Here is a 57671-nt window from a genome sequence, read left to right as displayed (position 1 = left end):
AGAACGTTTCCTGCCCGCTTTTGTCGACCATATTGATGCGTTGATGGAAAAGCATGGTGTGGGGGGGGAAGAGATCGTACTGCGTGTCACTGGTTGCCCCAATGGATGTGGCAGGGCGATGCTGGCAGAAATTGGGCTGGTGGGTAAAGCGCCTGATCGTTACAACCTGCATCTTGGTGGGAACCGCATTGGTGACCGAATTCCCCGTATGTACAGGGAAAATATCACCTCAGCAGAGATCCTTGAAATACTGGATGAATTAATCGGTCGTTGGGCATCAGAACGCCATGTCGATGAATGTTTCGGTGATTTCCTGATCCGCGCTGATATTATCAAGCCAGTATTGAACCCAGCCGTCGATTTTTACGACTGGCAGGAGGCAGTATGAGCAGGCTGAATTTATCGGATCTGGTGGCATTGACACCAGAGCAGCAAACCACATCATTGGCAGAAATCAATCAACAACTGGAATTGCTGGATGCTCATGAGCGCGTGAGATGGGCATTGGAACATCTACCCGGCGAATTTGTGCTTTCCTCTAGTTTTGGCATTCAGGCGGCAGTTTGCTTGCATCTTGTGACACAGGAATATCCTGAGATTCCTGTGGTTCTTACCGATACGGGGTATTTATTTCCTGAAACCTACCAATTTATCGATAAGCTGACTGAAAAACTCAACCTGAACTTGAAGATTTTTCGTGCAGGCCACTCTCCGGCTTGGCAAGAAACACGTTATGGCAAGTTATGGGAACAGGGAATAGAAGGAATTGAACGTTATAATCAAATCAACAAAGTTGAGCCGATGAATCGGGCATTGAAAACGCTGCAAGCGAAAAGCTGGTTTGCAGGTTTGCGTCGCCAGCAATCAGAAAGCCGTACCAAGTTACCTGTGCTGGCAATTCAACGGGGTATTTTCAAAATCCTGCCCATTATTGATTGGGATAATCGGCAGGTACATCAATACCTGACAAAATATGGTCTCGAATACCATCCATTATGGGAACAGGGCTACCTTTCTGTAGGGGACATTCATACCACCCAAAAATGGGAACCGGGCATGAATGAAGAACAAACTCGCTTTTTTGGTTTAAAGCGTGAGTGTGGTTTGCACGAGAGTTAATTTAATATTATAGATAACAGCAATTTTCTACTGGGCAGCGAATCTTTAAAAGAAGCGCTGCTTTCGTGTGTGCGGAATATCTTGCTTAATTGGTTTTGTAACATTATTGATTTTGTAACATTTGGTATTTAACACAATAAAAAATCAGCTTATGCAATTCAGGAACAAATAATTACTTTTTGTCATTTCATAACTTGATCACGGCCTCATATATTCATCCTTTAGTCATCATAATAATGAAGAGCTCATACCCTTTATTTTTTCAGGTTGCTGTTTGGTTATTTGCGTAGCTTGAAACCCTTTGGGTATATCATGAAATAGGCTCTAACACGGGATGGTATCGTGGACTATTTACCTTTATTTATTGAGCTCAAAACCCGAGCTGTATTACTGGTGGGAGGCGGAGAAGTCGCTTCCCGCAAAGCAAACTTATTGCTTCGTACCGGAGCAGCATTAACGATTGTTGCTCCTGAACTGCATGTAGAACTGCAACAGCGTCATCAAAAAGGAGAATTTGAGTGGTTACAGGGAACGTTTAAAACAGAATATCTTGATGGCGTATTTTTGGTGATTGCCGCGACGGACGATCACAATCTAAACCAACATATTTTTTCAGAAGCCAATAAGCGCGCTATCTTGACCAATGTCGTAGATAACCAACCACTCTGTTCAGCCATTTTCCCATCGATCATAGATCGCTCGCCGATTATGGTGGCGATCTCATCGGCTGGAAAATCTCCGGTATTAACAAAATTATTGCGGGAAAAGTTGGAATCCCTGCTTCCATTTAGCCTTGGTACGATGGCAAATATTGCGGGGCGCTGGCGGGAACGAGTGAAACAGCGCTTTAGCTCCATACATCAGCGACGTCACTTTTGGGAAAAGGCATTTAATGGGCGTTTTGCCACTTTGATTGCCAATGGGCAATTACAACAGGCAGAAGAGCAACTTGAACAGCAATTGGTTCAAAATGATACTCATACCCAAGGTGAGCTGGCTCTGGTAGGTGCAGGGCCGGGCGATCCGGGGCTTTTGACATTAAAAGGTTTGCAGGTGATCCAGCAGGCTGACGTCGTTCTTTATGACCATTTGGTGAGTACAGAAATTCTGGAATTAGTTCGCCGTGATGCAGACAAAATCTGTGTCGGGAAAAGAGCGGGCAATCATTCAGTGGCACAGGAAGAAACCAATGCACTCATCGTCAAATTAGCGAATCAGGGGAAAAAAGTGGTTCGCCTGAAAGGTGGCGATCCATTTATTTTTGGTCGTGGTGGCGAAGAACTACAAATTGCGGCCGCAGAGGGGATACCCTTTCAAGTCGTACCCGGCATTACAGCAGCGTTGGGAGCTTCTGCTTATGCGGGTATCCCATTGACCCATCGGGAGCACGCGCAAAGCGTCACCTTTATTACAGGACACTGCCGTGAAAATGGCAGTGAATTAGATTGGCCTGCGCTGGCGCGAGGCAATCAAACACTGGCAATTTACATGGGGACCATAAAAGCCGCTTTAATCAGCCAGAAGTTGATTTCACATGGTAGAGACGGTAACACCCCCGTTGCTGTAATTGGTTGTGGCACTCGTCCAGAACAGCAGGTACTGACCGGAGCCTTATCCGAGCTGGAACGATTGGCTCAAGAAGCGCCATCCCCCGCCTTGCTGGTAGTCGGAGAAGTGGCTCAACTCCACCATCAGATAGCATGGTTTGAACAGCAATCTATTGTTCAAACACAATTAATTGAACAAGAAAATGCTGCTGGTCAAGTAAATCGCCCTGCTGTGATTGATTTAGTATAAGGAATGCTCAATGGACGAAAAAAGACTGACACACTTACAACAACTTGAAGCTGAAAGTATCCATATCATTCGGGAAGTAGCTGCTGAATTTGCCAACCCTGTCATGCTCTATTCGATTGGCAAAGATTCCTCTGTGATGCTGCACCTTGCACGTAAAGCGTTTTATCCGGGAAAACTGCCATTCCCTTTATTGCACGTAGATACAGGCTGGAAATTTCAGGACATGTATGACTTCCGTGATCGCACAGCGGAAAAGTATGGCTTTGAATTGCTGGTTTACCGCAATCCACAAGGAGAGGCATTAGGAATTAATCCTTTTATTCATGGCAGTGCAAAACATACCGATATCATGAAAACAGAAGGGTTGAAGCAGGCTCTGGATAAATACGGCTTTGATGCCGCATTTGGCGGAGCACGGCGTGATGAAGAAAAATCACGGGCCAAAGAGCGCATCTACTCATTCCGTGACCGTTCCCATCGTTGGGACCCCAAAAATCAGCGCCCTGAACTTTGGCGCAACTATAACGGCCAGATTAACAAAGGGGAAAGTATCCGTGTCTTTCCGTTATCCAACTGGACAGAACTGGATATCTGGCAATACATCTATCTGGAACAGATTGATATCGTACCCCTTTATTTTGCTAAATCCCGTCCGGTTGTTCGGCGTGATGGAACATTGATCATGGTTGATGATGATCGAATCGACCTGAAAGCCGGGGAAGTGATTAGCCAGCACAAGGTGCGTTTCAGAACACTGGGGTGCTGGCCGTTGACTGGGGCTGTGGAATCAGAAGCAGAAACGTTGCCGGAAATCATAGAAGAAATGTTGATATCAACCACCAGCGAACGGCAAGGGCGCTTGATTGATAGTGATCAGTCAGGATCTATGGAACTGAAAAAGCGTCAGGGTTATTTTTGAGGAGTCCAGATATGCCAGCACTTGCACATAATGAAATCATTGCTAGTCAGATCAAGCAGCAAGGCGGAGTTGAAGCCTATCTTCGGGTACAGCAGGAAAAAGGGTTACTGCGTTTTTTGACCTGCGGCAGCGTGGATGATGGTAAAAGTACACTCATTGGCCGCTTGCTGCATGACACCCGCCAAATTTATGAGGATCAACTTGCAACCTTACAAAGTGATAGCAAGCGAATAGGGACTCAGGGTGAAAAACTCGATTTGGCGTTATTAGTTGATGGATTGGCTGCTGAGCGAGAACAAGGCATCACCATTGACGTGGCATACCGCTATTTCTCCACGGAAAAGCGTAAATTCATCATTGCGGACACTCCGGGACATGAACAATATACCCGCAATATGGCTACAGGCGCCTCAACCAGTGAGCTATCCATTTTATTGATAGATGCACGAAAAGGTGTTCAGGAACAAACCCGTCGTCACAGTTTTATCAGTACATTACTGGGTATTCGTCACTTGGTAGTGGCAGTCAATAAAATGGATTTGATTGAATATCAACAAGATATATTTGAACAGATCAAGCAAGATTATTTGAATTTCGCGGCACAATTACCTACTGACCTCAATATCTATTTCGTTCCAATCTCGGCATTGGAAGGGGATAACATCGTTAGTCACAGCGAAAAAATGGCGTGGTATACAGGGAAAACGCTATTGAGTATCCTAGAATCTGTGGACGTAAAAACAAAAGCGACGGAGCAGCCTCTGCGTTTTCCCGTACAGTATGTGAATCGCCCTGATCTTGATTTTCGTGGATACAGCGGCACATTGTCGTCAGGGATTTTACGGCAAGGGCAGCAAATTAAAGTTATGCCATCTGGTGTTATTTCTACGGTGGAAAGAATTGTCACTTTTAACGGGGATCTGACATTTGCAGTGCCCGGAGAAGCTATCACCATCGTATTAAAGGACGAAATAGACATCAGCCGTGGTGATTTGCTGGTCGCCGTTGACAATCAAATGAAAGTGGCTCGCCATGCTTTAGTTGATGTTGTCTGGATGTCAGAACAGCCGCTGATTCAAGGGCAAAGTCTGGATATCAAAGTTGCCGGCAAGAAAAGCCGGGGGAAAATCGACAACATCCAATATCAGGTAGATATTAACAATTTGACTCAAAAGGTTGCGATCGAATTACCCCTTAATGCAATAGGGCTGGTGGAATTTTCATTTGATGAACCATTACTGCTCGACAGCTATGCACAAAATGCGGATATCGGTGGCATCATCCTGATTGATCGCTTAACCAATGTGACTGTGGGGGCGGGGTTGGTGCGTGAAATCCAACTAGATGTTTACGAAGAGCCTAAAGAATACAGTGAATTTGAACTGGAATTTAACCAATTAGTTCGCCGCCATTTCCCTCACTGGGGAGTACGTGATCTACTGGGAGGAAAATAAGTGGCTCAGAATATTGTCTGGCATTCACATGCCCTGAATCGGGCACAGCGAGAAAGTGTAAATGGACATCCTGCACTGGTGATTTGGTTCACGGGGCTATCTGGCTCAGGAAAATCTACCCTTGCAGGCGTATTGGAGCAGGCATTATTTTCACAGGGAGTCAAAACGTACTTACTGGATGGCGATAATGTTCGTCATGGTCTGTGCAGTGATTTGGGGTTTTCTGAAATCGATCGGCAGGAAAATATCAGGCGGATCGGTGAAGTCTCAAAATTGATGGTTGATGCAGGGCTGGTTGTATTGACGGCATTTATTTCTCCCCATAGAGCAGAACGGCAAAAAATACGCGAATTAATGGAAGAAGGTCAATTTATTGAAGTGCATGTCGATACATCACTGGCGGTATGTGAATCCCGTGATCCCAAGGGATTATATAAAAAAGCACGAGCGGGAGAATTGCGCAATTTCACTGGAATTGATGCTGCTTATGAAGCTCCCGAACAGCCAGATGTACATTTGGATGGCTCACAGCCTGTAGATTCTTTGATTGAAAAATTACTTTTTGTATTGAAAAACCGCGGTCTCCTGCCAGCTTAACGACCACACCTAACAGACCATCATGAAACACATTATTATTGTTAGTAGAATAATGTGTTTCTACACTTACTTATTTAATTCAATGCATTTTTATGATGCCATGAAATGAAATCATATTTTGAAATGATGTTTTGGCTGGTTTTGTGAGAGTAAGTAGCGTCATGCTTTCAGTTATGGGATGATTAGCGGGTTTTCAGGGGGGGAGATGGGTAAGTTAACGCTACTATTACTGGTTCTACTGGGCTGGTTGCAGTATTCGCTGTGGCTCGGAAAAAATGGTATTCACGATTATATGCAGGTCAAGGCCGAAGTTGAGAAACAAGAGGCGAATAATCTTAAACTTAAGGCAAATAATGAGCAGCTATTTGCTGAAGTTCAGGATCTCAGGAATCTTAAAGGGAATCTGGAGGCGATTGAAGAACGCGCTCGTAATGGATTGGGCATGATCAAGCCAGGAGAGTCTTTTTATCGTATAGTGCCTGATACCTCAAAACATAATGCAAAATAGCTTTTACATTAAAACAGTAAATAATAATTGAAATGAATAAGTCACGACTTCATTCCCCAGCTGATGTTTCTCTTTCCGGCAATGCCTTTGTTGAAGATCATGAAATTATTACCTTGATCCCAGCTGCGGGCATCGGTAGTCGGATGAAATCTGATTGCCCAAAACAGTATCTCGATATTGCCGGAAAAACTATTCTTGAACATACCGTGGCGGCATTGTTTGAGCATCCTCGTATACAACGCATTATTATTGTGTTGAATCCTGCTGACACCCAATTTGCGCAATTACCTATCGCTTCTGATCCAAGAATTGCGACAGTCATTGGTGGTGAAGAACGAGCCGATTCGGTATTGGCTGGATTGGATTATTTGGTTGGTTTGCCTACAGACAAGGCAATTTGGGTTTTGGTGCACGATGCCGCCCGCCCTTGTCTTCATAGAAATGATCTCGATAGCCTGCTGCGGCTTATTGATCACCGTGCAGAATCCCCTGACGTATGCGGTGGCCTTTTGGCTTCTCCAGTGAGGGATACCATGAAACGTATGGTATCTCTATCAGTGAAAAAAGAATCAGTGGAAAAAGAACCATCCACAACTAACCACACATTGATTGCTCATACCGTTGATCGCAACGGGCTTTGGCATGCCCTGACCCCACAATTATTCCCTTTGCAGCTATTGCGTGATTGCTTGATCAAAGCACTTGCAGAACAAGCCTGTATTACCGATGAATCTTCGGCGCTGGAGTATTGTGGCTATCGTCCCGTACTGATCAATGGACGGGCGGACAATATAAAAGTGACTCAACCTGAAGATTTGGCACTGGCTGAATTTTACCTATCCCGAAAATCTAAGGAATCTATCGTATGAGAATTGGACACGGTTTTGATGTGCATAAATTTGGCGGAGAAGGGCCATTGATCATTGGCGGTGTCCGCATTCCTTATGAGCAAGGATTAATTGCCCATTCAGACGGTGATGTCGCTTTGCATGCTGCCACAGATGCCCTATTGGGAGCCGCGGCACTGGGAGATATTGGTAAATTATTTCCTGATACCGATCCGGCCTTTAAAGGCGCGAACAGTCGTGAATTACTGAAAGAAGCTTATCGTCGTATCCGTGCAAAGGGCTATCGGATAGGAAATCTGGATATCACCATTATTGCACAGGCTCCGAAAATGTTGCCGCATATTCCCCAGATGCGGGTTAATCTGGCAGAGGATCTTGAGTGCCATATGGATGATATTAACGTTAAAGCGACAACAACAGAAAAACTGGGATTTGTTGGTCGTAAAGAAGGTATTGCCTGCGAAGCAGTCGCTTTGTTGGTAAAGGAATCAGCATGATATTGAGTGAATTACATTGGCTTCATGGCCGACCGGAAGCGAGCGGTATTGTTAAAGCTACACCAGAAGATTTTATTGTTCGCGAAGATTTAGGATTTTCTCCTGATGGAGAAGGCGAACATTTAATGGTACATATCCGTAAAACGGGATGTAATACCCAATTTGTAGCGGATAATCTTGCTCGTTTTGCCAAAATTCCGGCTCGTTCTGTCAGTTATGCGGGTTTGAAAGATCGCAGTGCAGTTACGGAACAGTGGTTCTGCCTGCATTTGCCGGGAAAACAGGATCCGGATTTAACGGCATTTCAACTTGAAGGTTGTGAAATATTGGCAACTTCCCGTCAGAAACGCAAACTACGGATTGGTGCATTGAAAGGCAATGATTTCACTTTGGTATTAAGAGAAATCTCTGACCAACAATCTGTGGAAAAACGTTTGCAGCAAATAGCGCAAACTGGTGTGCCGAATTACTTTGGTGAACAGCGTTTCGGGCGAGGTGGACAAAATTTGGTTCAGGCTCAGCGCTGGGCGGCTGATGAAATCCATGTTAAAGAACGCAGTCGCCGCAGTTTTTATCTTTCTGCCTGTCGGAGCGCTATGTTTAATACTATCGCCAGCACACGTATCGCACAGGGTGAACATCAGCAGGTAAAAAATGGTGATGCATTACAATTAACAGGACGTGGTAGTTGGTTTGTGGCTGATGAATCAGAATTGTCAGTATTGCAGCAGCGGGTCATGGATGGGGAATTACAGATAACCGCTCCTTTGCCGGGTGACAAGGCATTGGGAACACAGCATCAGGCTTTAGAGTTCGAACAACAATGCTTATTGGAATATGAATCTCTTTGGGCGTTGGTTAAACGTGAGCGCGTGGAAAGTGCCCGTCGGGCAATGTTGGTAAAACCCCTTAACCTGCATTGGGAATGGCAAGATGACCAAACTGTCACTCTCTATTTCTCTTTGCCATCGGGGAGCTTTGCAACCAGCGTTGTCAGAGAATTGATCAATCAAGATCAAAACAACACTGCGGATATTGCGGAATAATGGTTTCAGCTAATCCCACAATGTCTTCATAGCAATATTTTCATAACAATATCTTCATAACAATATTTTCATAACAGCCGTATACCAAGATACACAAGAGATGGGTGATTTAATCTGTTTTATTGGGTATCTTGGGTGCGTTTTCTTGCCCCAGTCACGTAGTTCCGGTCATATAGTTCCGGTCATATAGTTCCAGTCATATGTTTAAAGTCATATAGTTATAAATGTCTGGAAATCTATAAAGAAAAACCTACTCTTCATATCTTGTGTGGAAAAATTGCTTCGGGGAAGTCGACTCTTTCTGCAAAACTATCCCAACAATCCATGACGATTGTTATCAGCGAAGATCAGTGGTTATCTCATCTTTATGCCAGTGAAATGAAAACAGTGTCAGATTATATTCTTTGTTCATCTAAACTCAGAAATGCGATGGAACCATCATTTGATGGCTTTGTTAAAGGCCGGAATTTCTGTTGTACTCGATTTTCCTGCCAACACAATTGCCAACCGAAAATGGATGAAAGGCATTATTGATGCTACCGCAGCAGATAACTGCCTCCATTTTCTTGATGTTCCTGATGAAGTTTGCTTGGCACGCTTGCGTTTGCGTAACCAATCTGGAACACATGATTTTTCTGCTCCTCAGAAAGAGGAGGGTTTTAATATTGTGTTACATAGTTATAGAAAGGATAATTGAACTTACATACTATCCTGACTTCTGCCTGTTGAGTCCTTAATGCTTTTCTTGTGGTTGCTTGTTGGCATCTATATAGCCTGAATGCAAAGCGCTCTACAAAACTGGTAACGTCATGCTAAGATCAATCGATTTCTTAACAGCCAAACATTGTCTGATTATTGGTCACTCCAATCAAATAGGACAACGTGCAGGACAATATATAGTATCCACTTATGTCACTCTTAATAAAATCAATGAGATATATCAATGCTGCGGATATTGCTGAGTAACGATGATGGTGTCACCGCACCGGGTATTCAAACCTTAGCGGCTACATTACGGAAACACTATCATGTTCAGGTAGTTGCACCTGATCGCAACCGTAGTGGTGCATCGAACGCCTTAACACTGGATCGCCCTTTGCGTACCAACACACTGAAAAATGGTGATATTTCCGTTCAGGGAGGTACACCGACGGATTGTGTCTATTTGGGCGTGAATAATCTGGTTCATCCTCGTCCTGATATTGTCGTTTCAGGCATCAACTGTGGCCCTAACCTCGGTGATGACGTAATTTACTCTGGTACGGTTGCGGCTGCTATGGAAGGGCGCCACTTAGGGTTACCTGCACTGGCGATATCGCTCAATGGCGATAAACATTATGAAACAGCGGCAGAAGTGACAGTACGTTTATTAACTTTGCTGCAAAAAACGCCATTAAGGGCAGGCAATATTCTGAATATTAATGTGCCTGATATTCCCATTGCACAAATCAAAGGATTTCGGGTGACCCGGTGTGGTAGCCGCAGTGCGGCTGAGCAAGTCTATACTCTGGAAGATCCCAAAGGCAATATGCTTTATTGGATAGGCCCTCCGGGAGAAAAGAGTGATTTTGGGCCTGAAACGGATTTTGCGGCGGTAGAAGAAGGATTTGTTTCCATTACTCCCTTGCAGATAGACTTAACGGCTTATAAAGCCCAAGAGCTGATAAGTGATTGGTTAGCAAAAGTCGGGGATATTGGGGAATGTTAAACCGGTCAATGAAAAATCTGCTGGCGCAATTGCGTCAGCAAGGAATTAACAATGAACACTTGTTGGAGGTTATTGCTAAAGTACCTCGGGAATGTTTTGTAGATGAAGCCCTTGCTCATAAAGCATATGAAAATACCGCACTACCCATTGGTCATGGTCAAACCATATCGCAACCTTATATTGTTGCTCGCATGACAGAGTTGCTGAATTTAACCCCTGAATCCAATGTATTGGAAATTGGAACAGGATCAGGTTATCAAACAGCAATACTTGCCCACCTAGCCAGACACGTTTTTTCCGTGGAGCGGATTAAAGGGTTGCAGTGGCAGGCTAAGCGCAGACTAAAGCAACTCGACCTCCACAATATCTCAACCCGCCACGGTGATGGTTGGGATGGATGGCCATCAAAAGGTCCTTTTGACGCTATAATTGTCACCGCCGCGCCACCAGAAATTCCACAGGCGCTGATCCATCAGCTTGCCGATGGAGGCGTGATGGTTTTGCCTGTCGGTGAGCGTACTCAGTCACTGAAAGTGGTACATCGTTATGGGAATGATTTTCATGGCGACGTTATCGAACCCGTCCGTTTTGTACCCCTAATTCAAGGCGAGCTAGCATAATCAGCTAACTTATTTGAGATTTAATTTCAAATTAGCTGTTCTTTTTTCTGAAATTAAGCAAAATGTTTCGCTTAAAATCTTTTGTGATTCTAAATTTCTTTATAAATCATCATTATTTGCATTTATATTTGCCTTTATAGGGGAATAAGGTATGAATCTAGAAAACCCAGTGAAAAAAATAAAGTGGATAATTACCAGTACCGTTATGGGCATTGTACTGGTAGGTTGTAGCAATACACCAAATCGCCCTGCCCCGATAGTGAATATCGATAATAAGGAGAAAAACGGAGAATTATTCTCTAGACCGTCATCAATTTCGACACCAATGCCATCTTCTGCTCCTCCAATATTAACGAATCGCGCATCAGATAATCATGCTGCCAGAAACCGTCAGTTAGTGAATGATGCTGCTAATAGTCGTTCGTCTCAAGGGAAAATTACCTATAACCGTAACTACGGGAATATCCCCAAAGGAAGCTACAACGGGAATACCTACACGGTTAAACACGGAGATACCTTATTCTACATAGCTTGGATTACAGGCGATGATTTTCGTGACATTGCTCACAAAAATAATATCTTAGAGCCTTATAGCTTAAATGTTGGTCAAGTCCTGAGAATAGGTAATGCAACCTCCAGAAATGGTGTATTAATAGCATCAAATAGCACCCAATCTGAAATTAAGCAGGTTGATTTTCAAAAAATTAATGCGTATCCTGCAAATATTGATAGACCAAGGTCAGAAAAAATGTTGCCAAGAGCAACTATTTCTGTTAGCGACAGTACTGCTTCAAAAGTATCTACAGCAACAGATACGGAGATAAATAGCGCTATTAACGGTATTGCTACCATTAATAGTTGGAGATGGCCGGCAGAAGGAAAAATTCTTGAAGGTTTCTCTGATTCTCAAGGAGGGAATAAAGGCATTGATATTGCGGGGAGTCGTGGTCAACCCGTATTTGCAACAGCCCGTGGGAAAGTGGTTTATGCCGGAAATGCATTACGTGGATATGGAAATCTAATAATTATAAAACACAACGACGACTATCTAAGCGCCTATGCGCACAACGACACAATGTTGGTTCGTGAGCAGCAAGATGTCCAAGCGGGGCAAAAAATTGCCGCTATGGGTAGTTCCGGAACAAGTTCAGTAAGATTGCATTTTGAAATTCGCTATAAGGGAAAATCCGTAAACCCGCTGCGTTATCTTCCGCAGCGATAAACCGGGGCAGGATCTGAAACTCCTGCCCGCATTATCATGGGTAGGAGCAGCTGATGAGCCTTGAAGTTAATGAGTTGTATGATGATGCGGACTTAGACGAAAGTAGCATGGAAGCTGATGACTTTGATGAAGTGTCGCTGAAAAGTGAGAGTGATGTAACTGGTCTTGATGAAGATTTGGATTTGTTGCAAGGAGTGAACCAACGGGTTCTTGATGCGACACAGCTTTATCTAGGAGAGATTGGTTTCTCACCTCTGCTGACAGCAGAGGAAGAGGTTCTTTTTGCCAGACGGGCATTGCGGGGAGATATTGCTGCACGCCAACGTATGATTGAAAGTAACTTGCGGTTGGTTGTAAAAATATCCCGCCGTTACAGCAATCGTGGATTGGCACTGCTAGATCTGATTGAAGAAGGTAACCTTGGGCTTATTCGTGCGGTGGAAAAATTTGATCCTGAAAGAGGTTTTCGTTTTTCTACTTATGCAACATGGTGGATTCGTCAAACAATTGAACGTGCCATCATGAATCAAACGCGCACAATTCGTCTGCCTATTCACATAGTCAAAGAGTTGAATGTCTATTTACGTACTGCAAGAGAGCTGGCACACAAATTGGATCATGAACCCAGTATCGAAGAAATTGCGGACAAACTGGATAAACCCGTTGAAGACGTGAGCCGTATGATGCGGCTTAACGAACGCATTACTTCTGTCGATACACCAATTAGTGGTGATTCAGATAAAGCATTATTGGATACTTTATCTGATGAAAATGATTCAGGGCCGGAAACAACCATTCAAGATGATGATATGAAACAAAGCATTGTGAAATGGTTGTTTGAACTGAATGCAAAACAGCGCGAAGTACTAGCCCGTCGTTTTGGGTTGCTTGGATACGAAGCAGAAACATTAGAAGATGTTGGGCGAGAAATTGGATTAACAAGGGAGAGAGTTCGTCAAATTCAAGTTGAGGGATTGCGTCGTCTTAGAGATATATTGCATACCCAAGGTTTGAATATGGAATCATTATTCCATACTTAATTCTTTATACCTGAGAAATTTCAAATTGCAGCGTAGTGGAAAATAAATGTATTTCCAGAAACAGTGATAACTGGATGATAGGAATGTGTGAAAGTAATTCACGAAGTGGCAATTAGAAAGATAAAGTATATTAGGTAGTAATCCTATAGTAATTCAAAGGTGGGCTAAATAAGCCCACCTTTTATTCACTTATTTATATTTCTATTATCACTGAGGGTTTTATAGATTAATTTCAGGTAATGGGAATACCACTATGAAATTTGAAATCATGATCGGTCGTTTGAATAAGTTCCGCTTCAATCTGACCAAAATAATTTACCCTTGCTGTAATATCTTCTTTGGATATCGATTGAGCCAGTGTCAGATAATCTTGATAATGGCGAGCTTCTGAACGAAGAAGGGAAATATAAAATTTACCTAAATCCTCATCCAGATGGGGAGCTAATTTTGCGAAACGTTCACATGAACGTGCCTCAATATAGGCTCCGATAATCAATTTATCAACCAACGTATAAGGCTCATGATTGGTAATATGCTGAAATAGAGATTTAGCATAGCGGCTGGCACTGATATTGTCGTAGCTTATTCCTCGGGCATCCATGATTTCTAATACCTGATAAAAATGATGCAACTCTTCTTTAATCAATAACACCATCTTATCAATGAGATCCTGGCTATAAGGTGATTTTGCCCGGGCAATAATTTGCTTGGTGGCTTGGTTTTTTCCTTTCAATGAATGGATATCGCCAATTTTTTTATAGGCAAAATCCTCATAGGGCTGAAACCAAGCTAACAGCGTATCCGCACTCTCAGGATCAACAGCATATTTACGAATTAAGAACATGGCACTTTGTGCCGCTTTTAGTTCACATAGCAGATGATCGCGCAACAAAATCGGCAAGTTTTCGGGTTGCCGAGCCTTTTCTACCCATTGGTCAGGCGTTTCGCACTGTAAAAACTGATAAATGGGTGCTAACAGATTGGTATCAAACTTTATTGTTGTTCCATTTATCGTTGTTCCATTTATCGCTGTTTCATTCATTGCTATTCCATTCATTGTTAAACCATATCTTTCAGACGATAAATCCATTCCAGTGCCTGACGTGGTGTCAGGGTATCTGGGTTAAGGTTTTCCAATGCTTCAACGGCCGGAGAGGTTTCTTCTGACAGCAGGGTTAATTGTGGTGTATCGACATGGCTTGCTGTCGCGTTATTGGAGAGCGATTCTAACTCTTTCAACTTTTGACGGGCGCGTTTAATCACATCGCGCGGAACACCAGCCAGCGAGGCAACAGCGAGTCCATAACTCTTGCTTGCTGCTCCTTCCTGCACATTGTGCATGAAAGCAATGGTATCGCCATGCTCGACAGCATCAAGATGAATATTGACGACACCTTCCAGTTTTTCAGGCAGGGTTGTCAGTTCGAAATAGTGAGTCGCAAACAGTGTCATCGCCTTGATGCGGTTAGCTAAATTTTCAGCACAAGCCCAAGCAAGGGATAAACCATCATAAGTTGATGTACCACGCCCGATCTCATCCATCAAAACCAAACTGTATTCCGTCGCGTTATGCAAAATATTAGCAGTTTCGGTCATTTCCACCATAAAGGTAGAACGTCCTGATGCCAGATCATCAGATGCCCCGACACGAGTGAAGATGCGATCTACAGGGCCAATAACCGCTTTTTCGGCAGGAACGAAGCTTCCAATATAAGCCAGCAACGTAATCAAAGCTGTCTGACGCATATAGGTACTTTTCCCGCCCATATTCGGCCCTGTAATAATCAGCAAACGGCGTTGTGATGAGAGTGCCAATGGGTTAGCAATAAACGGCTCGCTCAATACTTGTTCGACAACCGGATGTCTACCGTTAGTGATCTGGATACCGACTTTATCCGTCAGTATCGGGCAGGTGTAATTCAGGGTTTCAGCACGTTCAGCAAGGTTTGCCAGTACATCCAGCTCTGACAGCGCCTCGGCACAGGTCTGTAAATCGGCAAGATGAGGCAGCAACAAATCGAACAACTCTTCGTACAAGGCCTTTTCGATGGCAAGTGCTTTGCCTTTGGAAGTCAGTACCTTGTCTTCATATTCTTTTAATTCAGGAATGATATAGCGTTCTGCATTTTTCAGCGTTTGACGGCGAACATAATGGATCGGCACTAAATGGCTTTGTCCCCGACTGACCTGAATATAGTAACCATGCACTCCATTGAAACCCACTTTCAGGGTATCAATGCCGTGTTTTTCACGTTCGCGGATCTCCAGTTTATCCAGATAATCACTGGCTCCATCGGCCAATGCTCGCCACTCATCCAGTTCGGCATTATAACCTGTGGCGATTACACCACCGTCACGCACTAAAACAGGAGGCGTTTCGACAACTGCATTCTCCAGCAGTGCCTGCAATTCATCAAAATGTCCCACCCGCTGCTGTAGCGCCTGAATATAAGGGGAATCAGAAGATGTCATGATCTGGTGAATGTCGGGCAATTGTTGGAACGCGTGGCGCATTCTGGCTAAATCACGGGGACGGGCAGAACGGAGAGCAAGACGGCCAAGCACACGTTCTAAGTCACCAACCTGACGCAAAAATGGCTGCAATTCATAACCGATTTCCTGTAATGCGGAAATGGCTTGCTGACGATTTTCCAGCACATATTTATTGCGAATTGGCGTATGCAGCCAGCGTTTTAGCATGCGGCTGCCCATTGGTGTCACACACTGGTCGAGTACCGAAGCCAGTGTATTCTCAGTGCCACCGGATAAATTTTGCGTCAATTCCAGATTACGGCGGGTGGCGGCATCCATAATGACCGTTTCCTGCTGACGCTCTATCGTAAGACTACGAATATGAGGCAGGGCAGTGCGCTGAGTATCTTTAACATATTGCAGCAAACAGCCTGCTGCCCGTAGGGCAAGCGTCGCCTTTTCCACACCGAAGCCAATCAGGTCACGGGTGCCAAATTGCAAATTAAGTTGCTGTCTTGCCGTATCCAGCTCAAATTCCCACATTGGGCGTCGACGCAGGCCGTGACAACGTTCTATCAATGCCATATGACCAAAGGCTTCAGGATAGAGCAATTCCGCAGGACGGGTACGTTGCAATTCTGCGGCAATAGTATCTTCATCGGTCATTTCGGAGACGCGGAAACGGCCAGAAGTGATATCCAGCGTCGCGTAACCAAAACCTTGGCTATCATGCCAGATAGCAGCCAGCAGATTATCCTGACGCTCCTGTAGCAAAGCTTCATCAGTGACTGTGCCGGGCGTGACAATACGCACAACTTTGCGTTCAACAGGGCCTTTACTGGTTGCAGGATCGCCAACTTGTTCGCAGATCGCCGCAGATTCGCCGAGATGAACCAGTTTTGCCAGATAGTTTTCGATTGCGTGATAAGGAACCCCCGCCATGGGAATGGGCTGACCAGCCGATTGTCCGCGTTTGGTCAGGGAGATATCCAGTAACTTCGCCGCCTTTTTGGCATCGTCAAAGAACAACTCGTAAAAATCTCCCATCCGATAGAGTAGCAGGATATCCGGGTGCTGTGATTTCAGGCGCAGATACTGCTGCATCATGGGAGTATGGCTATCTAAATCCTTTGCTGGAGATTCTTTCATATTGACTTGATTCAATTCTATTATTCCTGTTGACTTAGTTGTGCCATCGACGCTCAGTCAACTCATCTAAATGACAAAACCTAAATATAATCAGCTAAGGATGGAATGCTAATGAACCTCATCCTGGGCGAAAACGCTATCTTATCACTGATAATCTGTGTGATTCATCTGTGGATTCGATTAGGAAGATTTTGTCGTTAGGTTAGCAGGAATACTCGCAGGAATGTATCAGATTTTTTCACTATTCAGCAGGATTGCGAAGCGGCTCGATTTAATCCTTATCATCGTGACATTATGCTTTTTTAACTCAACTGGCTGAAATTTGTTGTTTGTTAATCGTCCCCAACCTAAAAGAGCTTATATATTGACATTAGGCGGGCGTGCTTTAATTTGCTAATCGCCCTGAGCGGATGTCAAAGCCGCATATACTCTGGAGATTCCATCAATGAATATCACGTTAGAAGGAAGCATATTGAATTTTTCAGGGGAAAAAATTTTATCGGGGGAAACATCAGATTTGCCATTAATCCATTTAAACATTTCCAGATAATCTTCATGGCTTGGATCGTTGATAATATTGATTAGATCAATATAGCCATATGTACCACCGGAATCTTCTGGCGGACAGGCTTGTTGACCATCAAGGCAGGAAATTTTTAATTGATGAGTCGTAAGAAAAGTAGGACGGTTTTTGTCCACTGAAATTATAGTATGAAGGGATTTATATTGGAATATGAACTTTTTTAGACAAATTTGAGATAAACATTGGCTTGAGTTGTTAACGAATGTAAGTGCATTATTAAAAAGGAACCTACATAACTAAAATTAAGAGAAAAAACAATATGACGAGAAACAACGGAATACTGATAAAAGGTATGGACGAAATAAAAAAGATGGAAATAGCGGGGCGCTTGACTGGTCAGGTGCTTGAAGCTGTTCGTTCGATTATCGTGCCAGGTATTACGACCCTTGAAATTGATTCATTTTGCCATGATTACATTATCAATACCCTTGATGCGATACCGGGCAGCTTAGGGCAATATGGTTTTCCTTATACGGTCAATACGTCAGTAAATCACGTTGTTTGTCATGGTTGGCCTTCGGAAAAGAGGTTGAAAAATGGAGATATCGTTAATGTGGATGTCACCGTCAAAAAAGAGGGATATTACGGCGATAGCAGCATTACATTTTGTGTCGGTGATGTGCCATCTCACGCCAAGCGTTTGGTCAATGTGACTCAAGAGTGTCTATATAAGGCGATTAAGATCGTTAAGCCGGGAATCACTCTGGGGGATATCGGTCATACGATACAGCAGCATGCCGAAGCAAATAATTACACAGTAGTGCGTGAATATTGTGGTCATGGCATTGGTCGCAGCATGCATGAGGAGCCACAAGTTCTGCATTACGGTAAGGCGGGAGAAGGTATCATCTTGGAAGAGGGGATGACTTTCACTATTGAACCTATGATTAACCAAGGCAAAAAGGATGTTAAGCTGCATAAAGATGGCTGGACAGTAACGACTAAAGATCGCCGGTTATCGGCTCAGTTTGAGCATACTATCCTGGTAACTTGTGATGGTTTTGAAGTATTGACTCTGCGGGATGAAGAACGTGAGGCTTTTGAACATTACTTGTCAACCAGCCAATAGCTCACTATTTATTGCGTAATAAAATTGTGTAATAACTAAACCTGATTCTGTGTTATACGGTATTGGGTTTTATTTTGCCATTAAATAAATCTTTTTCTTTATAATGCAAAATCGTCAAAATCGGGCAATAGTTTGCAAAATGCTCTTTAAAAGAAAAAACTTTCTTTGTGAAATCAATCGGATTATTGATTAGTGAAATCAGGTAAACTTACCCTCATCCTCAAGTTTGGCTACAATGATTGTATGTTGGATTTTTGAACAAAATCTATGGGTAGGGTTTTGTTCAAACACAATGAATTTACTTAAAATGAATTTACTAAATAGAAATTTAGCTACGGCTATTTGAAATGACAGGGTGATTATGTCTTGGTTTTATAAAAACAAGAATTCCTCTTGTTTTATTGTTCTTTTTTCTCTTATTTTTCTTATACATAAATGTTTGGGGTATCAATTAAAACTGATATATGTCTTCAGTGCCTTTGCACTCTTTTTATTTTTGGTCGCAACAAGTAAACGAGTATATATCTTTTTGATCGCTTTTTTCTCTCTGGTGGGGATACTCTACACCCCAATTGGCCTCAATTACGGTTATCCAGATGTCAATGCGGTGGGATCATTAATCTATACAAATAGGAATGAAACAGCGGAGTATATTAGCGGGCTTTCGATTTCAACTTATTTAACGGTCATAGCCATTTTTGTTCTGATGATATTTGCGTTTAAGCTAAATATCACCTTATCAGGTAAAAGTAAAAAGGGATTATTGGCCCTGTTTTTCATCTCGGCTTTCTGGTCGCCAGCCAAAGGGTATATAAAATCGGGTTTTGTGAAGATAGTTCGGAACTTTTGAATATCAGTTTACCGGAGATTCGCTTCTTCACTGATACCTATCGAAGCTACCAGAAAGTCATGTCAGAAAATAACCGGTTTGCCAAGATTATCCAATATAGGGATGACTGGCAGCCAGTGGTGAAAGAAGAAAAATATGACACATATATAATGGTTATTGGTGAAAGTGTCCGAAAAGATTTTATGAATTCCTATGGGTTCCCGGATAAAAATACCCCTTGGTTGGACAAAGTGAATGCGACAGTGTTAACCAACTACATTTCTGCGGCACCGTCAACACAACTATCGCTGACTAACTCTCTGGCGGTTCGTGAAGCAAATGAAATTCAATTGAACAACAGTATTGTTTCGCTGGCGAAAAAAGCGGGATTTGAAACTTACTGGTTGTCTAATCAGGGAATGAAAGGAGGCTTTGATTCTCCTGTAGCGCTGATTGGGCAGCAGGCCAATCATTATACTTTTCTAAAAGAAGGTAATTCAGATGATCGCAGTTATATGCCGGATGAAAATTTATTGCCTTATATTCGTAAGGCATTAGTGAAGAATGAACAGAAGAAAAAGCTGATTGTTATTCACTTAATGGGTTCGCATCCACAACCTTGTGCCAGAACTGATGAGAAGTACAGCACCTATTTTCATTCCAAGAATATTTCATGTTATCTCCAGAGCATCCACAATACGGATCGCCTGCTGGCTGATATTGAAAATATTGCCAACAAAAATCAATTGCACTGGACAATGCTCTACTTTGCGGATCATGGTTTGTCATTTGTGAATAAGAACAGCGATAGTGAAAACCTGACCCATGACGATGCTAATAAGCAGAACTATCAAGTTCCTTTTATTATCACTGGTTACGACTATTCTGACAAAAACCGTTCTGACAAAAACCATTCCAACAAAAATATAATAGATGCTCACCGCAGCGGTCTGAATCTATTGCCTATGTTATCCACATGGTTGGGTATTGAGGAATCTCGTTTGGTATCCAAATGTGATTGGTTTTCCAATCAAAAGTGCCAGAACCAGCATACAGTGATTTCATTTAGTAACGAATATAAAGATTTTAATCAATTGCAGGATGATGCCATTAACTTCGATTGATAAATATACCTTTGTCTTTCAAATGGTAGCTTTTTTGATTGCACTGCAATTTTGAAATCTATTGGGTAAGTGACTGATATCACAAAATTTGCTGCATGTTTTATGTGTGTGAACCATTGATTGATGGATTTTGACCGCTTAATGCAGTATTCAACCGCTGGCCTAGATCTTCCCAGTCTTACCAGAAAGAGTTTTATATCATGGTGCAGTGTGACGAGGAGTACATACCTTTATATGGGTATTATTTTTTTATATGGGTATTACCTTTATATGAGTATCACTTCTTTCCGGCTATAGATAGCCGGTTTATGGAGTAGAAAGTAAAAATTTAATAATGATTTGCTGTTCGTCTTACTATGGAAAGGAAGTTTTATGAACAATAATAAATTCTTAAAGCATATCCCCTGGATGATATTGGGGATAATTGGCGCATCCTGCCTTGGGGTTGTTGCGCTGCGTCGGGGAGAACACATTAGTGCTTTGTGGATCATCGTCGCTTCCGTTGCGGTTTACTTGGTTGCTTATCGGTATTACAGCCTTTATATCGCCACTAAGGTGATGAAGTTGGATGCTACGCGAGCAACGCCTGCGGTCGTCAATAATGACGGTTTGAACTATGTTCCCACCAACAAAAATGTCCTGTTTGGCCACCACTTTGCCGCCATTGCAGGGGCTGGCCCATTGGTAGGGCCGGTATTGGCGGCACAGGTTGGTTATCTGCCGGGAACATTGTGGTTATTGGCAGGGGTTGTACTTGCCGGGGCAGTGCAGGACTTTATAGTGCTGTTTATCTCCTCACGCCGCAATGGGGCATCACTGGGTGAGATAGTCAAAGAAGAAATGGGGCGTGTGCCGGGAACAATTGCCCTGTTTGGTTGCTTCTTAATCATGATCATTATTCTGGCGGTATTGGCGTTAATCGTCGTGAAAGCACTGGCAGAAAGCCCGTGGGGCGTATTCACTGTTTGCTCAACAGTGCCGATTGCGCTTTTCATGGGGATCTACATGCGATATATCCGTCCGGGTCGTGTGGGTGAAGTTTCCGTGATTGGGATTCTCATGCTGATTGCTGCCATTTGGTTTGGTGGTGTTGTCGCAGCAGACCCTTACTGGGGACCAGCGCTGACTTTCAAAGATACCACCATCACTTATGCGCTGATCGGTTACGCCTTTATCTCTGCATTATTGCCAGTTTGGCTTATTTTGGCTCCACGTGACTATCTGGCAACTTTCCTGAAGATTGGGGTAATTGTTGGTCTTGCGATTGGGATTGTCATTCTGAACCCTGAGCTGAAAATGCCAGCCGTCACACAGTATATTGATGGCACAGGGCCGGTTTGGAAAGGAACGTTGTTCCCATTCTTGTTCATTACTATTGCTTGTGGTGCGGTGTCTGGTTTCCATGCCCTGATCTCTTCGGGAACGACACCTAAATTGTTGGCAAATGAAAAAGATGCACGTTTCATTGGTTATGGTGCGATGTTGATGGAATCATTTGTGGCGATCATGGCACTGGTGGCCGCATCCATCATTGAGCCGGGCCTGTATTTTGCCATGAATACCCCTCCGGCAGCGTTGGGTATTACCATGCCTGACCTGCATAACTTGGGTACTGCCGAAGCACCGATGATTATGGATTCTTTGAAAGAAGTAACAACTCATGCGGCAGCAACTGTAAGCTCTTGGGGCTTTGTGATTTCGCCAGATCAAATTCTGCAAACAGCAAAAGACATTGGTGAACCATCTGTCCTGAACCGGGCTGGGGGAGCGCCAACCTTGGCGGTAGGAATTGCCTACGTATTCCATCAGATTATACCTGCGGCAGATATGGGTTTCTGGTATCACTTCGGTATTCTGTTTGAAGCCCTGTTCATCCTGACGGCGCTGGACGCAGGTACACGCTCCGGTCGTTTCATGTTGCAGGATCTCTTGGGTAACTTTGTTCCATTCCTGAAAAAAACAGATTCCCTGATAGCGGGCATCATTGGTACAGCAGGTTGTGTAGGACTATGGGGTTATTTGCTGTATCAGGGTGTGGTTGATCCATTGGGCGGTGTTAAGAGCCTGTGGCCGCTGTTTGGTATCTCCAACCAGATGTTGGCCGCTGTCGCGTTGGTATTGGGCACGGTTGTGCTGATCAAGATGAAACGCACTCAATATATTTGGGTAACGGTTATTCCTGCAGTTTGGTTATTGATTTGTACTACATGGGCGCTGGGGCTGAAATTATTCAGCGATAACCCACGGCTTGAAGGCTTCTTCTTCCTTGCGAAAGAGTATAAGCAGCGGATTGCAGAAGGTGGAGCGGAATTGACTGCTGAGCAAATCAGTAACATGAATCACATTGTTGTGAACAACTACACCAATGCAGGTTTAAGTCTTTTGTTCCTGGTGGTGGTGTATAGCATCATTATCTATGGTATCAAAACGGCGATAAAAGCCAGCAGAAATCCGGAGCGTACCGATAATGAAACGCCTTATGTTCCAGTTCCGGAAGGTGGAGTAAAAGTCTCTTCTACGCACTGATATGATCCTTAAACTGATATCAGCTAAATCATTCTGTATCAGTAACTGCTATACCCCACATAATCAACTTTGTATTATGTGGGGTATTTTTTGGAGGGCAATTTATGTTTGGTAATCTTGGTCGGGCAGGCAAATATCTGGGGCAGGCTGCCCGTATGTTGGTGGGAGTTCCTGACTATGACACCTATGTACAGCACATGAAGGAAAACCACCCGGATAAACCTTATATGACCTATGAAGAGTTTTTTCGCGAACGCCAGAATGCTCGCTATGGTGGTGATGGAAAAGGCGGTATGCGCTGTTGTTAGAGAAACTGTTATTAGAAAAGCGGCTAAATCAGTAGAAATTATTCAGCAGTTAATGAGCATCGGGAAACGAAAATGCAACCAATATCAGTCACGATCCTGACCGGTTTTTTGGGATCAGGTAAAACGACGCTGCTGCGTCATATCCTCAATGCCAATCACGGTTATAAAATAGCCGTCATCGAAAATGAATTTGGTGAAGTCCCTATTGATAATGAATTGATTGGCGATCGAGCAACTCAGATTAAGACATTAAGCAACGGATGTATCTGTTGTAGCCGTTCAAATGAGTTGGAAGATGCATTATTGGATTTGCTGGATAGCATGGATAAAGGGCAGATCTACTTTGATCGACTGATTATTGAATGTACCGGTATGGCTGATCCCGGCCCGATTACACAAACTTTCTTTTCTCATGAAGTTTTGTGCCAGCGTTTTTTACTTGATGGCATTATCACGCTGGTGGATGCTGTCCATGTGGAACAACAATTAGATCGTTTTTCCATTGCACAGGCGCAGGTGGGATACGCAGATAGGATCATTTTAACGAAAACAGATGTTGCTCCGGTACACGATGCCTTAGTTGAACGTTTGCAACGAATCAATGCCAGAGCACCTATTCATAAAGTCATTCAAGGTGAAGCCGATTTAGGCTTACTGTTTGATATCGAAGGCTTTATGTTGAATGATAAACTGACGGTTTCTGCTCCTGTATTTCGATTTATGCCTAAACAACAAAACTCGATCCAGTCAATTGTCATTAACTTATCACATCCCGTTGAGCTGTCAGAAGTTTCTAACCTGATGGAAGAGCTATTGCTGAATTTCGCGGATAGCCTGCTGCGTTACAAAGGAATTCTTGCTATCAAAGAGGAGACTCGTCGATTGCTGTTTCAGGGAGTTCAGCGTCTGTATAGCGCAGATTGGGACAGAGAATGGCGTGATGATGAAGTACGCGAAAGTGTGCTGGTTTTCATTGGCATGGAGCTGCCTGAACAGAAAATCCGTGAAAAATTTGCGGAGCTGCTCGGAAAATAATGAGCATTATAGATGATGATCTGAGTAATCATTTTCTTGTTATATTTCATTGACTGTTTTTTATTCTTTACTGAGCAGTGAAATCATTTATATAAATTCGCTGCTCAAGTTTAACAAGTTTAAATAGAAACTTATTTTATATATTCACCTGTTAAGTTTAAATTTCGGTAAAGCATTCCTTGATGAATTAACAAATATAAAACAATAAAAATAAAACTTATTCACAAATTGAGAGTGTTATACGTAAAAAATAATAATTTATTTTATCTAGTGGCAATCTCCACTAATTAATTTGTGGAGATTATTGCGATAACAGGTCATGTTAGTGAAAACAGCAGAAAAAATAACACAGTTATTTAGAGGGGAACTCCCAAATTCTGGAGAAACGTTTCACATTACTGGCGGTATAAATCACGGTATGTGAAATATTACGGTGCCCGAGATAATCTTGAATCAAGCGAGTATCACGACCAAGATCGGCCAATGCATAACCACAGGCATGCCTTAACATATGTGGATGTGGAGAAACACTGACCGATGCCTGCTTCCCATAACGTTTCAATAATGCATAAACTTGTTGTCGTGAAACAGGGCCGGATTTTTGGGAGAGAAATACCCACGGAGAATCGGCTTCCCGCCATTTTTGACGAATGTTTAGCCATTTTTTCAATGCTACAATTTCCTCTGGAATTAAAGGGTGTGTGGTTGAAAGCCCGCCTTTTAACCGTCTGATATGAATGATCGCTGAATTTAGATCGAGATCAGATAGACATAAATTACATAGCTCACTTACCCTAAAGCCGTGAATAAAACACATTAATAGCATGCAGTAATCCCGTTCTGCGTGACGTCCTTGTTTTGTTTCTGCCAAAATTGCGTCTATTTCGTATCGGGTTAAAAATTTACGTTGCTTCATGAAATTATCATTCCTATGAAATCAGAGAGATTAATTGTGAATAGCAAATTATTTAAGCCAATCGAATACAATAAGCCATTAGTATTTTTTGAATGCGATTGGAAAAATATTAAATTTATTTAATTGGAATGCCGCAACTAGAAAAATTTTTCTTCTTTTATTCGTCTTGTTTTTAATAGAAATACTAATTGAAACTTATAGATACGTGTTATGTGGCTCTGATACATAGAATGAGACATTCATAAATAGAATTCCATACATAAAGTCAACCTTATCGAACTTTGCAACTAATCATTTGGCTTGGTTTAGTTCCTAGTTTTTTATTCTTCTAACATTCTTTTTTGGTGTGCTAACTTTATATTTTTACTGCATTTAGCGAAAAAAGTAAATGATTTATCTAAGCCGTTTACATAATGCATCGTAATTGACTAAAAATCATCTATTTTTATCATGTAAATGAAATTATGATTAAAATTTTAGTGTTTTACTGGTTTTTTACGCATTTTTGGAAGTGTTATTGGTGTAATGTGTTGTTAATATGATTATATTTGGTGTAATAAACCTGTTTAGAAAGGTCATTTGGCTCGTTATATTATAGTTAATAATGTTTATTATTTTGATGTTTAGTTTAAGAAATTCATCGTTTTTTGTTTAATTTATGAAATTTACTTAAACAGATATTTTTCATGATTAATAAAATATCGAACCATCATTAAAATGATTATTTTATGAAGGAAGTATGCGGAATATGATTTGATTAAGGCCAAAAAACTGCAAAAAGAAATTTATTGGCCTTATTTGCTTATTTAGGAAAAACTGACTTGGTGCGCCATAATCTCAATGATCTTCTCAAGTATCGCTCTTCTTACACATTAAATTTATTAAATATTACCTTCTTAAATGAGGCCTTTTTCGATATTGGCTTTGGGGCACTTGGATAGCGCTTATGATGGAGCTTTTATAATGGATCGTTCTTATAATGGATGGCTCTTATAATGGATAGCTCTTATAATGGATAGCTCTTTATGTCAGGAGAAGGCCAGAAAAGGGGAAACGCATAACAAGATCCCGGTAAAGATGATCAAAATGAGAGATATCCCCTTGTAATGGTGCAAACTGGGAACTTTGTAAACCAAATAGGCAGGAATGAGGCAGCCAACGATGCCAAATATTGGGCTACAGATAGAAGTAAAGCTCAACACCGGCGCATTGAGGATAATGGCGCTCCATGCCAATAAGATGGCAAAAACCATAATGCCTTTTTGAACCCACTTTTCATTGATTTTTTCGATAGGCATCAGGCGACTAAGAATATTCATGGCAATTCCTTGGCTGGCTTCGCGAAATCCGAGATAAACACCAAAAAATGCAGTCATCACAGCAAAGATATTGAGCATGATACTGACGATAATCACCCAACCACCGGGAAAAAACTGAGCGGCAATGGCCAGTGCTGAAATATTCTGTTCATAGGCTTTGATCGCTTCCTCGTGTCCCATTGCCAGTGTAAAAGAGATGGCATAGAAAAATACCGTACAAAACAGGACACCAAAGGCAATATTCATAGCTCTCAGCGCCTTATGACGGGCAACTTCACGGTTTTTCTCTCGATTGCGGTAAGAAATCACCATTGGGCTGAGTGTTTGGATAAACAGGATAGATGTAAGTGTAAAAGGCAATGTGATAATGGCTTTTTTGATCAATAGACCGAAGGGAGGCAATGCCCCAATATTGTAAAGATGCCACATACCGATCATGGAAATCCCCAATACCGCGACAACAAATAGCTTTGTTATGACCATCAGGCTGGATACTTTGAACAGCAATCGTTCCCCACGAGATGAAATCGCAACCAGCACACAAATTAGCGCCAACCCATATAGTGGATTTTTTGACATTAATTCATCGGTGACTCCAAATGTTTTCAGGTAAGAAGCACTATCATTGGTTATGGCGGTGGAATAAACAAACATCCAGATCACCAGCATAATGAAGTAGAGTATGCCTAACAGAATGCCCCAGTTCTTACCAAGATAGCCACTGATGACACTGGGATAATCTTTGCATTCTGGCGATTCTGCGAGAGTATTGATGAAGAGTCGCTGAAAAAGATACATGGCGGGATAACCAATAATGGAAGAAAGCAGGAAAACCCACAATCCCATTAACCCAACCTCAACAGGCAAGAAAACAATTCCGGCCCCGATTGCCATGCCAATACTCATAATGATCCAGCCAGTATCGGTATGGTCGAATTTTATTGCTTTTTTCCATTCTGCTTCCGTCATGTTGGCACGTTTGGCCGATGAGGATAGGTATGGCGTGTCATTGTTTTTTGTTGCTGTTTTCATAATAGCTCTCGCTTACATCTTTGGTGCTGTAATAGTATTGAACAGGTAGAGGAAGAAATGCATCACGTAAAACACCGAAAAATAACTATGCCTACTAAGTAACCACTTTTTTAGTCAGGAGTTATCGTGTGCTGACAGTAAATGATTTCAAGGAAAAAAATTCCCCTAAACATTCCATCTATTACAGTTTTTGAGAGAACAATTCCTTCATAAAGAAGAAATCGCCATTTATTGTTCTCAATGAGAAATTGCAAAGGGAGACTGGGCAAAAAAGAAAATTGGTGCTTTGTATCATTTTGATAAACAATGAAATTAATTCTCTTTGCGAAGGTGTTGTGAATATTTGTGATATTAACCATTGAAACAACCAGAAAGAAAAGTTGCGTGCTTTATCACATTTGTATCAATTCAAAACACCTTGTCAGTATTAAATCCTTTTTATTGCTAATATTATGATGTAACTCAGTATATTAATCTAGAGTTTTTTGCTAGTGAAATAGTGTGATGTATATTTTCATCCCGGCCTTCCGACTGGAAATGAAGATAAATCAATAAACCCTCTTTTACTATGGTTTTTGTGGGTAGTAGTTAGCAGAGGTTCTTAAGAGCTTAGAATAAATATTTATATACTTATTTTTATTTCCAATATTCATGATTTATATTTTGATTTAAGTGAATTTTTGCGGAATATAAATATTTTTAGATGTAACTTGATATTTATAACTATACTAAATCGATAGTTATTCCAAATTAATCATCATCCAAAATAACTTTGCGAAATAAGGCTTATTCATTAAGAAGATTCGCAATATTTTTTATTTTTAACTAGTGCCTGAGATTGAAATTAAGCTGCCTGATAATCACTCAATAAATTACCTTTTAAATTCTTAAAAATCAGTCTGTTGTCTGATTGTGACTAAGGCTTGTTTTTTAATTAAATGGACTTTTTCTGTAACAATATTTATTATCCCCTCGTTTTTATGTTAGCAGTATCCGCTGTATAAAAAACCGAACAGATTTATTTGAACATTCACTCAGGAAGATATAATAATGAAAAGCAAACTCACATTAGCCTCACTTTGTTTGGCTTCTCTCATGCTGGCTGGCTGTGCAACGGAATCATCATCAACACTTCCCGTGCAAAAAGTTACTTCTTATAAAACAACTTATGCCGGTATTCGTAGCCCGATTGCAGTGGGCAAATTCGAAAACCGTTCAAGCTACCAAAATGGCATTTTCTCTGATGGCATTGACCGTTTAGGAAACCAATCAAAAACCATCCTTGTAACTCATTTACAACAAACAGCTCGTTTTAACGTATTGGAACGCACTAATTTGGCTGAGTTAAAAGCGGAAGCGGGTTTACAGGGTAAAGCTCAGAAATTGAAAGGGGCTAATTACATTATTACGGGTTCCGTGACTGAGTTTGGTCGCAAAGAAGTGGGCGATCATCAATTATGGGGCATTTTGGGACGTGGCAAGTCACAAGTTGCTTATGCAAAAGTGATGCTGAATGTTGTGAATGTTGAAACCTCTGAAGTGGTCTTTTCTTCAGCGGGAGCAGGGGAATATAAACTTTCCAGTCGTGAAGTCATTGGATTTGGTGGTACTTCCAGCTACGACTCGACTCTGAATGGCAAGGTATTAGATCTGGCAATCCGTGAAGCAATCAATGATCTGGTAGCTGGTATTGATAATGGTGAATGGAAGCCAACTAATTAATTACTTTTTACTTTTTACTTTTTACTTTTTTAAATATTAATTGGTGAGATATTTTAGGGAAAATGTTTGTATGTTTTTGATGAAAAAGACGGGGATGCTGCTGGCAGCTCTATTATTGGTTGGATGTGTAAAAGCCCCTAAGACCATATACGAGTGGGGTGATTATCAATCAACCCTGTACCAATATTACCAGCAGGATAAAACGGGGCCACAGGAACAGCTTCAAGCATTGCAAAAAGTTATCGAGCAAGCCAAGGCCAAAGATAAACCTGTTCCACCCGGTCTGCACGCGCAAATGGGATTGCTTTACAGCAAAATTGGCAATATTGAGAATGCCTTCCAGCAGTTTGAGATAGAAAAAAGCCTATTTCCTGAATCTGCGCCTTACATGGATTTTCTGTTAAGCAAGAATAAGGGAGTGAAATAATGAACCGTTTTCTGGCAGCGATTGGTGCTTTATTTTTGCTGGTACTGACAGGATGTGCCGAACATAAACCGTATGATTATTCAGCCCTGAGAGAAAGCAAACCTAAATCCATTTTGGTTTTGCCCGCCGTAAATAAATCAGTGGAAGTGCAGGCTTCTGGCAGTTTGTTGTCTCAAGTGACTTATCCGTTGGCAGAATCTGGCTATTATGTTTATCCCGTTGCGGCGGTTGAAGAAACATTCCGCCAAAATGGCGTAACAGAAGCACAGGATATTCACAATATCAGTTACAAAAAATTGCATGATATATTTGGTGCAGATTCCGCTCTTTACCTGAATATCACGCAATACGGTACACAATACCAAATCATTAACAGTGATACCCGCGTCAGTGCGACAGCCCGTCTGGTGGATTTGCGCACGGGTAAACAACTGTGGAGTGGTTTCGCAACGGCATCTTCCACAGAAAATGACAATTACTCCAGTGGCGGTTTGATCGGCATGCTGGTATCAGCAGCCATCTCCCAGATTGCAAATACCGTTATGGACAGAGGCCATGATATTGCAGGCATTACCAGTAATCGCTTGTTAAATGCAGGTGGATATGGTCGCTTGCTGTATGGCCCTCGTTCAGAGTTCTATGGTAAAGAAAAGTTATAAGAAAAAAACGGTAGGATTTAATTGAAATAAAAATGCCGTAGAGAAATCCGCGGCATTTTTTTATATTTATTTTTTACTGCTATTATTTTTTACTGCTATTTCTGAATTAGATATCCAATCGCTTGGCTTGCCACTTTTTAGACTTCCAACGCCACGCGTTTACTAATCCACGTATCCACTCATCGCAGAAGAATCCTATCCAGATCCCCAGGATTCCCATACCCATAGTGATTCCCAGGAAATAACCGAGAGGAATGGAAATACCCCACATGCAAATCAGTGCGGTATAGAGTGGGAAACGGGCATCACCGGAAGCACGCAGGGCATTGACCATTACAATGTTGAAGGTACGACCCGGCTCCAAAAAGACGGAAAGTAGGAACAATGGCAGAAGAAGTTCAATAATCATCTTATCTTCCGTCATGACATTAAGAAGTGGTTCCCTGAAAATCCAGAACGGTAATACGACGCCTACTGTGACAATGACACCAATTCGCAGGCTTTTTAGCCCCCGGATATAGGCATCTTCAAAGCGTTTTGCCCCAACAAGATGACCAACCATAATCTCATTGCCAATACTGGTAGAGATACCAAACAGCATAATGAACAGAGATAACTGGAAATACAGCGTTTGGGCGGCCAAAGATGTTTCGCCCATCAGGCCGATAAACGCCTGCGCAGTCATATATTGCAGGATCCACACCAAGTTTTCACCGGCGGCGGGCAAGCCAATATGCAGAATTTTGCTCAACATGCTCTTAGACCAGTGCACGAGCAATTTAAATTCGAACTTAATATTCAAACTACAGAACAACAACCCACAAAGCAGAATAACCGCAACAACTCGACCAAATACTGTAGACCATGCTACGCCTTCCAGCCCATATTGAGGTAGCCCAAAGAACCCATACAGCACGATCATATTGCCGACAATGGTGAGCAAGTTAGCAATCAGCGTGACATACATGGCTGCTTTCGATTTTCCGTAAACCCGCAAGCAGGCCGCCAGAATAATCGAAATCGCTTCGGGTATCAGGCAGATACCAAGAACATGCAGATAAGCGAACCCATCATCCATCAGATTTTCGGGCAGGTTCATGATATACAGGATTTTATAACCGAAGAACACTGTGATCAGCGCACAACAGAGACCCAGCACAGAATTAAAAGCAATAGAAATATGGATCGCCTCACTGGCTTTATTGCGTTTTCCTGAACCTAAATATTGTGCGATGACAACACTGCAACCTACACTAATGAAATTAAAAATTGTAATAAAGAGATCAAAAACATGATTACCTACCCCCATCGCGGCGAGGTAAGAAGAAGAAATATGGCTGATCATGTACGTATTGATTAATAACGTCGCCATATGCAGAAAGATATCAATGAAAATCGGCCAGCTTAATGAAAAAAGTGAACGATCAACAACATCAGACTGATGCATTAGTAAAACCTATTTATTAGAAGTGAAATGAATGGTCTTTTTGCGGTGTGACATACCCAGAAAGCATAGATGATTTTACAGGGTTTATTGATGAGTTGATAGGCAGAATAGGTGATTTATCTCGTTGGTTTGCTGAAAGATTTAATTGGATAAAAAACTCGGATGGTAATGGACGCGGGAGTCTGGTGTTGTGGAGTTATCTCCGGAAAGACTCTAACAAATAAGGTAAATTGGTTTCTATATGGATGCTTATCTGTTATGCCCTGACACAAAAAATCAGGGCATAATTTTATGCCGATCTAACTTTAACCTTGCGTCTCTTCGTCCAGAATAAACACCCCAATCGGGTGAATTTCCAGATAATAATCCTCATCTATTTTTGGTTGCAGTTGGGTGGCATTGATTTGCAGCAATAGCGTTTGTCCATGCCAGTCAACCGTTACTTCATATTGTGCTCCCATATACGCAACATAATTTACTTTGCAGCGTTGGCTTTCACTGCCTTGCTGGTTCAGAGTAATGGCCTCAGGACGAACGCCAACGGTAATTGATGCCTGCGTTGTAGCGAAATTATCTGGGCGGGGCAGGCGGTATTGGAAGATTTCCAGATAATTTTTCCCTAGAGTAGCCGGAAAAATATTGGCATCTCCCATAAAATTTGCCATAAATTTCGAAGCAGGCTGACGATACAAGGTTTTTGGTGCGCCCATCTGCATGATCTTGCCTTTATTCATAACTAAAACCGTATCAGAAACTGCAAAGGCTTCACTTTGATCATGTGTGACATAGAGTGAGGTGATATTAAACTGTTGTTGTAACTCGCGAATTTTTTCACGCATATTGCGGCGCAAGTTGGCATCAAGGTTACTCAATGGTTCATCGAATAGTAGCACTTTGGGTTTGAGGATAAGCGCACGCGCCAAAGCAACACGCTGTTGTTGACCACCGGATATTTGGTCAACATAGCGATTTTCAAAACCATCCAAATCGACCAATTCTAATGCTTCCCTGATGCGTTGACGGATCTCTGCTTTTGGTCTCCCCAGCATTTTCAGCCCATAGCCGATGTTTTCCCCTAATGACATATGAGGAAAAAGGGCATAAGATTGAAATACCATGCAAATATCCCTCTGTTGAATAGAACGGTTGGTAACATTGTCACTATCAATGAAAATGTTGCCTTCTGTTGGTTTTTCCAGCCCTGCCACCAGCCTTAGCACTGTCGTTTTACCGCATCCAGATGGTCCGAGCAAAGTAACCATATGCCCTTGTGGAATGGCTAAATTCAACGAGTCGATCACGGTATTATTACCGAATCTTTTGGTCACATTTTTTAATTCGACAAAATGTTGCTGTGTCATATAGTCACTCCGTGATTACTGGGTATTTTTGGCTTTTGAGCGGGAAACACGTGCTTCGCCAACTAAATAGTCAAATAAGAAAATAACCGCTAGCATGACCACAATCAGAATGGAGCCATACGCGATAGCTAAACCATACTCGCCATCTTCAACGCGATTCAGGATATAGGCTGTTGCCACACGAGTGTCAGGTGTTACTAAAAAGACGATGGCGCTGACGGTGGTTATGGCGCGGACAAAGCTGTAAACCAATGCGGATAAGATAGCGGGACGTAAGAGCGGTAACAGAATATGCAAAATTGTTCTCATCGAACCGGCCCGCAGGCTGAGCGAGGCTTCATCCAACGATTTATCAATTTGCCCAAGTCCGGCAATACCGGCTCGAATGCCGACAGGTACATTTCGCATCGTCATGGAGATGATGATAATGAATGCTGTACCTGTGATATAGAATGGCGCGTTATTGAAAGCCAGAAGATAAGATATCCCTGCTACTGTACCGGGAACGGCAAAGCAGAGCATGGTAGTGAACTCAATAACTTTTTTACCGCGGAATTGCTGACGTACCACGATATAGGCAATCAATAGACCAAAAATGGCGGTAATGGGAGCAGCGATGCCAGCATACAGCAGTGTATCCAACAGCGAAGGCCATGCACCATCACTCATTCCCTGACCAAACAGTTTGATGAAATTATCCAGTGTCAGGGTGTAGTCCACCCCCCAATTGACGGTGAAACTGCCATAGAAAATGCTGCCATACAGCAGGACATTGAATATCACCCAAATAAACAATAGAGTGAAAATACCCCAGACTAGTGAAACTGGCAAAGGCTGTACATCACCACGGTAAGATTTACCGGAAACCGTGACATAAGAACGTTTGCCAATCCAGAGATATTGAACACAGAAAACTAACAGTGAGAAGACCAGCAATGATGCCCCTAGTGTACTGGCAGACTGATAATCGAGCTGTGAACCTGCGATATAGAAATAAATCTGGGTAGCCAGAACGTCAAAGTTACCTCCTAAAACCAGCGGATTACTGAAATCAGCCAGAGATTGGACAATTACAATCAAAAAGGCGTTGGCGAGAGCGGGTTTCAGTAAGGGTATAAAAACATGGAAAAAAGTTTGATAGCGATTAGCTCGCAGAGTGTAAGAAGCCTCTTCCAGGGAAGGATGAATAGTCTTTATGGCACCATCTAAGATCATAAATGCCATCGGCGTAAAGGCTAGTACTTGGGCGATCCAGATCCCTGTAAAGCCATATAACCAGTTTGTGTTGGTCAAACCAAACCATGTAGACAGAAATTCAGTGATGTAACCTGAACGCCCCATCATTAACGTTACACCTAACCCGACAACGAATGGTGGCGTTACAATTGGCAGAATTGAAAATACTCGACCAATGATAGCTGATCGTTTGGCGATTCTGGTGGTGTAAATTGCCAGAATTAAACCAAAGAACGTACAGCCAAGACCGACTGCAACGGAAAGTAACACTGAATTGGTAATGATTTTCAGTATATGAGATTGTCCGAGTATTGATATAAATGCGAATGGTGCGAAATGATCGGATTCATCCCTAAACATAGGTATAAAAATAGCGATGCTGGGGAAAAGAATAAATACACCAATCAATGCAATGATCGCAACCAGAGAACTAATGACGAAACTGTCGCCACCCAACCATTCCAGACGGGTAAGAGCGAGGGTAACGACTGCACCCAATGAGATGAATAGGATAACTATGGAATAACCGAGTCCACGTTCGGTCAGTGCTGCGCTGGCAATAATAAACAGTACACATAGCAAGGCATATCCCGCATCGAAATAATAGCGCTGACGGGCGTTATGCTTGTTACGACCGTTGGAAGATCGTGAGCGTAATAGTAATACTGATGGTAGCAAGAACCACAATATGCTGATATTGACGCAGCTCCAGCCGTAAGCAGCCAGAATTTCTTCCAGTGTTGAATCAAAAAGGCCGTAATCCAGACTCCATGATGGCAGCAAGGCAAATGACAACCATGCCAGAACAATCCACCAGAAAACAGAATCCCGACCCTGCTTTTTCTGCAAGGTAAGGGTATGAGACATAATTCCCCCAATAAAATTATATGATGAGAGTATGTAAATCGTATTATCAGCTAGCGAGCACATATTCATGGCTCGCTGCTTGAGTGAACTTTATTGATAATTAGAGAATTTATTGCTCCATTTTGACTTCAGTGAGCCATTTGTTAATCAATTCCTTACGTACCTTATTGGAGCCATATTTTTCCATGTCATAATTGATGAGATTTAATTCTGCGGGGTTCAGGGTTATAGGGGATACTTCTGCTGTGGTGTTAGTCAAGATTTGGTAAGATTGGCCTTTCTTCCAACTTAGCTCTTGCGCCTCTCTGGACAGCACCCAATCGACAAATAATTTAGCGTTATCCACATTGCGGGCATTTTTGATGATGCTGACACCACCAATTTCATATCCAGTGCCTTCGCAGGGAGCAATTAGCTTCATTGGTGCGCCATTTTCAACTTCCAGTGAGTAATCATGTAAAAAGCCAATTCCGATGGCTGTTTCACCACGTGCAGTATTGCGAGCAGGGGCAATACCTGATTTGGTGTATTGAGAAATATTATTGTTTAATTTTTTCAGGTAACCGAAAGCCTCATATTCTCCCCACAGTTGGATAAACGTTGCCAGAGCTGTGTAGGATGTACCTGAGCTTTGTGGATCTGCAATTTGGATTTCACCTTTATATTCTGGCTTTGTCAGATCTTTCCAGCACGTTGGTATAGGCAGATTTTTTTCTTTCAAACGTTCTGTATTCACACCGAAACCCAGAATTCCCATATAGACAGCAGAAGTGTAATTACCTTTGCGTTTTGCCGGATCGCGGAACTGAGGCATGATTTGGTCTAAATTTGGTGATTTATAAGGTTGTAGGAGATTTAGTTCACCTGCTTGGGAGTGGGGATCGAGTGTTCCTCCATACCATACATCTGCCTGTGGGTTGCGTTTTTCTGCTTCAATTTTGGCTAATATACTTCCTGTATTATTGCGAACAAATATAGTTTTAATATTGTATTTTTCACCAAAGGCACGCGTTTCTGTTTCGCAAAGGGCATTAGTGCTACTGCAATAAACAGTGAGTCGACCTGCTGCGTTCGCATTGCTGGCTAAGGTTGCAGCGGTTAATCCTATAGCCATGAGGGTAGAGAGATAATTGAGTTTCATTAATGATGTCCTTACTTTAAAAATTTCTTTTTAGGGTGGATTAATATGAATATTAATAAACGAAACTCTTATTGTTAATTTAAAAATAGAGTCCTGCCAATTCATTCATGAAGCATCATGATGAGGTTAATTTATTTATGCAAATTAATAGGGTGATTTTGCAAACTAGATAACAGTTTTAATTATTTCTAATTAATTATTTTTATTGGTTAGTGTATTGAATAATGTTAAATAGAAAGTTGGGTTGACTCATTTTATTTGTTTTTCATAAAGGTAAATTACAATAATGTTATTTTGTTTTTCGTATATTTAACCGATTGTAATCTACTTTAATTTTTGCTTTTGAATGTTCATTTCTTGTTCATTAATTTTGTCAATGTCTTATGATGTTAAAAAACAATCATTGTTTTAACCGTTATATATTTTCTCAGTTTATATAATTATTTATCTTGGTTGAAAATTTCTCATGTTATTTACCTCATAGGTAGTATTGAATGAGAAGGGATTACAAAATTTATATCTGGCATAGAGGTTAATGATGGCATATTTCAGAAGAAATTTCTTTTTTTAATAGCATAGAATATAAACTAAATTATATTTAGTGACATATTGTAGATAAACAGATAATCATCTTCTAGATTAAAGATATTTTGTAAATTATTCAATCTAACTAGTTAAGCTTAGAACATATAAGAAAAAATCCTTATTAACATTGTTGCAATCATTTATTAACATCTGTCTGTGAGAGTCTTTGAATATGAGTAGAGTAGTTGCCTATAGTGATAAGAAACCTCGCCCGTTAGGGCGAGGAATAGCTACCAAAGTTGTTGTAAAATAGGGTATTTAAACTGTATGGAATAGATTAATGAATCTATCGAATGATTAATGAGTCTTTACTATGTTTATTACGGAGTGCCTTTTAAAGTTTTTTATTGTGTTTGTTAATATCAGTTATCAATAGAGGCATGAGTAATAGCCCCATTAATGCGGCTGCCAAAGTAAGTAAAGCAAACATACCTGACCAGTCATAGTACTTGATTATCTGACTCAGTGGCCAACCAGTAAGGGATGCACTAAGGTAAGCATATAGTCCCAAATATCCAGTGACCGTGCCTGCTGCTTTCTTATGGCAATATTCCGTTGCTGCCAGTCCAATTAACATTTGTGGACCAAAAACAAAAAAGCCGATACTGAAAATGCAAACAGATAGTAAAACATAGTGTTGTATGGGAGCTAACCACAGTGCCGTAACTGAAAAAAATAACCCAATAGAGAATAGTAAAATCATGGGAACTCGTTGGCTACGAAAAAACAGATCAGTACTCCACCCTGAGCAAAGAGCACCTAGTAAGCCACCTAATTCAAACAGTGCAAGAGTGACATTTATACTAAATAATTTTTCCCCGTATTTTTCTGATATCCAAATATATCCCCAGTCATGTATTGCGGTTCTGATGAAGTACACAAGGATATAGGAACAGCCAAGAAGCCAAATAGTACGATTGAATAAAATAGTTTCTTGTAGAATTTTTATCATTGGCATTGGTGGAGATGCCTGTTCTTGTCTCAGTTCAGTTGCATCTTGCCGCCAGGTTCCAATACTAGGTAATCCATGCTCTTGAGGTATTCCTGGTAACCTCCGGCATAGCCAGATTCCTAATATGATGCTAATAGTGCCTGATAGCAGCAGTGCAGCTCGCCAACTATAGACTGCCATCAAAAGTGCAGAGAGTAATGGTAGAAGAATGCCACTTATATTTATAGATGTATTCCAGCATCCCCACCAGAACCCCCGTTCATTACGGGAATACCAGTGAGTTAGTAGCCGTGCACAGGGAGGCCATCCCCATCCTTGAAAGAAGCCATTTAGTGTCCAGACAATCAATATGGCCGTCAACGATGAGCAAAAGGTAAAGATAATATTGAGTATTCCAGTTGCTAATAACCCTGTACCCATCAACCAGCGATAGCCTGTATTATCATGAAAAATACCAGATACAAATTTTGAACAGCCATAAGCAAGATAAAACAAGCTCGTTATCCAACCAAGATCATCTTTATTTAATGCTAGCTCTATTTGCATTTCATAGATGACAACGGTCAAACTTTTACGTGTCAGTTGAAATGCAGCATAACCAACAATCATTGAGATCAATAGGTGGCTTCTCCAATAGCGATAATTTTGAGAAATTTGTTCATTGCTATTGGCTTGCATAATAAGTCTCCATAAAAGTGAATAAATAACAATAAAATTCTCAGGCTATAGTTTTAGAACGTTAGAAATGATTTTTGATGATTTAATATACTCATCTGAATTGATGGGTAAATTAACAACTATGTGAGTTCCTTTTTGCGTATTTAAGCTCCAATTACCGCCAAGTACACGAACTCGTTCTTCAATACCCTTCAGGCCAAATCCTGTATTTTTCTTCTCGTCTGTAATACCAATTCCATTATCATTGACTTGGAGTTCGATTAAATTTTCTTTTTGTTCCAAATTGATCGTAATGCTACTGGCATTGGCATGCTTACTGATATTGTTCAGCAATTCTTGAATAAGTCGGTAAAGAGTCAAAGTGATAGTGTTATTTTTCGGTTCTTGTGGAATTTGATAATCAAACTGGCAAGTAATGTTTTGTTCTTCAAACGCGAATTCATTTATTAAATGACGAATGGCCTGTTCAAATGACATTTCATCTAAGGCTGGTGGACGTAGCTCGCGTAGTAATTGACGAGTAGATTGATGAATTTGTTGAGATAGATATTTGATCTGTTCTGCTGATTTTATTACTAGTGGTGAGTTTGCTGTACGTTTTACCAAGGTAGATTGGATTTGAATTGCGGTGATATTTTGCCCAATTTCATCATGTAATTCTCTGGCAATATCTTTGCGAATATCCTCTTCAATATGTACTAGGTTTTGCATCAAGGTATAACGTGCAATCAATTCTTTTTCCAATCGTGCACGGTAGTGATTTAGATTACTTGCCAGTTGTTGCTGACGACTGATGGCTATACCTAATCCGATTCCTAATAAAGCTTGGGTAGTTAAAAAGATTTCCAATTCTTGAAGTTCACTAAATGAGCCACTGGATTGGCGGGCAAAAGTGACTATTAAACTTCCTAACAATGCTGAAAAAACGCCTCCTTGCCAGCCATAACGATAAGCCATAAAAACGTTGGGAATAAAAACTAAAATTGATAAAAGCCCTTCAATTTTCGGTGACAAAAAGAAGTGTCCGCTGATCCCTAATAAGCTAAATAGAAAACACCACATCAAAAAAGATGATCGCAGTTGTGGATAGAGTGAGTCGTCCGTAATATGATTGTTTTTTAAGCTTTGTTCATATAGATAAATATAAATTAGATAAACAAACGGAGATAGAAGAACACCCCCAGTCATTGAGGCAAGAAAAAAAAGATTTGTTTTAGATGATAGTGAAAAGCTCAAGCAAAGAGTTTGTAAGAGGCTGTTGATAATAACTCCAACAAGCAGGATGGAAAGTTGTTGCCAATAAAGAGAATAGTGTCTCCATATTTGTTGAATCATCAAGACCGTGATCAAACTGATCATAGGGGAAAGTAGTATAATTGAGCTCGTAATGAGCTGTTCGTTATTTAACCATATCAATATGCTGGTTTCACTGATAATAAGGAGTGGTAAGTAACGTCGCCACAACAAAATCATAAGTACTAGTCTCAATCCTTGTGGCAGAAAAAGTACTGCTTGTTGTCCATCCTCGTGTAAATAAAAACTGAGAGTCCAAAGTGAAATCCAGGTAATTGAATAGAAAATAAATATAAATAAAGACTGTAAACCGAAACGTGCTTTCCAATTCATTTACTAACCCGTAATGATTTGATGTTGTAAGGCATAGTGAACAAGCTCAATAGTGGAATCACACTGTAATTTACTAAGAATATTAGCACGATGAACATGTACGGTTTTGGGGCTTAGCTCAAGTTGTTCAGCTATATCTTTCACGCTAATTCCATTGATTAGCAGATTAAAAATTTCTCTCTCCCGTGATGTTAGTATTTTTAGTGCGGTTACTTCTTGAGGTTTCTGGCGTAGCGCTTTCAATGCGTCAGCGCAAAGGTAAATTTCGCCTCTGTGGACAGTATATACGGCCTGGATTAATTCTTCTGGCCCACAGCATTTCGTCAAATAACCTCGAGCACCTGAATCTAACGCACTTTGCACAAGTGCAGCAGTGTCATAAATACTCAACATAATTGTGCGAAAATTTGGGCATGTGGGGCGAAGTCGTGCCAAAAGCTGTAGGCCACTTTCGTTGGGCATGGAAATATCCATGATCACGATATCAATCGTTTTTTTTAGTAAATCTGACCATGCTTCATTGGAACTGCTGTATTGTCCGACGACTATAATATCATCTTCAAGTGTCAACAATTGAGCGAAGCCTGAACGGACAACAACATGGTCATCAATGAGGGCAATTTTTATCTTCATTTTTATTGTATATTGTAGGGTGTTTTATTATAAATTAAGCTAGATATCATAATGTTCACAAAATAAAATTCATGCAAATAAATAAACTAAATTTGTTAGTTGGATAACAAATTTCATTATAAAATAGATAAGTTATATTAATTTCAATTGGTTATTATTGTTTTTTTTATTGTTGCGCGTTTATGTGAGAATGAAATTTATAAAATTAATGGATGGTGACGGTATGGAATTGAAAAATGAAACTGTGCTTAGACCAGCAGAAAGCCATTTGTGGATTTTTGCATCTGGTTATGGTGGATATTGACTCAAAAGATTCTTGAGTATTATGAAAAATATTAAGGTGTAATTAGTTATTATCCTAAGACAGCAGACCAAAAATAAAAGGCTGAGAGGCAGGTAAATAGGGCTGATTATTTAAAAGTATTAATTAAACTTTTACGGTTTAATGGGGGTGAATAATTTTCTGAAAAAATTATTTATTTCTTTAATTCTATAAGTTAATTTTATAATAGTTAATTGGTTTATTATGAATCAATCATAAATATTATTTCCTTATAAATGTCTTTAAATTACTTATGTTTTACTCAGCACGCTATGTTTTAATGCATTCATGGTTGATGCATTAAAAAACATCACATAAGAGAAGTTATTTCTCACTTAAAAACATCCAATTTTTTCATTATTGTAGAGTTGTAGATAATATTAATTTTTATTTATTATTATTTATTTCAAATGTATTTATATAAAATTATATTTTTTAAACCAATGCTATTTTTTATGAATTTGCTGGATTGAAGTGTAAAATTAAGTGTTATATTATGTCTTAGGAGAATTGTAAAATATCATTTTTTACAGTGTAATTTTTTCCTTTGAATTATTTGTAATATTTTCCCATATGGAGAATGTTATTTTTTCCATGGGATGCGCTTTGTTTTTCTATGGTTGTTTTTAGGAAAAACTGCGTATAAACAACAAAGAGGGTCATTACAAATGAAAGCACTAGTCATAATTGACATGTTGAATGATTTTGTAACGGGGGTTCTCGCTAATGAAAAAGAAGCAATGAAAATTATTCCCGTGATTCAGAGAGCAATCAACTATGCTAGAAATCAACGCGATTGGTTGGTGGTGTATGCTAATGATGCCCATCATGCAACTGATCGCGAAGTAGGCATCTGGGGAAATCATGCTTTGATAGGAACATGGGGGGCTGAGGTCGTTGAAGTATTGGCTCCCATTGGTTCAGAACGTGAAATCGTCGCTCCAAAACATTATTATAGTGCCTTTGATGGAACTGGTCTGGAAGATATTTTCCGACAATATGGTGTCACAAAAGTTGTTTTGGCAGGGCAGCATACAAATTGCTGTGTCCGGCATACAGCTTATAGCGCATTTGTCTTAGGTTATGACATCATAGTTTTGTCTGATGCTGTTTGCACGTATCAAGGCATTGATCAGAATGTTGCACTTGATTATTTAAAAACTATTTACGGTGCTGAAATTATTACAAGTATTGAGTTAGGCATACCGCCAAAATAAAGTACGCTATATTTGATGAAAACATGAATAACTGGCAGGTTGATATTCTGCCAGTCAAATAGATCAGGTCGAGTGCAAATATTTATAGATCGGGTAAATTTCGGCCGTAATAGATTTCCTGTATCTCTTTTTTAAGTAAACGGGTTATTTCTTTCTTTTCCACTTCACGTAGTTCTTCAGCTGTGGTATTGAATAAATATTCATTCAGATCAAATTCTTTTAACATCATTTTGGTATGGAAAAGATTTTCCTGAAAAATATTTACATCAATCATATGGTACTGAGATTGGATTTCTTCTGTCACGTAATTTTGGATGGAATTAATTTCATGATCGATATAGTGTTTTACGCCATTAACATCCCGAGTAAAACCACGAACACGATAATCCATCGTCACAATATCAGATTCCAATTCATGAATCAGATAATTCAGTGCCTTAAGGGGAGAAATAACACCGCAAGTTGACACTTCAATATCTGCCCTGAAAGTACATATACCGCCATCTGGATGGCTTTCCGGATAGGTATGCACACAGATATGGCTCTTGTCCAAGTGGGCGACGACAGAGTCGGGGAGTGGGCCAGGGTTTTCCGTATTATCCACAAGGTTGGGATCAATAGGCTCTTCACTAATCAGAATGGTAACGCTCGCACCTTGTGGATCATAGTCTTGGCGGGCAATATTAAGAATGTTTGCACCAATGATTGAACAGGTTTCACTGAGTATTTCAGTGAGGCGGGTTGCATTATACTGTTCATCAATGTACGCGATATAACTGTCGCGATCGGCATTTGTTTTTGCATAACAGATATCGTAAATACAAAAACTCAAGCTTTTTGTTAGATTATTAAAGCCGTGCAATTTCAGTTTGCGCAATTTAATTCACCTCCCGGATGATGGGTGGTTATGGATTTCCAGATAGCGCATTCAGTAAGTATTGCGGTAGTGCAAAACTTCCTGCATGTACAGCTGGTGTGTAGTAACGGCAGGTTATGTCCGCATCTTCAAAACGTTGTTGTAGTATTGTCAGAGGTATCTGTCGTAAGGCAGTATTCTGCGTTGCCCATGCAAACGTCATGATTCCACCGTAATAGGTTGGAATGGCCGCTTGGTAAAAACTGCTGTCAGCAAAATAATGATTCAACTTTTTGTGGCTATTGAGAGCTTCATCTTGTTGTAGGAAACAAACACCGTTTTGGGCTACAAAAATACCTCCTTCGTTCAGGCAACGAGCGCAGCCTGCGTAAAATTCAGAGGTAAACAGACTTTCACCTGGCCCTGCGGGGTCGGTACAATCAGAAATGATGACATCAAATTTTTCAGATGTGGTTTTGACAAAATTAACGCCGTCGTCAATCACTAGTTTGAAACGGGGATCGTCATAGGTTCCTGCGCTATGGTTTGGCAAATACTGGCGGCAGAATTCGACGACACCAGCATCAATTTCTACCATTGTGATACTGTCGAGATAGTTATGGCGGCAGACTTCACGTAGCATCCCACCATCACCACCACCAATGATCAATACTTTCTTGGCTTGACCATGGGCAAATAGTGGTACATGAGCCATCATTTCATGATAGATAAATTCATCGCGCTCTGTGGTTTGTACTACACCATCAAGTGCCATGATGCGGCCTAGTTCTGTATTTTCGAAAATGATTAGATCTTGATGCTCAGTTTTATCGTGATAGAGCACGTTTTCAACTGCGAAATACTGACCGAAATTGGAATGCAACGTTTCATACCAAATTTCTTTTTGTGACATCTTCTGGTATTCCTCCATTGTGATATTCATAGGCATTGGGCGCATATGCATATATAGAAAGCGCACATAGTAGCCAACTATTCACATGGTTGTCACTTAGTTTCAACATGGAATTAACCTGTAGAAGTATTCAAAGGAGCTATTTTACATAGGAGAGTAAACCGAGGGAGTTCCGTGCAAGAGAGCGACATTTAGCCTCATGAGGCAGGCTGATTCCCTTCAAGTCGTTGTATCCTAATCTCTTTAGCTCCTGCATTAACTGAGTGTCATAGTTACTGAGATCCCACTTTTGATGTTGGGCAAAATAGAAAATTGCGTGCTGAATTTGACTCTTCGGGATTTGACTATAGCCGCAGTCATATTTTAGATAAATAAAGACTGCCTCTAGATCTGCAAGCTCTTCTGCTTCATTTTCAGACAACGCTGTTGCCGGTTGAGCAAAAATAAGCAGAGCTAGAATGTATATGAGCAAGGTAATTTTTTGCATAATTTCATTATACTGATTTTCTACCGATTTACATAAATTAACACACTAATATCTTTGTTAGCCAAACTTTATTTTCTTAAATTTGATGCGATTACCGTTTTTTCTGCCAATTAAAAAATTTAGCACAAGCTTGACCAGAATACTACGCTGGCACCCAAGTATAACCTTGCTCATCTTTGCAAATATGTCCGATTCCGGGGAAGGGTAAATGTGCGGCACCAATTAACCATTTATCTTGAGAGGCCTTTTTGAAAACGTACTTACGTGCTTCAACAGCTTTATCATTAGCTGTATCAAACTCAATGGAAACTTCTGGATGCATAAATTGCACTGAATAAGAGTGCACAATATCACCCCAAATCAGCATGTTATTATTACCAGAGCGTATTCTGAATGAGGTATGACCCGGAGTATGGACGAAAGTGGGTATTGCTTCGATACCAGAAACAACATTATCTCCGCTTTTAAAAGTACGGAATGCTTTTTTGGCAATATATGGCGCGATAGCATCTTGTGCCTTTATTAGGGTTGTTGGTGTTATTTAAGATTTTCAAAAATAATTGCTCCAGTCCCTTTTTCACCCAAAATATCATTTGGATTGCGTAAGGGGCAGTCGGTGAGTGAAAGACAGCCACAGCCGATACAGCTATCTAAGTTATCGCGCAATCTGGTCAATTTTTTGATGCGTTTATCTAGCATATCCCGCCATTGCAAAGAGATTATCTGCCATTGCTCTGCTGTCAAATTACTATTGGGGGGAAATTGACATAAAACTTCTTTAATTTCTTTAAGAGGAATTCCTGTACTTTGTGCAGCCTTGATAATTGCAAGGTAGCGCAGGACAACCGAAGGAAAACGACGTTGGTTGCCGTGATTACGTGAACTTTTAATCAAACCTTTCGATTCATAAAAGTGAATTGCCGATATTGCAATTCCACTACGTTTTGAAACTTCGCCGATAGTTAAATTCTGATTGAAATTAGTACATTTATCTTTCGTCATCTCTATTGACCTCAAGTTAACTTGAGATTTTATAGTTCAACGTTGCTGTGTCTGTCAACTAGCAAAAAATACCGCCCCGCTGTTTTATCGCGAAGAAAAGATTGGATTGTTTTTTTTAATAATCAGGAAAATAGATGATGCAACGTTTTATTGAAAACGCACTTGAGAGTAATTGGCTATGGCTTGTTGTCCGGCTACTGCTTTTGGTTATTTTCATTTCATCTGGACTTGCCAAACTTATCGACTTTGAAGGCAGTCTGGCAGAAATGCGTGCTGCGGGATTACATCCAGATTGGTTTTTTAATATCGCATCAGCGATTGTTTTGCTGTCTGGTTCTCTACTGATTTTATTTGATCGTTTTGTTTGGCTTGGTAACGCTGATTGGGCTTATCAGTAAGCCCATTATTGTTTGCCAGTGGTGCAGGGGCGAGGCTGTTACTCATGCAGGGCAATAATTGATTCAATTTCTATTTGCAAATCTGGATGAATAAGATTTGATACTTCAACCAGTGAACAAGAGGGTAAATTTCCTTCATAAAAATCAAACAGCAATGGACGAATTAATGGGAGTTGGTTGATATTTTTAACGAAAATAGTGAATTTTATCAGATCAGATTTATGCCGTTTCTCCTGCTCAAGTATCGAAGTAATTTGTTGGAGAATAGTAAATGTCTGTGATTCTACGTTATGAGTTTGGGCTTCCGTACCAAGAGCCGTTAGACCTGAAACATATAATAGACCATGATGTTTGGTTGCATGTACATAAGGGCCTTTGACTTGAGGTAAATCGTCATAATTCATTCTAATAACCAAGATATGCTCCTTAATGATTAGCACCTTTATACCCGTCGTCTTTCAGGTTGCGGCATTATTTCCTGAGCTGCAACCTGAAATCTATTGGGGATATTATAATGAGATTAAATAATATCTGTTGTAAAAACTTGCACGATATCAGTCAAGTTCAAGGATAAATAATACTTCGTATGCTCATATTCAAAATGTTTATTTAATGAGTCATGATCAATAAATTTCTCCCACATGATAAAAGAACGTGGATTTTCACGGGATTGTTGAATGAAAAATATTTCACAGCCTGGCTCTAACAGCGTTTTTTGTTGCAGGACGTTCAATTCCTTGACAACGATGTCAAGGTCTGCTTTTTCATTGGCTCTAATTTCTGCTGTGACATAATATCCATTATTATACATTTGTATTGACCTTATCATTTTAATGAAGTGCTAAGGTTAAACGAAACACTTCTTATAAATTTACAGACGGTAATATACTTCTAAATATAAAGTTTAAACAAATGATAATAACTTTAATAAATTATTCATAATTTTTGTTATTCTTTGAAAATATTTTTTTAAATTGCTCAATAGCAATTTCCTGTTTATCGAATTTTATAAAATATAAGGATTGCCATTTTTGTGTTTGGATAGCCTGTTTTGATGTAGGCGATACCCATGTGGGATAGACCCGAATGGCTCTTTTACCTTCTTTAGTTCGACTTGAGAAAATACCTTTGTTTAACAGGGTATGTGAGTCAAACAGAAAAATACCTTTTTTCTGTTCTGAAAAAGTCGCTATTAGGCAAAAATCAATGTTATCACTTTTGTTAAAAGGCATTATTTCTGAAGCTAGATTTGGCCTTTTCCAAAGCGTGACGAATTGCCCTTGTTTACTAGGCGTTGTTTTAGCTTGACGAAAAACTATTGATTTACCATTCAGTTGAAACCGCATGGCACTATAATCATGGCTTTCTGTTTCGAGGCAGGGAATAGTATCCAGTTGAAGACCTGTAGGAAGTAGCAAATATTCTTTTACTTTAGTAAAAGCATCAGGGAAGTTGTCTGTATTTGATTTTGATGATGTCAATTTTTACCTCTCTGTTGAAACTAATAAATCAATAGGATAAGGAGCTTTAAATGGGAAAATAATCTTATTCACTTTTCTCTGAGAATAACATCAAGAAAATTATGAATAGCCAGACGGAATTTTTAGAATTAATAAAAACCAATATATAATATTTCTTGTTTGAATTCACATCATGGATGCATTAAATGAGATGTCTTTATTTTATCTGCTTATTATGTAATCAAAATAAAATTTATGATCCCAATAATAACTTTAATTTAAAACATTATCTTATAATTGGATATGATAGTGATGTTGAGATACTGTAACTCGAAGTCAATTAGGTATATACCCTTCGTCTTTGTTATGAACATAGAGTTATCTATGCTCGCGGGGATTCGCTCCCTTACCGCTGCGATGTATCTTGAAACCCATTGGGTATAGAGAAATAGCGCCCTGTCCAAAAGAATAGGGCGCTATATTCTGGAGAGAATAAATACACTTAATTAAGATAAAGCGTCAGAGCCATACCCGGCTTCATATCTTTAATTTTGACGTTTTTATTCCAATTCTGTAGATCATCAGGGTTTACATCGTGGTGTTTAGCGATGCTAAAAAATGAATCACCTTTTCGTACATGATAGGTAATTGGGCCATTATTATCGATTTTCAGCACTTGACCGATCTTGAGCCGATCAGCGGTTTTTAAGCTGTTCAATCTCTGCAATTTTCGGTGAGTAGTATTAAAGCGCTTCGCAATCGCTGACAGCGTATCCCCTGAACGAACCGTATAATGACTTTGTTGTTGTAACTTGCGGGTATTGTGTACAACAGCCAGCCGGATGTCTTTCAAGACGTCTTTATTTGCCAAAGAAGTTTTAAATTGGCCTACGTTCTTTCTTGGTAGCATGATGTAATGCGGCCCATGAGGAGACGTCATACCTCGTTTATATCCTGGGTTATATGCCCTGATTGATGTCAACGATAACCCGGCTAGTTCAGCCGCTTGTGACAACATGATTTGTTGTCCTACTTCCACTTTAGCCAGTGCTTGCTGGTTGTTAGGCCTAGGAAGTTCGAAAATAAATTTTTCGTCATGACGAATGATATTGCTCAGTGCCAATATTTTGGGGACATAGTGCATTGTTTCCCGTGGCAGTGACAACGACCAAAAATCTGTTGGCTTTCCTTGTGCTTTATTTTCTCTGATTGCACGCATAACCCGACCTTCGCCACTGTTATAGGCGGCAATGGTCAAAAGCCAATCCCCATTAAATCGTGTATTGAGGTATTGAAGCATATCAAGAGCGCCCGCTGTTGATGCAGCAATGTCACGACGTGCATCGTACCATTTATCTTGCTTCAGGCCATAATGACGCCCTGTACTTGGGATAATCTGCCATAAACCTGCGGCTTTGGCGTAGGACGTAGCATGAGGGTCAAAAGAACTCTCAACGATGGGCAGCAATATCAGCTCCATTGGCATATGTCGATTATCAAGCTGATCAACTATCCAATAAATGTATGGCCCCGCACGTAACATCACATTTTGGAGATGTTTCTTGTGTTTTAAATAGTAACTTTGTTGTTCGCTCACCCTGATATTGTCAGGAATTCCCATCTTCAACTCATCGCGGATATGTCCCCATAAATCTTGCTGGGCTGTCGGACTTACCTTCCAGTTTGTAGAATCTTCTGGTTCTGCAATACTGTCTGTTTTCTGATTCGTTGAAGACATCTTCTGTGCTTGTTGCTGGGAAGGAGCCTTGGGTTGCAGGCTCGATTGGCACCCAGCAAGAAGCACAGAGGCGAGCAAGATAGCTTTTGTCTTCATGTTAATTTTCGATTTTCGCCTAAAAGGTGAGCAATAATACTGACCTATTACGTAGAAGACAACCCAACAAAATTAAAATCGATCTTTATAAACCCTTAATTGCTGAAAAACAGAAGAAAGTGATATTGAATTGGGTTTGATACCGATATTTTTTTGTAAATCAATGTCGTGGCAATTTAAGAAAACATTAATTTTTTTCTCTGTTTGTAAATTGGTTGGAACTGTTGCTTGGTTATTTTCACGTAATTTAAGAATTTCTTGATAATAATCGTGAATAACCTGATTGTTCGGTAATACTGCTTTTGCAAATTTCATATTTGCCACAGTATATTCGTGAGCACAACAGATCAATGTATCGTCGGGTAATAATAAAATTTTCTCAAGAGAGGAAAACATTTGCTCGGCTGTACCTTCAAATAGACGTCCACAACCGCCAGAAAATAGAGTATCTCCACAAAATAGGTAAGGGGCCTGATAGAATGCAATGTGACCAAGTGTATGCCCTGGCAGTTCCATAACCCGGAGAGCAAAACTTCCTATTTCAATGGTGTTATTTTCATGGACAATATGGGTTGCTCCTTTTTGTTGCGTCTCCTCAGGGCCATATACGGGTAATTCGGGGTGTTGTTTGAGTAGCCCGGAAACTCCGCCAACGTGATCATGGTGATGGTGTGTCAGCAGAATAGCGGCGGGAATGAGTTGGTTTGTTGCTAGAATATCAATGACCGGCGCTGATTCAGCGGGGTCGATAATGACACAATGTTTGTGTTCATCACAAAGTAACCAAATGTAGTTATCTGAAAGGGCTGGAATCCTGATAAGCTCCATTATACGCCTCGTTTTCATAGTAGGTTTTAGTAGGTTTATAGTAGGTTGAAAGGAAGATGACATGCGATCAGCACGTTCAATCAAGCAAATAACCCTCCCCGCTTCTTGGGCCGAGTTACCGTGGGGAGAATATTACCGTGTCGCCCTAGAACGTCAATTGGAACCATGGTGGCCAAAAATCTTTGGTTTTCATTTAGTGAAAGTCGGTAACTTAAGCGCTGAAATTGACACCCGTTCCTGTTTGATCCGCCATCAAGTCAATATTGGATTGCAAGGGAAAAATATGAATGTCATTACTGATCCCCACCACCTCCCTTTTGAAAGTAAATCTGTTGATGCCTGTTTGTTGGCACATATGTTGTCTTATAGTATTGATCCGCATTGGTTATTGAGGGAAGTGGATAGGATCATGATCGACGATGGGTGGTTGGTGATCAGTGGTTTTAATCCAATAAGTATATTGGGTTTAAGGAAAATGATTTCCCCGATATGCCGCCGACAATCTTGCAAAGCTCAGATGTTTTCAATGTTGCGTCAATTAGATTGGCTGCGCCTGCTTAATTATGAAATTATTCATCATGCTAATTTCCATGTTTTACCGTGGCACAAAAATGAAAAGAGTCTTTATAGCCTCAATGCGTCAATATTTGGTTGTCTGAATGTGATTATTGCCCGCAAGCGGACAATACCTTTGACATTAAATCCCATGCGAACAAAATTGTTGAAACCGAAATTCAGTAATGCATTGGGGGCGGTGAAGAAGATTCACCGACGCTCTTAAGGATGGATTAGTTTTCGTTTTCAATATAGCCAGTATCGGCCTGAGTAGGGTTATTGGCGGCTGCGCGAGCCAGTTCATCACATAACTCATTTTCCCGATGCCCGGCGTGGCCTTTGACCCAGCGCCAATCAATATCATGGCGCGAAATAGCTTTATCAAGTCGCTGCCAGAGATCAACATTGACGACCGGAGATTTGTCCGCTTTTTTCCAGCCGCGTTTTTTCCAGTTGTGGATCCATTGAGTGATCCCTTGGCGTACATACTGGCTGTCTGTCGTCAAAATCACATTACAGGGGCGTTTAAGCGTTTCCAGCCCTATTATGGCCGCCATTAATTCCATACGATTATTGGTTGTGTGAAAATAACCGCCATTCAAGGTTTTTTCTTGCTGTTGGTAGCGCAGTAAAACGCCATATCCGCCGGGGCCGGGATTGCCGAGGCAAGAACCATCAGTGAAAATTTCTACCTGTTTGCTCATCTTTGGTAGACTCTTCCTATATCATCTTTAATCAAAACTCTAAGTCTGACACAAAAAAACACTATGAGCACTGCTATTACCCGTCAAATAGTCCTCGATACCGAAACAACCGGTATGAACAAGTTAGGTGTTCACTATGAGGGACACAACATCATTGAGATTGGTGCTGTGGAAGTTATCAACCGTCGTCTGACAGGACGCCATTTCCATATTTATATTAAACCGGAACGTTTGGTTGATCCGGAAGCATTTGAAGTTCACGGCATTAGTGATGAGTTTTTGCAGGATAAACCGAAGTTTGCGGATATCGCTGATGAATTCATTGAGTTTATTCGTGGTGCTGAGTTGATTATTCATAACGCAACGTTTGATATCGGCTTTATGGATTATGAGTTCAGCAAACTGAATCGAGATATTCCACCAACTGCTGATTTTTGTACTATTACAGATAGCTTGGTGTTAGCAAGGGCACTTTTCCCCGGCAAGCGTAATAACCTCGATGCGTTGTGTGATCGTTACCAGATCGATAACTCAAAACGTACTCTCCACGGAGCATTGCTCGATGCTGAGATTCTGTCTGATGTTTATCTGGCAATGACAGGTGGTCAGACATCATTGGCATTTTCAATGGAAGGTGAAACATCAGGCAATTCTCAGGTTGCAGAAATCAAAAAGGTTACTCGTCCGCAGAGTGGGCTGAAAATTGTTTATGCTTCCGATGAAGAATTAATTCAGCATGAATCTCGTTTGGATCTGGTGGAAAAGAAAGGGGGAAGCTGTCTTTGGCGTTCAAAACCTGAACAGTTACATTGATAAAACAGGAGAAAAGAGGGGTAAATGCTTGGTTAAGGTGAAAAACTGTGCAAACGAAACTTTTCGTTATAAAAAGCGATTGACTGATTTTGCTATAGCCCGTATTATCCACCCCGTTCTTAACCAGAACGCCATGCGGTGCGGTAGTTCAGTTGGTTAGAATACCGGCCTGTCACGCCGGGGGTCGCGGGTTCGAGTCCCGTCCGCACCGCCAGAATTTATAAGCCCTGAGTTTTTGACTCGGGGCTTTTTCTTTTTTTGCATTTGCGGAAAATCTCAAATCAACTTATAGAAATACGTAGTTCCTGCAAATTCTCCATTGGAATTAATGGCAAAGTTTGGAATTTGTCCGACTTCAATAAAACCACATTTTCGATATAGCGCTGAAGCCGGATCATTGGAGCGTGTATCCAAAACCAGCAAATTGCGCTGATGCTGTTTTGCCGAAAATTCTAATTCATCCATCAGTATTTGACCGATGCCTCGCTGGCGATAAGCAGTGTGTACCATCAATTTTTCTATATCTGCGCGGTGTAGGCCGTTCTTTTTCTTGCAGAGGGAAAGTTGCACTGAACCTGTGATGTTCTCACCTTCCTGAGCGACCAACAACAATCGATGACCGGATGCAAGATCGGCTTCGACATCTTGCCAATATTGCTCCGCTTCGTTTTCTTCCAATGGCGCAATAAATCCGACGGAGGCATCACTTTTGACGCAATTTTGAAGTAAGTGAATCAGCCCATCACGTTTTGTATTGATAGAAGCTAATTGCATGATGGTTGGTGCTGATATTGAATCAGATGTAGGGTTGGATTTTGTCATTTATTATTGATTTTTGAATAAGAGGTGATTGAATACCATACAGTAAGGTTTTTGCGATGTATATGGCAATAATGGGAGGGAATGGTGAAATGATGAGTAGGAAAATTATGAAATATACCATTCTCTGAACCAGTAAATGTTTCGAGTCAGAGAGTATTATCACTTTTATAATCATGATCCTAGCTTGGCAGAAAAACTCACTCTTTTGGTCTTGATTAACTTGTTGAGTATCGTGTCTAATACAACACTTTCTTATTGCGCAAATCACGGTGTGAAACAATTCCCCATTTGCGCAAACTCGCCTTCAGTTGCACGCATTGGCCTGAAAATGCATAGAAACAACGGAGTAAATCAAAGAATTGTTACCAAAGGAAAATTAATATAGTTCTCCTTATCCGGTATTAATGATTGCGGTTTATATGCCGCGCTGCGAAAATTAGTTCTTAGTTCACTAACGCTTTTATCCGACTTGGAGTAAAGAATGACCACTCGTAAAACCCTTGCTAATGCTATCCGCTTCTTGAGCATGGACGCTGTGCAGAAAGCAAAATCAGGGCATCCTGGTGCACCAATGGGAATGGCTGACATTGCCGAAGTGCTGTGGCGCGAATATCTGAACCATAATCCTTCTAACCCTAACTGGGCTGATCGTGACCGTTTCGTGTTATCCAATGGTCACGGCTCTATGCTGATTTACAGCTTGCTGCATCTGACGGGTTATGATGTTTCTATTGATGATTTGAAAAATTTCCGTCAATTGCACTCTAAAACTCCAGGCCATCCAGAGTATGGCTATACCCCCGGCGTAGAAACCACTACCGGCCCATTGGGGCAGGGTATCGCCAACGCAGTAGGTTTTGCGATTGCCGAACGTACACTGGCAGCGCAATTCAACCGTCCAAGCCATGATATCGTCGATCACTACACTTATGTGTTCATGGGTGACGGCTGTATGATGGAAGGGATCTCCCATGAAGTTTGCTCTTTGGCGGGCACACTGAAACTGGGCAAATTGATCGCATTCTATGATGACAACGGTATTTCTATTGATGGTGAAGTAGAAGGTTGGTTCACTGATGATACCGCAGCGCGCTTTGAAGCCTATGGCTGGCATGTTATCCGTAGCGTAGATGGTCATGACTCTGATGCTATTGCGGCAGCCATTGAAGCAGCACGTAAAGAGACAGGCAAACCATCCCTGTTGATGTGTAAAACCATCATCGGCTTTGGTTCACCAAACAAAGCAGGTAAAGAAGAATGTCACGGTGCTCCGCTGGGTGATGCTGAAATTGAAGCAACTCGTCAGGCTCTGGGCTGGGAACATCCTGCGTTTGAAGTTCCTCAGGACATTTATGCTGGCTGGAACGCTCAGGAAGCAGGCAAAACCAAAGAAATCGCTTGGGAAGAGAAATTTGCTGCATATGCCAATGCTCATCCAGAACTGGCTGCTGAATTCACCCGCCGTACCAGTGGTGAACTGCCAGCGAACTGGGAAGCAGAATCCAAGGCATTTATTGAAAACCTGCAACAGAATCCAGCCTCCATTGCCAGCCGTAAGGCATCACAAAACGCACTGGAAGCATTCGGTAAAGTTCTGCCAGAATTCATGGGTGGCTCTGCTGACTTAGCACCAAGTAACCTGACCATATGGTCAGGCTCCAAGCCATTGAACGAAGTTCAGGATGGTAACTACATTCACTATGGTGTGCGTGAATTCGGTATGTCTGCCATTATGAACGGTATCGCACTGCATGGTGGTTTTGTGCCTTATGGCGCAACATTCCTGATGTTCGTGGAATATGCCCGCAACGCTGTACGTATGGCAGCACTGATGAAAGTGCGTAGCATTTTCGTTTATACCCACGACTCCATCGGTCTGGGTGAAGATGGCCCAACCCATCAGCCAGTCGAGCAGATTGCCAGCCTGCGTGTAACTCCAAACATGAGTACATGGCGTCCATGTGACCAAGTTGAATCTGCGGTTGCGTGGAAATATGCAATTGAGCGCAAAGATGGCCCAACTTCATTGATCTTCTCCCGTCAAAATCTGGCACAGCAAGAGCGTACTGCTGAGCAATTGGCGAATATCGAGAAAGGTGCTTACATCCTGAAAGATTGTGCCGGTCAGCCTGAATTGATTCTGATTGCAACGGGTTCTGAAATGGAACTGGCTGTGAAAGCGGCTGAACAACTGAGTGCTGAAGGCCGTCAGGTTCGCGTGGTTTCCATGCCATCTACTGATGCTTTCGATAAGCAGGATGCTGCATACCGTGAAGCGGTACTGCCAGCGGCAGTTTCTGCCCGTGTTGCTATCGAAGCAGGTATTTCTGATTACTGGTTCAAATACGTTGGCATCAATGGTGCTATCGTTGGTATGACGACTTTCGGTGAATCTGCGCCTGCTGATGCTCTGTTCAAAGAATTTGGTTTCACTGTTGAAAATGTGGTAGCCAAGGCATCCGCTTTGCTGAAATAATCTGCAAATAGTCCGTATAAGCGCATTCGCATCAATGTTAGAGCGAATGCGCTCTTTTTTTGTCCAATTATTCCTCTGTAACGCAACCAATGGCGCTTGCCATCACGCTTTTTTTCTCGTAATCTGCTTTTATAATGGCTGAACCGTTTCAGTTCGGTGTGTAAATTTGGTATGTAAATTAGATCAATAAAATGTCTTGCCTGTCACAATCTGATTAATTTTGTGATGAATTATCCGTACAAGCAGACATTGCTCAGTTATTCTAAGCGATCGCGTGGCTACAGATAAATTCAGGGAGTAACATGACTATCAAGATAGCTATTAACGGTTTCGGAAGAATAGGGCGCAGCGTCTTACGTGCTCTTTACGAATCCGGGCGTCGGGCTGAAATTTCGATAATTGCTATCAATGAGTTGGCGGATGCAGAAGGCATTGCCCACTTATTGAAATACGACTCTAGTCATGGGCGTTTTGTATGGGATGTACGCCTGAATAATGATTTATTGCAGATAGGGGATGACAGTATCCGGCTGTTTCATCAACAGGATATCTCGGATCTGCCGTGGAAAGAGCTGGGCATTGATATCGTCCTTGATTGTACGGGCAAGTATGGTGAGCGGGCAGACGGAGAATCTCATATTGCCAGCGGAGCCAAAAAAGTCCTGTTTTCACATCCGGGAGGAAATAATCTGGATGCAACCGTGGTGTACGGTGTCAACCACCATTCATTGGTTGCAGAAGATCGCATTGTTTCCAATGCATCCTGTACAACAAATTGCATCATTCCAATTATCAAGGTGTTGGATGATGAGTTCAATATTGAATCAGGTACGGTGACAACCATCCACGCATCCATGAATGATCAACCCGTGATTGATGCTTATCACCGTGATTTACGTCGAACCCGGGCGGCTAGTCAATCCATCATTCCTGTTGATACAAAACTGGCTGCGGGGATCTCACGTGTTTTCCCTAAATTCAGCGATCGGTTTGAGGCAATTTCGGTTCGAGTGCCGACTATCAACGTGACAGCCATTGACTTGAGCGTGACAGTCCGTGCGGCAGTGAATGTTGAAGATGTTAACCAACTCCTGCAAAAATCAGCGGCCAGAGAGTTTCGTGGTATAGTGGATTATACTGATTTGCCGTTGGTTTCAACGGATTTTAACCACGATCCCCACAGTGCCATTGTGGATGGCACACAAACGAGGGTTAGCGGGAAGCACCTGATTAAAACCCTTGTGTGGTGTGACAATGAGTGGGGCTTTGCCAATCGCATGATTGATACAACGCTGGCAATGGCCGCAACGGGTTTCAAATAATCATTTGTTATGTCACACACGACACATAGCAGAAGATTGAGTAATTTTATAAAGAATCAATGAGAGGATTCACCATGTCTGTAATTAAGATGACTGATTTAGATCTGGCGGGCAAACGTGTATTGATCCGCGCTGATCTGAATGTGCCTGTAAAAGATGGCAAAGTGACTTCTGATGCACGTATCCGTGCGTCCTTGCCGACGATTGAGGCTGCGTTGAGTCAGGGAGCCAAGGTCATGGTTACTTCTCACCTGGGGCGCCCGACCGAGGGAGAATACAACGAAGAGTTCTCACTGCAACCTGTCGTTGATTATCTGAAAGAAGCACTTTCTTCTCCTGTTCGTCTGGAAAAAAACTATCTGGATGGTATTGAAGTGTTGGAAGGCGAATTAGTTGTTCTGGAAAACGTTCGCTTCAACAAAGGTGAGAAAAAAGACGATGAAACGTTATCAAAGCAGTATGCAGCACTGTGTGATGTGTATGTAATGGATGCTTTTGGTACTGCACACCGTGCACAAGCGTCAACTCACGGCGTTGCTAAGTTTGCCCCAGTTGCCTGTGCAGGTCCGCTGCTGTTTGGTGAACTGGATG

At 41.2% G+C, this 57671-nt stretch carries 53 protein-coding genes, 1 tRNA gene and 2 pseudogenes (2 of these 56 running past the window's edge); 32 read left to right on the top strand and 24 right to left on the bottom strand.

The window, feature by feature from the left end; genetic code table 11:
• The 15 genes and pseudogenes from cysI to rpoS all read left to right on the top strand — a co-directional run.
• Window positions 1-388 carry the 3' portion of an assimilatory sulfite reductase (NADPH) hemoprotein subunit gene (gene cysI / locus PSI14_RS07750; RefSeq protein ID WP_273575373.1) on the top strand. Its footprint begins 1352 nt before the window's first position, so the window shows 388 of its 1740 coding nt (coding positions 1353-1740); the start codon falls outside the window, past its left edge; it ends in the stop codon at window positions 386-388.
• Window positions 385-1119, top strand: coding sequence for a phosphoadenylyl-sulfate reductase (locus PSI14_RS07745; RefSeq protein WP_273575372.1), 735 nt, complete (start codon window positions 385-387; stop codon window positions 1117-1119). Before cysI ends, PSI14_RS07745 begins: the two co-directional genes overlap by 4 nt.
• Window positions 1120-1461: 342 nt before the next feature.
• Window positions 1462-2916, top strand: a complete 1455-nt coding sequence (gene cysG / locus PSI14_RS07740) for a siroheme synthase CysG (RefSeq protein WP_273575371.1) — start codon at window positions 1462-1464, stop codon at window positions 2914-2916.
• A 10-nt stretch (window positions 2917-2926) separates the two neighbouring features.
• On the top strand, window positions 2927-3835 hold the full coding sequence (gene cysD / locus PSI14_RS07735) for a sulfate adenylyltransferase subunit CysD (protein ID WP_273575370.1): 909 nt from the start codon (window positions 2927-2929) through the stop codon (window positions 3833-3835).
• An 11-nt stretch (window positions 3836-3846) separates the two neighbouring features.
• The gene (gene cysN / locus PSI14_RS07730) at window positions 3847-5289 is read left to right on the top strand and encodes a sulfate adenylyltransferase subunit CysN (protein WP_273575369.1); all 1443 of its coding nucleotides are present in this window, start codon (window positions 3847-3849) and stop codon (window positions 5287-5289) included.
• Window positions 5290-5886 (top strand): adenylyl-sulfate kinase, encoded by a 597-nt coding sequence (cysC, locus tag PSI14_RS07725; RefSeq protein ID WP_273575368.1) that lies wholly within the window; start codon window positions 5290-5292, stop codon window positions 5884-5886. It begins immediately after the preceding gene.
• A 205-nt stretch (window positions 5887-6091) separates the two neighbouring features.
• Window positions 6092-6394 carry a cell division protein FtsB gene (ftsB, locus tag PSI14_RS07720; protein WP_273575367.1) on the top strand — a complete coding sequence of 101 codons (303 nt, stop codon included), beginning with the start codon at window positions 6092-6094 and terminating at the stop codon, window positions 6392-6394.
• A gap of 32 nt (window positions 6395-6426) precedes the next feature.
• Window positions 6427-7263, top strand: a complete 837-nt coding sequence (ispD, locus tag PSI14_RS07715) for a 2-C-methyl-D-erythritol 4-phosphate cytidylyltransferase (protein WP_273575366.1) — start codon at window positions 6427-6429, stop codon at window positions 7261-7263.
• Window positions 7260-7739 (top strand): 2-C-methyl-D-erythritol 2,4-cyclodiphosphate synthase, encoded by a 480-nt coding sequence (gene ispF / locus PSI14_RS07710; RefSeq protein WP_273575365.1) that lies wholly within the window; start codon window positions 7260-7262, stop codon window positions 7737-7739. The genes ispD and ispF overlap by 4 nt, the downstream gene beginning before the upstream one ends.
• Window positions 7736-8785 carry a tRNA pseudouridine(13) synthase TruD gene (gene truD / locus PSI14_RS07705; protein WP_273575364.1) on the top strand — a complete coding sequence of 350 codons (1050 nt, stop codon included), beginning with the start codon at window positions 7736-7738 and terminating at the stop codon, window positions 8783-8785. Before ispF ends, truD begins: the two co-directional genes overlap by 4 nt.
• 234 nt (window positions 8786-9019) lie before the next feature.
• A pseudogene (locus tag PSI14_RS07700) lies at window positions 9020-9482 on the top strand (P-loop nucleotide/nucleoside kinase family protein).
• A 246-nt stretch (window positions 9483-9728) separates the two neighbouring features.
• Window positions 9729-10493, top strand: a complete 765-nt coding sequence (gene surE / locus PSI14_RS07695) for a 5'/3'-nucleotidase SurE (RefSeq protein ID WP_273575363.1) — start codon at window positions 9729-9731, stop codon at window positions 10491-10493.
• On the top strand, window positions 10487-11113 hold the full coding sequence (locus PSI14_RS07690) for a protein-L-isoaspartate(D-aspartate) O-methyltransferase (protein ID WP_273575362.1): 627 nt from the start codon (window positions 10487-10489) through the stop codon (window positions 11111-11113). Before surE ends, PSI14_RS07690 begins: the two co-directional genes overlap by 7 nt.
• Window positions 11114-11264: 151 nt before the next feature.
• On the top strand, window positions 11265-12335 hold the full coding sequence (gene nlpD / locus PSI14_RS07685; RefSeq protein ID WP_273575361.1) for a murein hydrolase activator NlpD: 1071 nt from the start codon (window positions 11265-11267) through the stop codon (window positions 12333-12335).
• A gap of 53 nt (window positions 12336-12388) precedes the next feature.
• Window positions 12389-13375, top strand: a complete 987-nt coding sequence (rpoS, locus tag PSI14_RS07680) for an RNA polymerase sigma factor RpoS (protein ID WP_273575360.1) — start codon at window positions 12389-12391, stop codon at window positions 13373-13375.
• 232 nt (window positions 13376-13607) lie between these two features.
• On the opposite strand, the gene miaE is transcribed toward rpoS, so the two are convergent.
• From miaE to PSI14_RS07665, 3 genes are all read right to left on the bottom strand, one after another.
• Window positions 13608-14417, bottom strand: coding sequence for a tRNA isopentenyl-2-thiomethyl-A-37 hydroxylase MiaE (gene miaE / locus PSI14_RS07675; RefSeq protein ID WP_273575386.1), 810 nt, complete (start codon window positions 14415-14417; stop codon window positions 13608-13610).
• Window positions 14418-14434: 17 nt separating this feature from the next.
• Window positions 14435-16996 (bottom strand): DNA mismatch repair protein MutS, encoded by a 2562-nt coding sequence (mutS, locus tag PSI14_RS07670; RefSeq protein ID WP_273575385.1) that lies wholly within the window; start codon window positions 16994-16996, stop codon window positions 14435-14437.
• 393 nt (window positions 16997-17389) lie between these two features.
• A complete protein-coding gene (locus tag PSI14_RS07665) occupies window positions 17390-17695 on the bottom strand; it encodes an IS1096 element passenger TnpR family protein (RefSeq protein ID WP_273575359.1) in 306 nt (101 codons plus the stop codon).
• 143 nt (window positions 17696-17838) lie between these two features.
• Here PSI14_RS07665 and map point away from each other — a divergent pair, with 143 nt between their 5' ends.
• From map to yjiA, 6 genes are all read left to right on the top strand, one after another.
• Window positions 17839-18648, top strand: a complete 810-nt coding sequence (gene map, locus PSI14_RS07660) for a type I methionyl aminopeptidase (RefSeq protein WP_273575357.1) — start codon at window positions 17839-17841, stop codon at window positions 18646-18648.
• 361 nt (window positions 18649-19009) lie between these two features.
• Complete coding sequence (locus tag PSI14_RS07655; RefSeq protein ID WP_273575356.1) at window positions 19010-19498, top strand: hypothetical protein; 489 nt, start codon at window positions 19010-19012, stop codon at window positions 19496-19498.
• Complete coding sequence (locus PSI14_RS07650; protein ID WP_273575355.1) at window positions 19495-20601, top strand: phosphoethanolamine transferase; 1107 nt, start codon at window positions 19495-19497, stop codon at window positions 20599-20601. Before PSI14_RS07655 ends, PSI14_RS07650 begins: the two co-directional genes overlap by 4 nt.
• 372 nt (window positions 20602-20973) lie before the next feature.
• The gene (locus tag PSI14_RS07645; RefSeq protein WP_273575354.1) at window positions 20974-23127 is read left to right on the top strand and encodes a carbon starvation CstA family protein; all 2154 of its coding nucleotides are present in this window, start codon (window positions 20974-20976) and stop codon (window positions 23125-23127) included.
• A gap of 104 nt (window positions 23128-23231) precedes the next feature.
• A complete protein-coding gene (locus tag PSI14_RS07640; RefSeq protein WP_047962587.1) occupies window positions 23232-23435 on the top strand; it encodes a YbdD/YjiX family protein in 204 nt (67 codons plus the stop codon).
• 72 nt (window positions 23436-23507) lie between these two features.
• Window positions 23508-24470 carry a GTPase gene (gene yjiA / locus PSI14_RS07635; RefSeq protein WP_273575352.1) on the top strand — a complete coding sequence of 321 codons (963 nt, stop codon included), beginning with the start codon at window positions 23508-23510 and terminating at the stop codon, window positions 24468-24470.
• Window positions 24471-24822: 352 nt separating this feature from the next.
• Here yjiA and PSI14_RS07630 read toward each other — a convergent pair.
• Both PSI14_RS07630 and PSI14_RS07625 read right to left on the bottom strand, forming a co-directional pair.
• Window positions 24823-25389: pseudogene (locus PSI14_RS07630) on the bottom strand (tyrosine-type DNA invertase); the annotation flags it as partial.
• Window positions 25390-26414: 1025 nt separating this feature from the next.
• The gene (locus PSI14_RS07625) at window positions 26415-27737 is read right to left on the bottom strand and encodes an SLC5/6 family protein (protein ID WP_273575350.1); all 1323 of its coding nucleotides are present in this window, start codon (window positions 27735-27737) and stop codon (window positions 26415-26417) included.
• A gap of 1050 nt (window positions 27738-28787) precedes the next feature.
• Here PSI14_RS07625 and PSI14_RS07620 point away from each other — a divergent pair.
• The 3 genes from PSI14_RS07620 (at window position 28788) to PSI14_RS07610 (ending at window position 30545) form a co-directional block, all read left to right on the top strand.
• Entirely contained in the window at window positions 28788-29459 is a 672-nt protein-coding gene (locus tag PSI14_RS07620) for a CsgG/HfaB family protein (RefSeq protein ID WP_273575349.1), read from the top strand.
• A 70-nt stretch (window positions 29460-29529) separates the two neighbouring features.
• On the top strand, window positions 29530-29886 hold the full coding sequence (locus PSI14_RS07615) for a DUF4810 domain-containing protein (RefSeq protein ID WP_273575348.1): 357 nt from the start codon (window positions 29530-29532) through the stop codon (window positions 29884-29886).
• Entirely contained in the window at window positions 29886-30545 is a 660-nt protein-coding gene (locus PSI14_RS07610) for a DUF799 domain-containing protein (protein WP_273575347.1), read from the top strand. Before PSI14_RS07615 ends, PSI14_RS07610 begins: the two co-directional genes overlap by 1 nt.
• Before the next feature lie 106 nt (window positions 30546-30651).
• Here PSI14_RS07610 and PSI14_RS07605 read toward each other — a convergent pair whose 3' ends face one another.
• The 7 genes from PSI14_RS07605 to PSI14_RS07575 all read right to left on the bottom strand — a co-directional run bounded on the left by PSI14_RS07605 (window position 30652) and on the right by PSI14_RS07575 (window position 41071).
• Complete coding sequence (locus tag PSI14_RS07605) at window positions 30652-31992, bottom strand: MATE family efflux transporter (protein WP_273575346.1); 1341 nt, start codon at window positions 31990-31992, stop codon at window positions 30652-30654.
• A 305-nt stretch (window positions 31993-32297) separates the two neighbouring features.
• On the bottom strand, window positions 32298-33353 hold the full coding sequence (gene fbpC / locus PSI14_RS07600) for a ferric ABC transporter ATP-binding protein (protein WP_273575345.1): 1056 nt from the start codon (window positions 33351-33353) through the stop codon (window positions 32298-32300).
• A 15-nt stretch (window positions 33354-33368) separates the two neighbouring features.
• Window positions 33369-35456, bottom strand: coding sequence for an ABC transporter permease (locus PSI14_RS07595; protein WP_273575344.1), 2088 nt, complete (start codon window positions 35454-35456; stop codon window positions 33369-33371).
• A 109-nt stretch (window positions 35457-35565) separates the two neighbouring features.
• A complete protein-coding gene (locus PSI14_RS07590) occupies window positions 35566-36597 on the bottom strand; it encodes an ABC transporter substrate-binding protein (protein WP_273575343.1) in 1032 nt (343 codons plus the stop codon).
• A 919-nt stretch (window positions 36598-37516) separates the two neighbouring features.
• On the bottom strand, window positions 37517-38812 hold the full coding sequence (locus tag PSI14_RS07585; protein ID WP_273575341.1) for an MFS transporter: 1296 nt from the start codon (window positions 38810-38812) through the stop codon (window positions 37517-37519).
• 45 nt (window positions 38813-38857) lie between these two features.
• Window positions 38858-40438 (bottom strand): MASE1 domain-containing sensor histidine kinase, encoded by a 1581-nt coding sequence (locus PSI14_RS07580; RefSeq protein ID WP_273575340.1) that lies wholly within the window; start codon window positions 40436-40438, stop codon window positions 38858-38860.
• A 3-nt stretch (window positions 40439-40441) separates the two neighbouring features.
• Window positions 40442-41071 carry a response regulator transcription factor gene (locus PSI14_RS07575; RefSeq protein WP_273575338.1) on the bottom strand — a complete coding sequence of 210 codons (630 nt, stop codon included), beginning with the start codon at window positions 41069-41071 and terminating at the stop codon, window positions 40442-40444.
• A 990-nt stretch (window positions 41072-42061) separates the two neighbouring features.
• On the opposite strand from PSI14_RS07575, the gene PSI14_RS07570 reads away from it, so the two are divergent.
• Window positions 42062-42610 (top strand): cysteine hydrolase family protein, encoded by a 549-nt coding sequence (locus tag PSI14_RS07570; protein WP_273575337.1) that lies wholly within the window; start codon window positions 42062-42064, stop codon window positions 42608-42610.
• An 82-nt stretch (window positions 42611-42692) separates the two neighbouring features.
• On the opposite strand, the gene speD is transcribed toward PSI14_RS07570, so the two are convergent.
• The 5 genes from speD to soxR all read right to left on the bottom strand — a co-directional run bounded on the left by speD (window position 42693) and on the right by soxR (window position 45868).
• A complete protein-coding gene (speD, locus tag PSI14_RS07565; protein WP_273575336.1) occupies window positions 42693-43487 on the bottom strand; it encodes an adenosylmethionine decarboxylase in 795 nt (264 codons plus the stop codon).
• 28 nt (window positions 43488-43515) lie between these two features.
• Entirely contained in the window at window positions 43516-44379 is an 864-nt protein-coding gene (gene speE, locus PSI14_RS07560; protein WP_273575335.1) for a polyamine aminopropyltransferase, read from the bottom strand.
• Window positions 44380-44518: 139 nt separating this feature from the next.
• Window positions 44519-44866 carry a YacC family pilotin-like protein gene (locus PSI14_RS07555; protein ID WP_273575334.1) on the bottom strand — a complete coding sequence of 116 codons (348 nt, stop codon included), beginning with the start codon at window positions 44864-44866 and terminating at the stop codon, window positions 44519-44521.
• Window positions 44867-45008: 142 nt separating this feature from the next.
• Entirely contained in the window at window positions 45009-45233 is a 225-nt protein-coding gene (locus tag PSI14_RS07550; RefSeq protein WP_273575333.1) for an MBL fold metallo-hydrolase, read from the bottom strand.
• Window positions 45234-45403: 170 nt separating this feature from the next.
• A complete protein-coding gene (soxR, locus tag PSI14_RS07545; protein ID WP_273575332.1) occupies window positions 45404-45868 on the bottom strand; it encodes a redox-sensitive transcriptional activator SoxR in 465 nt (154 codons plus the stop codon).
• 134 nt (window positions 45869-46002) lie between these two features.
• Between soxR and PSI14_RS07540 the strand changes: the two genes are divergently transcribed.
• On the top strand, window positions 46003-46266 hold the full coding sequence (locus PSI14_RS07540) for a DoxX family protein (RefSeq protein WP_273575331.1): 264 nt from the start codon (window positions 46003-46005) through the stop codon (window positions 46264-46266).
• Window positions 46267-46304: 38 nt separating this feature from the next.
• Here the strand turns inward: PSI14_RS07540 and PSI14_RS07535 are convergent, their stop codons facing one another.
• From PSI14_RS07535 to gloB, 5 genes are all read right to left on the bottom strand, one after another.
• Complete coding sequence (locus PSI14_RS07535; RefSeq protein WP_273575329.1) at window positions 46305-46682, bottom strand: RidA family protein; 378 nt, start codon at window positions 46680-46682, stop codon at window positions 46305-46307.
• A gap of 104 nt (window positions 46683-46786) precedes the next feature.
• Complete coding sequence (locus PSI14_RS07530) at window positions 46787-47077, bottom strand: putative quinol monooxygenase (protein ID WP_273575328.1); 291 nt, start codon at window positions 47075-47077, stop codon at window positions 46787-46789.
• 121 nt (window positions 47078-47198) lie between these two features.
• Complete coding sequence (locus PSI14_RS07525; protein ID WP_273575326.1) at window positions 47199-47747, bottom strand: MepB family protein; 549 nt, start codon at window positions 47745-47747, stop codon at window positions 47199-47201.
• 481 nt (window positions 47748-48228) lie between these two features.
• Window positions 48229-49560: a murein transglycosylase D gene (gene mltD / locus PSI14_RS07520; protein WP_273575325.1), complete on the bottom strand. Its 1332-nt coding sequence runs from the start codon at window positions 49558-49560 to the stop codon at window positions 48229-48231.
• 72 nt (window positions 49561-49632) lie between these two features.
• Window positions 49633-50388 carry a hydroxyacylglutathione hydrolase gene (gloB, locus tag PSI14_RS07515; protein WP_273575324.1) on the bottom strand — a complete coding sequence of 252 codons (756 nt, stop codon included), beginning with the start codon at window positions 50386-50388 and terminating at the stop codon, window positions 49633-49635.
• 61 nt (window positions 50389-50449) lie between these two features.
• Between gloB and PSI14_RS07510 the strand changes: the two genes are divergently transcribed.
• Window positions 50450-51169, top strand: coding sequence for a methyltransferase domain-containing protein (locus tag PSI14_RS07510; RefSeq protein WP_273575323.1), 720 nt, complete (start codon window positions 50450-50452; stop codon window positions 51167-51169).
• Window positions 51170-51176: 7 nt separating this feature from the next.
• Here the strand turns inward: PSI14_RS07510 and rnhA are convergent, their stop codons facing one another.
• Entirely contained in the window at window positions 51177-51647 is a 471-nt protein-coding gene (gene rnhA / locus PSI14_RS07505) for a ribonuclease HI (RefSeq protein WP_273575322.1), read from the bottom strand.
• Window positions 51648-51710: 63 nt separating this feature from the next.
• On the opposite strand from rnhA, the gene dnaQ reads away from it, so the two are divergent.
• Both dnaQ and PSI14_RS07495 read left to right on the top strand, forming a co-directional pair.
• Window positions 51711-52460: a DNA polymerase III subunit epsilon gene (gene dnaQ / locus PSI14_RS07500; protein WP_273575321.1), complete on the top strand. Its 750-nt coding sequence runs from the start codon at window positions 51711-51713 to the stop codon at window positions 52458-52460.
• Between the two features lie 137 nt (window positions 52461-52597).
• A tRNA-Asp gene (locus PSI14_RS07495) sits at window positions 52598-52674 on the top strand.
• Between the two features lie 62 nt (window positions 52675-52736).
• Here PSI14_RS07495 and PSI14_RS07490 read toward each other — a convergent pair.
• Window positions 52737-53282, bottom strand: coding sequence for a GNAT family N-acetyltransferase (locus PSI14_RS07490; protein ID WP_273575320.1), 546 nt, complete (start codon window positions 53280-53282; stop codon window positions 52737-52739).
• 481 nt (window positions 53283-53763) lie between these two features.
• Here PSI14_RS07490 and tkt point away from each other — a divergent pair, with 481 nt between their 5' ends.
• The 3 genes from tkt to pgk form a co-directional block, all read left to right on the top strand.
• On the top strand, window positions 53764-55758 hold the full coding sequence (tkt, locus tag PSI14_RS07485) for a transketolase (RefSeq protein WP_273575319.1): 1995 nt from the start codon (window positions 53764-53766) through the stop codon (window positions 55756-55758).
• Between the two features lie 302 nt (window positions 55759-56060).
• Window positions 56061-57080 (top strand): erythrose-4-phosphate dehydrogenase, encoded by a 1020-nt coding sequence (gene epd, locus PSI14_RS07480; RefSeq protein WP_273575318.1) that lies wholly within the window; start codon window positions 56061-56063, stop codon window positions 57078-57080.
• Between the two features lie 74 nt (window positions 57081-57154).
• Window positions 57155-57671 carry the 5' portion of a phosphoglycerate kinase gene (pgk, locus tag PSI14_RS07475; protein ID WP_273575317.1) on the top strand. Its footprint extends 650 nt past the window's final position, so 517 of the gene's 1167 nt are visible here — the first part of the coding sequence; the start codon lies at window positions 57155-57157; its stop codon lies off the right edge, out of view.

Source organism: Xenorhabdus anantnagensis (genome assembly GCF_028598555.1).
GTDB lineage: Bacteria > Pseudomonadota > Gammaproteobacteria > Enterobacterales > Enterobacteriaceae > Xenorhabdus > Xenorhabdus anantnagensis.
Note: the sequence above shows the minus strand (reverse complement) of the source record. Positions and strands in the feature narration are given on the sequence as shown.

What these genes read in the sequence shown, in the direction of transcription:
- PSI14_RS07745 (WP_273575372.1), top strand. Translation starts at nt 385, where the DNA reads ATGAGCAGGCTGAATTTATCGGATCTGGTGGCATTGACACCAGAGCAG.
- cysD (WP_273575370.1), top strand. Translation starts at nt 2,927, where the DNA reads ATGGACGAAAAAAGACTGACACACTTACAACAACTTGAAGCTGAAAGT.
- cysN (WP_273575369.1), top strand. Translation starts at nt 3,847, where the DNA reads ATGCCAGCACTTGCACATAATGAAATCATTGCTAGTCAGATCAAGCAG.
- ftsB (WP_273575367.1), top strand. Translation starts at nt 6,092, where the DNA reads ATGGGTAAGTTAACGCTACTATTACTGGTTCTACTGGGCTGGTTGCAG.
- ispD (WP_273575366.1), top strand. Translation starts at nt 6,427, where the DNA reads ATGAATAAGTCACGACTTCATTCCCCAGCTGATGTTTCTCTTTCCGGC.
- ispF (WP_273575365.1), top strand. Translation starts at nt 7,260, where the DNA reads ATGAGAATTGGACACGGTTTTGATGTGCATAAATTTGGCGGAGAAGGG.
- truD (WP_273575364.1), top strand. Translation starts at nt 7,736, where the DNA reads ATGATATTGAGTGAATTACATTGGCTTCATGGCCGACCGGAAGCGAGC.
- surE (WP_273575363.1), top strand. Translation starts at nt 9,729, where the DNA reads ATGCTGCGGATATTGCTGAGTAACGATGATGGTGTCACCGCACCGGGT.
- PSI14_RS07690 (WP_273575362.1), top strand. Translation starts at nt 10,487, where the DNA reads ATGTTAAACCGGTCAATGAAAAATCTGCTGGCGCAATTGCGTCAGCAA.
- nlpD (WP_273575361.1), top strand. Translation starts at nt 11,265, where the DNA reads ATGAATCTAGAAAACCCAGTGAAAAAAATAAAGTGGATAATTACCAGT.
- rpoS (WP_273575360.1), top strand. Translation starts at nt 12,389, where the DNA reads ATGAGCCTTGAAGTTAATGAGTTGTATGATGATGCGGACTTAGACGAA.
- miaE (WP_273575386.1), bottom strand. Translation starts at nt 14,417, where the DNA reads ATGAATGAAACAGCGATAAATGGAACAACGATAAATGGAACAACAATA.
- mutS (WP_273575385.1), bottom strand. Translation starts at nt 16,996, where the DNA reads ATGAAAGAATCTCCAGCAAAGGATTTAGATAGCCATACTCCCATGATG.
- map (WP_273575357.1), top strand. Translation starts at nt 17,839, where the DNA reads ATGACGAGAAACAACGGAATACTGATAAAAGGTATGGACGAAATAAAA.
- PSI14_RS07655 (WP_273575356.1), top strand. Translation starts at nt 19,010, where the DNA reads ATGTCTTGGTTTTATAAAAACAAGAATTCCTCTTGTTTTATTGTTCTT.
- PSI14_RS07645 (WP_273575354.1), top strand. Translation starts at nt 20,974, where the DNA reads ATGAACAATAATAAATTCTTAAAGCATATCCCCTGGATGATATTGGGG.
- PSI14_RS07640 (WP_047962587.1), top strand. Translation starts at nt 23,232, where the DNA reads ATGTTTGGTAATCTTGGTCGGGCAGGCAAATATCTGGGGCAGGCTGCC.
- yjiA (WP_273575352.1), top strand. Translation starts at nt 23,508, where the DNA reads ATGCAACCAATATCAGTCACGATCCTGACCGGTTTTTTGGGATCAGGT.
- PSI14_RS07625 (WP_273575350.1), bottom strand. Translation starts at nt 27,737, where the DNA reads ATGAAAACAGCAACAAAAAACAATGACACGCCATACCTATCCTCATCG.
- PSI14_RS07620 (WP_273575349.1), top strand. Translation starts at nt 28,788, where the DNA reads ATGAAAAGCAAACTCACATTAGCCTCACTTTGTTTGGCTTCTCTCATG.
- PSI14_RS07615 (WP_273575348.1), top strand. Translation starts at nt 29,530, where the DNA reads ATGTTTTTGATGAAAAAGACGGGGATGCTGCTGGCAGCTCTATTATTG.
- PSI14_RS07610 (WP_273575347.1), top strand. Translation starts at nt 29,886, where the DNA reads ATGAACCGTTTTCTGGCAGCGATTGGTGCTTTATTTTTGCTGGTACTG.
- PSI14_RS07605 (WP_273575346.1), bottom strand. Translation starts at nt 31,992, where the DNA reads ATGCATCAGTCTGATGTTGTTGATCGTTCACTTTTTTCATTAAGCTGG.
- fbpC (WP_273575345.1), bottom strand. Translation starts at nt 33,353, where the DNA reads ATGACACAGCAACATTTTGTCGAATTAAAAAATGTGACCAAAAGATTC.
- PSI14_RS07595 (WP_273575344.1), bottom strand. Translation starts at nt 35,456, where the DNA reads ATGTCTCATACCCTTACCTTGCAGAAAAAGCAGGGTCGGGATTCTGTT.
- PSI14_RS07590 (WP_273575343.1), bottom strand. Translation starts at nt 36,597, where the DNA reads ATGAAACTCAATTATCTCTCTACCCTCATGGCTATAGGATTAACCGCT.
- PSI14_RS07585 (WP_273575341.1), bottom strand. Translation starts at nt 38,812, where the DNA reads ATGCAAGCCAATAGCAATGAACAAATTTCTCAAAATTATCGCTATTGG.
- PSI14_RS07580 (WP_273575340.1), bottom strand. Translation starts at nt 40,438, where the DNA reads ATGAATTGGAAAGCACGTTTCGGTTTACAGTCTTTATTTATATTTATT.
- PSI14_RS07575 (WP_273575338.1), bottom strand. Translation starts at nt 41,071, where the DNA reads ATGAAGATAAAAATTGCCCTCATTGATGACCATGTTGTTGTCCGTTCA.
- PSI14_RS07570 (WP_273575337.1), top strand. Translation starts at nt 42,062, where the DNA reads ATGAAAGCACTAGTCATAATTGACATGTTGAATGATTTTGTAACGGGG.
- speE (WP_273575335.1), bottom strand. Translation starts at nt 44,379, where the DNA reads ATGTCACAAAAAGAAATTTGGTATGAAACGTTGCATTCCAATTTCGGT.
- PSI14_RS07555 (WP_273575334.1), bottom strand. Translation starts at nt 44,866, where the DNA reads ATGCAAAAAATTACCTTGCTCATATACATTCTAGCTCTGCTTATTTTT.
- PSI14_RS07550 (WP_273575333.1), bottom strand. Translation starts at nt 45,233, where the DNA reads ATGCTGATTTGGGGTGATATTGTGCACTCTTATTCAGTGCAATTTATG.
- soxR (WP_273575332.1), bottom strand. Translation starts at nt 45,868, where the DNA reads ATGACGAAAGATAAATGTACTAATTTCAATCAGAATTTAACTATCGGC.
- PSI14_RS07540 (WP_273575331.1), top strand. Translation starts at nt 46,003, where the DNA reads ATGATGCAACGTTTTATTGAAAACGCACTTGAGAGTAATTGGCTATGG.
- PSI14_RS07530 (WP_273575328.1), bottom strand. Translation starts at nt 47,077, where the DNA reads ATGTATAATAATGGATATTATGTCACAGCAGAAATTAGAGCCAATGAA.
- mltD (WP_273575325.1), bottom strand. Translation starts at nt 49,560, where the DNA reads ATGAAGACAAAAGCTATCTTGCTCGCCTCTGTGCTTCTTGCTGGGTGC.
- gloB (WP_273575324.1), bottom strand. Translation starts at nt 50,388, where the DNA reads ATGGAGCTTATCAGGATTCCAGCCCTTTCAGATAACTACATTTGGTTA.
- PSI14_RS07510 (WP_273575323.1), top strand. Translation starts at nt 50,450, where the DNA reads ATGCGATCAGCACGTTCAATCAAGCAAATAACCCTCCCCGCTTCTTGG.
- rnhA (WP_273575322.1), bottom strand. Translation starts at nt 51,647, where the DNA reads ATGAGCAAACAGGTAGAAATTTTCACTGATGGTTCTTGCCTCGGCAAT.
- dnaQ (WP_273575321.1), top strand. Translation starts at nt 51,711, where the DNA reads ATGAGCACTGCTATTACCCGTCAAATAGTCCTCGATACCGAAACAACC.
- PSI14_RS07490 (WP_273575320.1), bottom strand. Translation starts at nt 53,282, where the DNA reads ATGACAAAATCCAACCCTACATCTGATTCAATATCAGCACCAACCATC.
- tkt (WP_273575319.1), top strand. Translation starts at nt 53,764, where the DNA reads ATGACCACTCGTAAAACCCTTGCTAATGCTATCCGCTTCTTGAGCATG.
- epd (WP_273575318.1), top strand. Translation starts at nt 56,061, where the DNA reads ATGACTATCAAGATAGCTATTAACGGTTTCGGAAGAATAGGGCGCAGC.